Genomic DNA, 56152 nt, shown 5'->3' on the forward strand with positions numbered 1-56152 from the left:
GTCGGTTGAGCTGTGCCTGTCGCCCGCGGCCGCGCGCGCCTTCGTGGACGCGTTGACCTTGTTTGGTATCGGCTTTTCCTGGGGCGGCTACGAAAGCCTGGTGCAGCTCGTATCGCCCAAGGATTTGTCCCATCACCGCTATTGGGGCGAAGGTGACAACGCGTTGGTGCGCTTGCACATCGGATTGGAATCGCCGGAAGACATCATCGCGGATCTGACGCAGGCGCTGGAAAAGGCGGCGGCGGTCAGCGAGTAAGCGCTGGGGTCTGAAGACGCCGCGCCATATTTTGGGTTGCGGCGCGGCGGGTTCAGACTGCCGCGCTGCGTATCCAAGCGCCGATGCGCGCGGCGATGTCGTCGCTGTTGTCGTCCATCATCGGCATGTGGGAATTGCCCGCAATGCCCTGGTCGGCCAGCCGCCACGTATCCACCCGCGCACCATGCCGGGCAAGTGATTCGGCGTAGTCCTGCCCGCTTGCGCACAGGCGCTGCCATAGCGGCGTGGCATCCAGATAGTCGCCATAGACAAACAGGAACGGTTTGCCCGCCACGGCGGCGGCCGTGACGTCGCCCGAAAACCCCGACGGCTCGATGCCGATCACGCCACGCACCAGATCGGGCCGCGCATGCAGCGCGCGGTACGCCACTTCGCCGCCGTGGCTGTGCGCCAGCACCAGGCATGGGCCGATGCGGTCCAGCACGGCGCAGAAACCGTGCAGGGCCGCATCGTTGTTGCCCAGCCAGCGCGGCACCGCATGCCGGATGAAATCATCGAACGCATCAACGGGAAAACGTTGCCCCGCGAACGCGCGGCGCAACGCGTAGTCTTCGGCGCGGCCAAAGCGAAACAACGACCAGCTTTCTTCGGCGGTGCGGATGATGGGCGGTTCGGGCCAGACCTGCTCAAACGGCGCCCAGCCGGCGCGGCCGCGCTCAACGTTGTCCACCACATACACCGCGTGACCCTGGCGCAGAAAATGCTGCATCCAGCCGGGGCGTCCGTCAGGCGTCTGTTCCCACATTGCGCCCGTCATGCCGCCGCCATGCAGCAGCACGATGGGCAAGGGATGCGTCAGGCGCGACGGAATGAAGTACTGCACGTACGCCTGTTCGAAGTGATAGAGCCCGTTCGGGTCGTAGGCCAGCGACGCGCTTTTCGTGAACGCAATCTCGCGCTGCGGCAGCCCGGCAATGCGCACCGGTCTGCCGCCCGCGTAGAAGCTGCCGAAATCAGCGAGCGAGAGGGGTTGCTGCCCTGGTTGCTGCCCCGGCCGTTGCCCCCCCGGTTGATGCGCCTGTTTGGTCATTTCTTGACCAGGGGGCATTGGCTTTCCGCGAGCGGCCACGCCAGCGTGTCGCCGGGGATGTTGCGCACGATGTTGTAGTAGTCCCAAGGCGCTTTGGATTGCGCGGGCGTCTTCACCTGCGCCAGCATCATGTCGCGCACCACCAGGCCGTCTTCACGGATGTGGGCATTCAAGCTGAACGGGTCGTCGATGGGCAGCGATTTCATCTTCGCCATCACCGCGTCGGCATCCGCCGTGCCGGCCGCTTTCACGGCTTGCAGGTAGTGGCGCACCGAGCTGTACACACCCGCCTGCAAGAAGGTGGGCGGACGGCCGACGCGCGCTTCGAACTTCTTGGTGAAGGCGCGCGTGCCGTCATTCATGTCCCAGTACGACGGCACGGTCAAATACGTTTTCTGCGCCGCTTGCAGGCCCAGGCTGTGCACGTCCGTGATCAAGAGCAGCATGGCCGCAAGCTGCTGCGTGCCGCCAATGCCGAATTCCGCCGCCTGCTTGATGGCGGAAATCGTGTCGCCGCCCGCGTTGGCAATGGCGATGATCTGCGCCTTGGAGCCTTGGGCCTGAAGCAGGAAGGACGCAAAGTCCGACGCGTTCAACGGATGGAAAACGGTGCCTACGACTTCGCCGCCGTTGGCTTTGACGACGGCTTCGGTGTCGGCCGCCAACTGTTTGCCGAAGGCGTAGTCGGACGCCAGGATGAACCAGCGCTTGTTGCCTTCATTGACGACGGCGGTGGCCGTGCCGCGCGACAAGGCGTAGGTCGTGTACGTCCATTGCACGCCGTAGGGCGAGCACTGCGCTTGCGACAGCGCGGTGGTGCCGGGGCTGGAGAACAGCACCAGCTTTTTCTTTTCGCGCGCGATGCCCTGCACGGCCAGCGCGACGGACGAGTTGGGCACGTCCACCACGACGTCAACGCCGTCGGTGTCGTACCACTTGCGGACCATGCTGCTGCCGATGTCGGGGCGGTGTTGATGGTCGCCCGAAACCAGCGAGATCGGCTTGCCCAACACCGTGCCGCCCATTTCCTCGATGGCCAGCCGGGCGGCTTCCACCGACCCCTTGCCCGTGGCGTCGGCGGTGACGCCCGCCATGTCCGTCAGGACCCCGATCTTCACGCCGTCGGCCGTGCTGGCGTGCGTGGTGAAGGCGCCGAGCGCCAAGCTGAGGCCCAGCCCAAGGCTCAATGCCGCGCGTGCGCGCAGAGATTGCGATGTCATTTGTCTTCCACCCGTTTTATGCCGTCGTTGCGGCGAATTTTGTGGTGAAAGTTTAGCGCTGCCCCCGCGCCGGAGCGCAGCACTTTCTTAACGATTTCCCAAAAGAAAACGCCCCGGCCAGATTGGCCGAGGCGCTTTGCGGTGATGCGGAGGACGCGGATTACTTGTTGCGCGCCATCGGGATCAGTTGGTTCACTTCCTTCAGGGCGCCTTCGTAGCTGTTGCCCGCCATGACCGGGGACGTCATGAACTTGCCGCCGACGGCAAACGACGGCGTGCCGTCGATGCGGTAGGCGTCGGCCAGCTGGGTGGCGCGCTGCACTTGGGTTTGCACGCTGAACGAATCGAAGATCGAATCGAACTTGGCGCGGTCCACGCCTTGCGAAGCCGCCCAGTCGCCCATGGCCTTCTTGTCGAACAGGCGCTTGTGTTCACCGTGGATGGCGGTGAAGAACTTGGCGTGCAGGTCGGGGCGTTCCAGAGCCAGGAACGTGTAGTAGACCTGTTGCAGCGGCTTCATGCCGGCGTTGAAGGCGATTGGCACTTGCTTGAGCACGACGTCAGACGGGGCGGTCTTGGCCCAGTCTTCAACCATGGGTTCCATGGCGGCGCAATGCGGGCAGGTGTAGGCGAAGAATTCCAGCACTTCCACTTTGCCCGGGGTATCCGAGGGCAGCGGCGGGTTGATCGCCACATAGGCTTGCGTGCCTTGAGCGTGGCTGACCGGGCTGAAGAACGCGGTGGCCGTCAGTGCGGCCGCGGCCAGGATACGAACAATCTTGGGGGACAGCATGGATGAGAGGTTCCTGAGTAAAAAGTTACAGACAGGTTCAAACGCGGATAAGTTCAATCGAAAAAATGGCGCCAGAGTGCATTACGGGCGCATTACTGGCGCACCACGGCGGTTTCAATCTTGTTCTCGCCCAATCGGCCGCGGGCGCGATTCATGTCGTCCAGGCGCGCAAACGGACCCACCCGGACCCGGTTGATCGGCTTGCCGTTCACTTCCGCCTTTTGCACGTTCACGGGCAGCCCCAGCAGCAGGATGCGGGCGCGGAGCGATTCCGCGTCGTTTTCGCCACGGAAGGCGCCGGCTTGCAGGAAGTACGTGCCGGTGGCGGCGGACGCCGTGGCCGTTGCGGGCGCAGCGGCCTTAGGCGCGGGGGTTGCCGCGGGCTTGGAGATCGGCGTGGGGGCCTGGCTGGGCGCCATGGCGACCGCGGCGGGCGCCGAGGCTTGCGGTTTGGCGGTCGACGGCAAGGTGGCGATCAGCGCGCCCAGGTCGTCCAGCCGTGACGGTGTTTCGTCCGGCTTGGCCGCGCCCGTGCCGGCGCCCGTGCCGGCGCCAGGTAAGGGCGCAGGCGCCGTGGCGGTGGGGCCGGTAGGCGGCGCACCCGCCGCGCCGTCGCGGCCGTACAGGCCCGCGTTGGGGTCCGGCGCCTGCCGGGGGTCGGGCAGCTTGCCCGTGTCGCCCTGACGGCTGGCGCGGTCCACGAAGGGCACCGGGGCCTTGGTGACATAAAAGGCCACGACGGCGGCCACGATCAGACCGATGAGCAGGCCGGCGAGCGCCCCGTACAGGGTGCTGCCGCTTTCGCCTGAGGAACGGCGGGTGGGTTTGCGCTTGGTTGCCATGAACCGATGTTACATCCGCTCGGGGGCGGACACGCCCAGCAGCTCCAGGCCGTTGGCCAGCACCTGGCGCGTCGTGGCGGCCAGGCGCAGGCGGGCCAGCTTCAGGGCCACGTCGTCGACCAGCACGCGTTCGGCGCTGTACCAGGCGTGGAAGTCCGACGCGCAGTCACGCAGCCAGAAGGCAATGTGGTGCGGCGACAGGTCCTGGGCGGCCAACGCCACCACGTGCGGGAATTCGGCCAGACGCTGCATCAGCGCGAATTCGGACGGCGCGGTCAGCACGGACACGTCGGCGGCGGCCACATCGGCGGCGGGCATGCCGGCGTTGTTGATCATCGTGCAGATGCGCGCGTGGGCGTACTGGATGTAATAGACCGGGTTCTCGTCGCTCTTGGACAAGGCCAGGTCCACGTCGAACACGAATTCGGTGTCAGCGCGGCGCTGGATCAGGAAGTAGCGCACGGCGTCGCGGCCCACCCAGTCGATCAGGTCGCGCATGGTGACGTAGCTGCCGGCGCGCTTGGAGATCTTGACCTCTTCGCCGCCGCGCATCACCTTGACCATCTTGTGCAGCACGTAAGACGGGTAGTCCTTCGGGATGCCTTCGTTCAGCGCTTGCAGGCCGGCGCGCACGCGGGCCACGGTGCCGTGGTGGTCGCTGCCCTGGATGTTGACGGCGCGGTGGAAGCCGCGTTCCCACTTGGCCTTGTGATAGGCCACGTCAGGCACGAAGTAGGTGTAGCCGCCTTCGCTCTTGCGCATCACGCGGTCTTTGTCGTCGCCCGTACCCAGTTCGGTGGTGCGCAGCCACAGCGCGCCGCCCTCTTCATAGGTATGGCCGCCGGCGATCAGCGCGTTGACCGTGGCTTCGACGCGGCCCGACGTGTACAGCGAGCTTTCCAGGTAGTAGTTGTCGAACTTCAGGCCGAACGCTTGCAAGTCCAGGTCTTGTTCGCGGCGCAGATAGGCCACGGCGAAGGCGCGGATGTCGTCCAGGCTGTCGATGTTGCCGGTGGCCGTGACGGGCTGGCCGTCGGACGCCTGGAGGGTCTTGCCGGCCTGGAAGTCGCGGGCGATGTCGACGATGTAGTCGCCCTTGTAGCCGTCGGCCGGCCATTCGGGGGAGTCGGTCGTCAGGCCGCGGGCGCGCGCTTGCACGCTGATGGCCAGGTTTTCGATCTGGTTGCCAGCGTCGTTGTAATAGAACTCGCGGGTCACGTCCCAGCCGCTGGCGTCGTACAGGCGGCACAGGGCGTCCCCCAGCGCAGCCTGGCGGGCATGGCCCACGTGCAGCGGGCCGGTGGGGTTGGCCGACACGAATTCGACCAGGATCTTCTCGCCGCTGCGCGCGGCGCGGCCAAAGCTTGCGCCCTGCTCGGCGACCGTCGCAATGACGGCCTGACGGGCGGCGGCGGTGATACGCAGGTTGATGAAGCCGGGGCCGGCGATTTCAGCGCTGTCGACCAGATCACGCGCGCCGGGGGCGGCCATCAGCGCGTCAACGATGGCCTGGGCCAGTTCGCGCGGGTTGCGTCCTGCGGGCTTGGCCAGCTGCATGGCCACGTTGGTGGCGACGTCGCCGTGGGCGGCGACCTTGGGGCGCTCCAGCAGCACGTTGGGCTGGGCGTCGGGAAGGCTCTGCGCAACGGCGGCCTGGATCAGGGAGATAAGCTGTTTTTGTTGCTCGGGGAGCATGGGCGTCTGGAGAAGTTCTGGGTGAGTGACCGATGCGGAGATCTGGCGGGGATCAAGCGGACGCGGTCCGGGCCGGCAATGTCACGGGAATCATGCTGAATGATAGTTGATTTGGCGGGCCAATCGGCGGCCAACGGGCGTCAAACCGTCCGGCAAGCGTTCGCCGGGCCGCCGGAACTGTCAATAAAATCAAACCTCTAGCCCGGGGCGACGGCGCCCTGGCGGCGGGCGCTTCGGGGCCAGTTGGCATCCCCCGGGCGTTGCGGTAGTGTATGTAACGTACTCAATGAGGGAGACCGCAATATGCTGATTACCTTTCACTCCAAGGCGGTTGCCGAGGTGCTGATGCTGTCCGACCACGCCGGTCCCATTCTGCAGGCTGCGGGCAAGTCCATCGGTGACAAGATTCCCGAGCGCGGCGTTTTCACCGTCGACCAGCTGGGCCCCGCCATCGCAGGCATCGAACGCGCCATCGAAATCGCCGAACACCCCGCCGACGAAGACGACGAGGACAAGGCGCCCCGCTCCCCCATGGCCCGCGCAGTCGGCATGAAGGAACGCGCCTTCCCTTTGCTGGACATGATGCGGCAATCCCAAGCCGCCAATGTCGAGGTCACCTGGGAGGCGTCACGCGGCTGGTAGGCAATGTCGCCGGGCAGACAATCTGACCGGCTTTTTTTGCCTACCCTTTCGGCCTGACGCCTTTTCAAGGAATTCCCTATGCGCAGCGACATCACCATTGTTTTTGACCCCCGGCGTTCGCTGGACCTGACCGCCACCGTGGAAACGTCTCCGCAACGCCAAGCCCAAGCGCGTGACTGGTTCGACGGTGCCTGGGAAACCCTGGGCTGCGAACCTCTGCGGCCCAGCGGCAAGGTGCTGTTGCTGGACAAGGTGCTGGGCGTGGCCGACGCCCTGGGCTACGACACCCTGTCCACCGACGAAAAAGAAGCGCGTGAATTCGCAGAGAACCTGGCGCTGGCGCTGGAGCGACCGCGCATCACGGTGGACTTGCCGGGGCTGACGGTCGGCTATTGACCCGCCACGGCTACCTGATTCCCGCCCGCATGAACGATTGCACGAACTGCCGCTGGAACAGCAGGAAGGCGATCAGCAAGGGGGCGGCCGACATCAGCGTGGCCGCGGTAATCACCGACCAATCGATACCCTGATCGGTCGATGAGAACACCTGCAACCCCACCGTCAGCGGCCGGGACTCCACGGAGTTTGTGATGATCAGCGGCCACAGGAAGTTGTTCCAGTGGTGGCTGACCGACACCAGCCCATAGGCCACGTAGATCGGCTTGGCCAGCGGCACGTACACCTTCCACAGAATCTGCATGGCGTTCGCGCCTTCCATGCGCGCGGCTTCTTCAAGCTCGCGCGGCACCGTCTTGAACGTCTGGCGCAAGAGGAAGATGCCAAAGGCCGACGCAAAGTACGGCAGGCCGATCGCGAACACCGTATCGCGAATGCCCAGCTGGCTCATTGACCGGTAGTTCTCCACCAGCAGCACGTCCGGCATGATCATCAGCTGCAACAGCACCAGCATGAAGACGAAATCGCGGCCGCGAAACTCGAAGCGCGCGAACGCGTAGCCGGCCAGCGTGGACAGCACCAGCTGCGCCGCCAGCACCATCGTGACAAGCAGGAAGGTGTTCAGGAAGTAGCGCGGAAACGGCGCGGCCTGCCAGGCGCGGGCGAAGTTATCGAGCGTCAGCGGGGCGAACAGTTCAAAGCGGGTCGCATAGGCCGGCGGGTGGAACGCCGCCCACATGGCGTAGGCCAGCGGCAGAATCCACAACAGGCCCAGCGCCCACGCGCCCAGGGTATCGAGCTTGTCTTTCATTGATAGTGCGTCCTGCGATCCAGCCAGCGGAACTTGATGAGCGCGGTCAGCGCCAGCACCACCAGCAACACGACGGTCAGCGTGGCGGCGTAGGCCGTGTCCCAGAAACTGAAACCCACCTGGTAGATGTAATACAGCAGCAAGGTGCTGGCGTTGTCCGGCCCGCCGCGCGTCATGACGACCACGTGGTCCACCAGACGGAACGCGTTGATCAGCGCATTGATCAGCACGAAGAGCGTGGTGGGCATCAGCAGCGGCCACAGGATGCGGCGGAAATACTGCCAGCGTGATGCGCCTTCCAGCATGGCGGCCTCGCGCAGCGACGGCGACACCGTCTGCAAGGCGGCCAGGTAGAAGATCATGAAGAAGCCCGACTCCTTCCACACCGTCACCAGCATCAGCGCCGGCAGCGCCGTGTCGCGGTTACCCAGCCAGTTGGGGCCGGGCGAACCGAACCAGCCCATCACCTGCGCGATCAGCCCGTACTGCGGCGTGTAGAAGAACAGCCAGATGTTGGCCACCGCCACCATCGGCAGCACCGTCGGCGTGAAGTACGCCATGCGCAAAAAGCCGCGCCCGCGCAGATTGCGGTTTACCCACAGCGCCATGATCAGCGCAATGCCGATTGACGTGGGGATCGTGCCCAGCGCAAACCACAGGTTGTTCCACAGCGACTGCCAGAACACCGGATCGTCACGCATGACGGCATAGTTATCCAGGCCCACAAAGCGCGCCGGGCGCGCGCCTTTGGGCGTGGAGAAAAAGCTGTGCCAGAGCGTCGCCACCGCCGGGTAATGCGTGAACGCGGCGAGCAGCACGATGGCTGGCAGCAACAGCAGCCAGCCATAAAGCGCATTCAAAGAGCGGCTCATCGTGCTTGTCGGTTTACTTGTAAGGACGCAGGATGCGATCGGCCTCGCGCTGGGCGTCGGTCAGCGCTTGCTGCGGCGTCTTCGACCCCGTCAGCGCCGCTTGCAGCGCGTCGTTCAGGGTCTTGGTGACGCGCTGGTTTTCATGCGTGGAGAACTCCGCCACGCTGACTTCCAACTGGTCGCGCGCGACCGCCGCTGCCGGCACTTCCTGCGCATACTTCTTCATCTTTTCGGTTTGCCAGGCGGCCGGCGTCACGGCGACATAGCCCGTGGCGATGCTCCAGTCGGCGGCGCGTTCCGGCGTCGTGACCCACTGCGCAAACTTCAGCGCGGCTTGCTGTTGCGCCGGCGTGCCGCTCTTGAAGATGTAGAAATTGCCGCCGCCCGTCGGGCTGCCGCCGCGCTTTTGCTGCGGCATCATGGCCACGCCAAACGGGAAGTCGGCGTTCTTGCGGATGTTGGTCAGGTTGCCGGTGGTGGTCCAGACCATGGCCGCCTTCTTCTCCAGGAAGTCCTTCGGCGTGGTGCCCCAATCGATGGTGCCGGTCGGCATGATCTTGTGCTTGGCCGACAGGTCGCGCCAGAACTGCGCGGCTTCCACCACCGCCGGCTTGTCCAGGTAGACCTCGTTGCCCGCCTCGTTCATCAGGATGGCCCCGTTGGGCGTGGTCAGCGCCTGGAACAGCCAGTACGCGAACGCGCCGCCCGACGGGATCTCGATGCCCCATTGCGTGGTGTTGCCGGACGCATCCTGCTTGGTCAGCTTCTTGCCGTAGTCGACCAGCTCTGCCCACGTGGCGGGCGCGCGCTCGGGGTCCAGGCCCGCGGCCTTGAACAGGTCTTTGTTGTAGTACATGACGATGGTCGAACGCTGGAACGGCACGCCCCAGGTGTGTCCGCCCGAGCGGCTGTTCTGCATGAAGGCGTCATAGAAGCCGCCCAGCCATTTCTTGTCGGCGTCGCTTTTCGCCAGCGAATCGATCGGCACGATGGCGTCTTCGTCGATCAGCGTGAACATGTCGGTGGACAGCAGCACGGCCAGCTGCGGCGGCGTGCCGCCCTTGAGCGCCGTCAGCGCCTTGGCGATGGAATCCTGATACGAGCCGGCGTAGATCGGCTTGATCTTGATGTCGGGATTTTCCTTCTGGAAGTCCGCCACCATGTCGTCAACGATCTTCGTGATCGGGCCGCCGACGGCAACCGGGTAATAGAACTCGACTTCTACGGGCTTGTTCTGCGCCTGCACAGGCAGGGACAGGCAGGCGGCGGCCAGGCTGGCGGCCAGGGTCTTCAGTACGATGCGTCGCATGGTGGCGTTTCCTTCCTGTGGATGTGGGCGTCTTCTAGCGCCCGACGGTGTTGATGACCGCCGAATCGGCGGCAAAGAAATGCTGCTGCGCGTCCTGCCAGGACAGGCGCAAGGCCTCGCCTGCACGGGCGCGTAAATGGCCGCCGACGCGCACGGCCACGCCGCTGGTATCGCCGACGCGGCAGACCACGATGGAGTCCGCGCCGAAGTACTCGACGCTTTCCACCGTGGCGGGAATGCCGTCGCCATCAATGCGGATGTGTTCGGGGCGCACGCCAAGCTTGACCGCACCCGCCGGCGCATTCGCGATGACGGGGCCCTGCGTGCCGGCGATGACGGTGGCGTCTTGCAGGCTCGCCAGACCGATCAGATTCATGGGGGGCGTGCCGATGAAGCGCGCCGCAAATTCGCTGGCCGGACGCGCGTACAAGGCGTCGGGCGTATCGTGCTGTTCGATCTGGCCGCCGCGCAACAGCACCACCTGATCCGCCATGCTCATGGCTTCGGTCTGGTCGTGCGTCACGTACACCATCGTGATGCCCAGGTCTTGCTGCAACGCCCGGATCTCGCGGCGCATCTCGTGACGCAGCTGCGCATCCAGGTTCGACAGCGGCTCATCCATCAGGCACACCGGCGCTTCCGAAATCACCGCGCGGCCCAGCGCTACGCGTTGCTGCTGGCCGCCCGACAATTGCGAAGGCTTGCGGTCCAGCAGATGGCCCAGGCCCAACAGCCCGGCCACGCGTTGCAGGCGGCGGTCAAAATCACGCGCCGGTTCCTTGCGCACCTTGAGGCCGAACAGAATGTTTTCGCGCACCGACAGATGCGGAAACAGCGCATACGACTGGAACACCATCGATATGCGGCGTTTGGCCGGCGGCAGTTGGGTGACGTCGCGGTCGCCGATGTGGATGGTGCCCGAGGTGGGCGTGTCCAATCCGGCAATCATGCGCAACGTGGTCGACTTGCCGCAGCCTGACGGCCCCAGCAGCACCGTGAAGCTGCCCGCTGGCACGGTGAAGCTCACGCCGTGAATCGCGGCGGCGCCGCCATACTGTTTGGTGAGGTTATCCAGAACGATGGATGACATGCTGTCTCGACGATCTAATTGTTAGATCCGCATTGTTGCCTGTTATGAAAACCTTTTCATTGTGCAGCGCAAACATGACGGATTCGTGGCAATGCCCGGGGGTTATAGCCCCCGTTCTACGGCTCAGGCAAACGGATAAGGCCCGGGGTAATCCCCGATAACGGCGTGGTGGGTGACGAGGTTCTTGCCTTGCCACCAATGCAGCTGGTAGCCCGGCGGTTCCATGATGTATTGCAGCGTGGGGCGCGGCCCCAGCTCCAGCGCCAACTGATGCGCGGTGCCGGGACAGGTCGACGCAATGGTGCCGCCAAAGCGCTGGAAGATGGTGCGGTGCAAGTGCCCGCACAGCACGCGTTCAACGTTCGGAAAGCGCGCGATGATGCGTTCCAGTTCCGGCGCGCCGGCCAACAGGCCGATGGCGTCCATGTGTTCGATGCCCGTCAGGAATGGCGGATGGTGCATCAGCACCAGCGTGGGCCGGTCGGGTTGCTCCGCCAGGCGCGCGGCGAGCCAGTCCAGGCGGTCTTGGCATAGCTCGCCATGACTCTTCATTGGCACCACCGTGTCCAGCGCCAGCATGCGCAGCGGATAGTTTTCGATGGCGTACTGGATGAAGTCGCCGCCATCTTGCAGGTAGGCATGGTCGGGGAAGGCGGCGCGCAGCTGTGCGCGGTCGTCATGATTGCCGGGCAAGAGAAAGTACGGAATCTCCAGCGCTTGCAGTTGTTCGCGCAGGACCGCGTATTCGTGCGGGCGGCCAAGGTCGGTCAGGTCGCCCGTGATCAGTACGCAGTCGGGGCGCGGCGTCAGGGCATTGAGCGCGCGCACGGCAGGTGCCAGAAACGCAGCCGGGTCGATGATGCCGTAGGCCTTGTCGCCCGGGGTGCGCATGTGCAGGTCGGTGATTTGTGCGATGAGCATGATGCGTGCGGAATGTCGGAAGGGATGGGATCAGCGGCGCACGGCGGCCGCGGTGCCGCCGACCACGATGCAGTGCGGCAGGCGATTCGATTGGGGCGGCTGGCCGTGAATCTGCGCCAGCAGATTCGAGCACGCGGTTTGTCCGATGCCGTCGCTGGGCTGCGCCACGGTCGTCAAGGGCGGCGTCAGCAAGGCGCCGAATCGCATGCCGTCAAAGCCACTGACGGAAATATCGGCGGGCACGCGCAGTCCAAGCGCCACCAGGTCGGCGATGACGGCCGTGGCCAGCAGGTCGTTCGAGCAGAACAGCGCCGTGGGCGCCTGCTTGCCGCGCAGCGCGGCTTTCAGCACGTCGGCGTCGCTGCCCGTGTGTGAACTCATGGCGATGTGCTGCACGGTGTCCAGGCCCAGCTTCTTGGCGCAGGCGCGCGCGCCGGTCAACCGTCGGCGCGCACGGTCGGACGCCGTCAGCGGACCCGTCACCAGTGCAATGCGGCGATGGCCCAACGCGGCCAGGTGCGCGACCATGTCGCTGGCTGCCGCGCGGTTGTCGACGGACGCGAACGGATGCGTGTTGGATTCGTTGTAGACCAGCACGTACGGCATGCCAGAGCTGTCCAGATCGTCCAGCGTGGCGCTTTTGTTGACGTCGGCCACGGTCAGGATCAGGCCATCCACCTGATGGTCCATCAGCCCTTGCACCGCTGCCGATTCCACGGCGGGGTCGTAGCCGGTGGCGGTCAGCATCACGCTATAGCCCGATTCGCGCGCACGCCGTTCCGCGCCTTCAAAGCACTCGGCGAAGACGGGATTCGACAGCGTGGGGAGAATCAGTCCGATGGTGCGCGTGCTGCCCGAACGCAGGCTGCGGCCGACGCGGTTCGGACGGAAGCCGGCGCGCTTGGCCACATTGCGAATATGCGCCAGCGTGTCGGGGTGCACGATCTCGGGCTGGTTGAACGCGCGCGACACCGTTGCCGGAGAAACCCCCGCCTTGCGAGCCACTTCAATGATGGAAAAGCGGGGCGACGGGCGCGTAGCCATATCTATATTGCTGTCGGTTTACTGAAAACGATTTCATCTTACAAGACAAATATGACCTTTGTATTGCACGGGTTTGCGCTATGCTGGTGACGCCGCAACAACAGAAAGCCATGGCGCAGCGCAGTCGGTTTACCCCGTAAAACAAGGTGTTTTCGGTGTTTTTCCTAATTGACGCAACGCGCACAATGGTTGGGATCAGTCCGCTTTAACCTCGTCGCCCATCGCGCGGGGCAAGCCAGGACAGACCCTCGGTCAAGGGGACCGGGTGCGGAGTTCAGCTGCCACGCGTGATGCGCGGCTCCGGTAAAGAGGAAAGGATCATGTCTACTGCCTTAAACAGACTTGGCGCGCTGGAAGCGGCGCACAAGCTGCAACGGCGCGAGTTAACTGCGGTGCAATTGGTGCGGGCCTGCTTTGCCCGCATCGAGCAGCGCGAAAACACCATCCATGCGTGGACGGCGCTGCAAAAGCAGGCGGCGCTGGACCATGCGCAAGTGCTCGATAGCGGCGCCTTGCGCGGGCCATTGCATGGTTTGCCGATCGGCGTGAAAGACCTGTTCGACACGTTCGACCTGCCCACCCGCTACGGCTCCCCCATTTATGAACGCCACCGCCCCGGCCTGGATGCCGCCGCCGTGGCGTTGTGCCGTGGCGCAGGCGCAGTAGTGGTTGGCAAGACGGTCACCACGGAATTCGCGACCTATCAAGCCGGCCCCACCCGCAACCCACGCAACGAGGCCTACACGCCGGGCGGCTCGTCCAGCGGTTCGGCCGCTGCGGTGGCTGACGACATGGTGCCGTTTGCGCTGGGTTCGCAAACCGCGGGCTCCATCATCCGCCCCGCGTCGTACTGCGGCATCGTGGGCTTCAAGCCGACCTTTGGTGCGGTGCCGCGAGCCGGCGTGAAGAGTCTGGCTGAATCGTTGGACACGGTGGGCGGCTTCGCGCGCTCGGTGCCGGACGTGGCGCTGTTCGCGTCGGTCATGATGCGTGACCCGCGCTTGCTGAATCTGGCTTACGAGGGCAAGCCGCGCATCGGCATGTGCCGCACGCTGCAATGGCGGCATGCGCAGGCCGAAACCAAGGAAGCCTTCGCACAGGCCGCCGCCACGTTGTCGCGGGCAGGCGCCTTCGTGCAAGAAGTACCGCTGCCGCCGCAGGACTGCATGCTGGTGCAGCTGCATGCCGACATCATGGCGTTCGAGGCCTCGCAGTCGTTGGCTTACGAACGCTTGGAACACGCCAGCCAGCTCAGCCCCAAGATTCAAGCGGTGCTGGAAGCGGGCGCGCAGATCACGGCAGAGGAACACATCCGAAATCTGGCGCGTGCTGAAGAATCCCGCGCGCGGGTAAACAGCTGGTTCGATGAATTTGATGTGGTGCTAGCGCCCAGCGCGGCGGGCGAAGCGCCTTTCGCTGACTTGGGTACGGGTGACCCGCAGTTCTCGCGCGCCTGGACGCTGTTTGGCCTGCCCTGCCTGAACCTGCCCTTTGCAACCGGCCCGCAAGGCTTGCCCGTTGGCTTGCAGCTGATCGGGCAGCGCTACGACGACTACCGCACGCTGGCCATCGGCGCGTGGGTGCACAAGCAGTTGCTGGCCGCAAACACGCCTGACATCGGCGCATCCGACATGTGGCCGCGCGGCTGAAACCGGTGCGTTGAAAGCAGAAAGCCCGCCAGATAAGGCGGGCTTTTTTGTTGCCTTGCCGCGCCAAGAAGCGGTGTGTTCTTGGGGGCCGCAAGCCCATGTTTCGGGCTTGCGTCAGGCGCTTACTGGAGGCCAGAGATGCGGATTACGCGGTCTCGGCGGTTTCCGTTTCGGCCGCCGTGACGGCGCCCGAGTTGATGTGGCGGTTGACGGCGCTCAGCACAGCCTGGAACGACGCGGTGACGATGTCGCGGTCGATGCCCACGCCAAAGCCCGTGCTGGATTCACCCACGCGCAGTTCCACGTAGGAAGCGGCGCGCGTGTCGGTGCCGGTGCCGATGGCGTGCTCGTGGTAGTCCATGATGCGCACGGGCACGTCCAGCGCGGCCACAAAGGCCGAGATGGCGCCGTCGCCCTTGCCGGTCACGATGCGGCGTTCGCCGTTGTATTCGAGTTCGGCTTCGATGCTGAAGTGCTGGCCTTCGCCGGCCGACGGATTGCCGTCGATGCGGTGGCGGATCAGCTTCCACGGCGACTTCTGTTCAAGGTATTCGCGGTTGAAGATCGTGTGCACGTCGTCAGCGGTGACTTCGCGGCCGGTCTCGTCGGTGACGCGCTGAATGGCGCGGCTGAATTCGATTTGCAAGCGGCGCGGCAAGACCAGGCCATGTTCCTGTTCAAGCAGGTACGACACGCCGCCCTTGCCCGATTGGCTGTTCACGCGGATGACGGCGTCGTAGCTGCGGCCGAGGTCGGCGGGGTCGATCGGCAAGTACGGAACTTCCCAAACGGCGTCGGCTGCTTGCAGCGCGAAGCCCTTCTTGATGGCGTCCTGGTGCGAACCGGAGAACGCGGTGAAGACGAGGTCGCCCGCGTACGGGTGGCGCGGGTGCACCGGCAATTGGTTGCAGTATTCGGCGCAGCGGCGCACTTCGTCGATGTCGGAGAAGTCCAGCCCCGGGTGCACGCCTTGCGTGTAGAGGTTCAAGGCGAGCGTGACAAGGTCAACGTTACCCGTGCGTTCGCCGCTGCCGAACAGGCAGCCTTCGATGCGGTCGGCGCCGGCCATCACGGCAAATTCGGCGGCGGCCACGGCGGTGCCGCGGTCGTTATGCGGGTGCACGCTGAGCACGATGCTGTCGCGGCGGGCCAGATTCTTGTGCATCCACTCGATCTGGTCGGCGTACAAGTTGGGGCTGGTGGCCTCGATCGTGGCGGGCAGGTTCAACACCATCTTGTGATCGGGCGTGGGCTGCCAGACGTCGGCCACGGCATCCGAGACTTCCAGCGCGAATTCGGGTTCAGTCGTGCTGAACACTTCGGGCGAGTACTCGTAGCTCCACTTGGTTTCCGGGCGCTGCGACGTGTATTGCTTGATCAGGCGGGTGCCGGTGGTGGCGATGCCCTTGATCTCTTCCTTCGTCATGTTGAACACGACTTTGCGGAAGGCCGGTGCGCACGCGTTGTACATGTGGACGATGGCTTGCTTGGCGCCCGCGGCGGCTTCCACGGTGCGGCTGATCAAATCTTCACGCGACTGGGTCAGCACGATGATGGTCACGTCGTCGGGAATGCGCTTTTCATCGATGAGCTTGCGCACGAAATCGAAGTCGGTCTGGGAGGCCGACGGGAAACCCACTTCGATTTCCTTGAAGCCGATCTTCACCAGCTGTTCGAAGAAGCGGAGCTTGCGCTCGACGCTCATGGGTTCGATCAGGGCCTGGTTACCGTCGCGCAAGTCCGTGCTCATCCAGATCGGCGCCTTGGTGATGCGGCGGCTGGGCCAGGTGCGTTCGGAGAAATCGCGGGTAAAGGGCGCGAAGGGGACGTATTTGGTGGCGGGGTTGGCAAGCATCATTACTACACCTCGATCGGTTTCTTTTGAATCCCGGGAGCACTAAGTCTCGGCGGCACGTATGACCGGATGACGGTCTTGTGCCTGGATTTGCCGTGATTGACCGGCAGGATTCACATCTAAAAAGGGGAAATCGCGTGTGGCAAACGTGGCTGCCGAGCTACCACGGGGACACTAGGCCCGGCAACCGATCGGTAGGTATAGCGATAGCGCGGCGGCGTTGAAGGAACGAGCGCGCAGGCCGGCGACCGGAGCGGCGGAGCGTCCGGTGGCAATCGCGAGGGAGGTGCGGTAAGCGGCCATAGGTTGCTAGTCAAACACACTTTGCCAGCCAGCGCAAACAGAAAAAGCGGGGGACGCATCGCATCCCCGCGCGGGTTTGGCCAGAAATCAGACGAAGTTACTGCGTCTGCATATGCCCGTTTTTCACGACTTTACCCAGACGTTCGCGCTCACTTGCTGCGAATTCAACGAAGCTTGCGCGCGAGCCACCGCCCGGTTCGATGCTGCTTTGGCGCAAGGCGTCCTGCACTTCTTTGGTCTGCAAAGATTTTTCGACGGCGGCGTTCATCTTGTCCAATACGTCGGCCGGCGTCCCAGCGGGTGCGAACAAGCCTGCCCAGTGGCCGATGCGAATGGCCGGGAAGCCTTGTTCGGCGGTCGTCGGAATGTCGGGCGCGCTGGCCATGCGCTTGTCCCAGGTCGTGGCCAGCGCCTTGAGCTTGCCGCTCTGGATCAGTGGCAGCGTCACGATGCTGGCTTCCGAGGTGGCGTCGACCTGGTTGCCGATCACCGCCGTCACGCCTTCCGAACCGCTCTTGTAGGCAATGGGCTCCACGGGCAGGCCAGTCCCCTCCTTGACCATCTCCGCCACGAAATGCGGCGTGCTGCCGTTACCGGCGGTGGAAAACGTGATGCGTTCGGTCTTGGCCTGTTTGGCGCGCGCAACGAAGTCCTTCAGGTCTTTGGCGGGGTTGGACGGGTTGGCCACAATGACGGACGGCGTGATGGACAGCAGCGCCACAGGCGTCAGCTCTTCATCTTTGTAGGGCTGGTCTGACCGGATCAGGCTGTTGGTGACGGTGCCGTTGCTGCCGACCAGATATGTGTAGCCATCAGCGCCGCTGCGTGCGACGTGCGCAGCGCCCACGACGCCGCCTGCGCCGGGACGGTTTTCTACGATGACCGTCTGGTTCAAAGTCGAACCCACCGCTTTCGCGATGATCCGCGCAACGAGGTCATTGGCGCCGCCCGCGCTGAACGGGGCGACGAAGGTGATGGGCTTGTCAGGCCAGGCGGCCAGGGCCGGCGTGGCAGCGAACGCGGCCGAACAGGCCAACAACAGGCCGGCGGCATACCGGACAGGGGGTCGGAACATGATGAACAACTCCAGGGGCCGGCCGCGCATCCGGCCTGTCTCGGTGCCGGTAGATATTGTTTGGTGTGTGCGCGGCCCGCGGTTGCGCGAGCCTGGAGGGGCCAGTATAGAAAAAGCCGGCTGGCAGAGGACTGAAACAAACAGGCCGCCTTGTGGGCGGCCTGAAGTCTGCGTGTGATGCGTTCGGCGCTTAGCGGGCCGGCCCGATGCGCGGTTCGACGTAGCGGTCGCCGCGGGGTTCGCCACGGACCTCACCGCGGACTTCGCTGCGCGGCTCGCGGCGCCCATCGTCGCGCGGATCGCGCGTGGGGCGGCTCGCGGCGCCTTCCAGAATTTGCGCCTGTTCGGCCACCATCGCGATCTTGCCGATGCGATTGTGGCGAATTTCAGACAGTGAGCGGCGCAAGTCGCCTACAGTGAAGGGCTCTTGGCGGTCGCCCCACGTCCAGCGCAGCACGCCGAGAGACTCTTCCGACAGGTTCGGCGCCAGTTCAGCCAGCACATCGGTACCCACCGGCGTTGCCGCGCCCGAGGCCAGGCTGGCCGAGAACCAGGCGCGCACCGAGAAGAAGACGATCAAGGTCCAGATGGCGGCGACGACCCACCAGATATACGGATTCACTTTCTGCGCCATGTCCTGGGTGGGCTGGCCCAGGGTATGCAGGAAGTCGTAGTTCATGCGTTTGCCGAAATCCAGTATCCACGAGGCGACCAGATACCAAAGGACGACGGCGACAGCGATGACTATCGCGCGCACAACGAGTCGGGGAAGCGCCAATTTGAGCAGGGTCTGGCCGATAAGTCGGCTGTCCTGGCGAACGCTTGCGGGCGAAGTCAGATTCATCATGCAAAATATTGTACCTATGACCCGTCCAATTTTAGAACTGCGACCTGGCCAGCATTTGACGCTGACCCCTCAGCTACAACAATCGATACGATTGTTGCAGTTGTCTACGCTCGACCTCGAGGCCGAGATCTCGCAAGTGCTCTCGGACAACCCCCTGCTGGAACGTGAAGACGACACGCCCGCGGCCGAGGCGCAAGCCGAGTCCGAGCGCGAATCTTCCGTGCAGGACGACGAGCCGGCGGCCGAACGCGAAACGCCGGTGGACGAAATGCCGGGTTCGGGCGGGGTCTATTCCGATGACGATTCCGGCCCGCCCGAGGCGGCGCGGCCCGATACGCTGCGCGAGCACCTGCTGGGCCAGCTGATGCTGACGCGCGCGGCGCCGCGAGACGCCGCGCTGGCGGGGCTGCTGATCGACGAGCTGGATGAGAACGGCTACCTGGGGTCTCCCCTGGAAGAAATCCTCAGCTGGCTGCCCGCCGAAATGGAGCCTGACCTGGACGAGCTGCGCGCGGCATTGTCGCTGTTGCAATCGTTCGACCCGGTTGGCATCGGGGCCCGCGATATGGCCGACTGCCTGCTGTTGCAGCTGCGCAACCCCGACCTGACCCGCCTGCCCGAAGCCGCGGACCCCGCCGTGTTGGCGTGCGCGCGTCAGATCTGTGCGCAGCACCTGCCCTTGTTGGCGACGGGCAACGCCGCACGTGTGTGCGCAGCCGCTGGCTGTGACGACCCCACCTTCCGCGCCGCGCATTCACTGATCCTGCGGTTGGAGCCGCGCCCGGGCCGCGCCTGGACCGTGCCGGCTGCCGACTATGCCGTGCCGGACGTCATCGTGCGTAAAACCCGGCGCGGCTGGCAGGTGACGCTTAATAGCGCCGCCGTGCCGCGCCTGCAGATCAACGGGCTGTATGCGCAGATGCTGGGCAACCAGAAAGAATCCGCGCATGCCGGGCTGCAATCCCAGTTGCAGCAGGCCAGATGGATGATCCGCAACGTCGAACAGCGCTTTGACACCATCCTGCGGGTGGCTCAAGCCATTGTTGAACGCCAGACTGCGTTCTTCAGCCAGGGGCCATCGGCCATGCGTCCGCTGATTCTGAAAGACATCGCGGGCGAGCTTGGTTTGCACGAATCGACCATTTCACGGGCCACAACGCAGAAGTACATGCTCACTCCGTTTGGCACGCTGGAGCTCAAGCGCTTCTTTGGCGCGGGCGTTTCCACGGATGGCGGCGACGCCACCTCGGCCACCGCGGTGCAGACGTTTATCCGCCAAATGGTGGCAGACGAGAACCGAGCCAAGCCCTTGTCCGACAGCCAGATCATGCAAAAACTGGCCGATCAGGGGATAGTGATCGCCCGCCGGACGGTGGCAAAGTACCGCGAAGCGCTGCGGATTGCCCCCGCAACGGTGCGCAAGGCGCAGGCCTCGGCGCGTTGAAATAGGGGACGAATCTTTTTAAGATTCGTCCAATCTTTCAAGGGCTTGCGTGACAAATCCGTTGCAAATTTTTTTATCGCAGGGGACTTGTCATCCGCTGAATAATTTTCGATAATCATTCGCATGTACATTTGCGTATGTAATGCCATCACCGAACGCCAAGTCCGCGCCAGCGTGGACGGAGGCGCGACGACCCTGTCCGACCTGCAATTCGAGCTGGGCGTAGCCACGTGCTGCGGCTGCTGCGCGGCAACCGCCGCCGAATACCTGCCAGGCGGCCGCTGCTCCAGCGTATGCGACGTCCGCTCCATTGCCGTTCCGGTCAATGCTCCTGCCACGCTCGTGGAGTCGGGTGCGGCTGCCAACAACAGCAGCTTCCCCATTCCGCTGGTCGCCGCAGGCTGAGCTTGACCCGCAATTTCCGGCTCGCTGCCTGACGCAGCGGGCCGCGCTGTTTTCTTCCCGCATTCTTTCCGCATTCTTTCCGCATTTCACCCGCGCCCCGTCGCTCCGCATTTCCTCCCGCAAGATCCCCCCGCTTTCTTAGAACCTCCCGGCCATTGCGATCCGCCCGGTGATGGGTTGCGCACGCCTGGGCAGGCGCGCAGAATGCCTGCTCCACGCGGCATGCGTGGCGCCCTGTCCACCTGGATCTCCGATGAAGGCCACGCCTGCCGTTTCCACCGCCTCGACCGCCAACGGCGCGCCGGGGATCAGTTGGGTGCCGATCGCCGCATTCTGCTTCTTGTGGAGTTCCGCCTTTGCGGCGGCCAAAATCGCGGTGCGGGACTGCCCGCCCCTGACGCTTCTGACCATCCGTTTCCTGATCGCCGGCGCCTTGATGCTGGGCATCGCCGTGGCCAGCCGCCAAGGCAAGCGGCCCAGCGCGCGTGACTTGGTCGCGCTGATTCTGTTGGGCGTGCTGAACAACGCGCTGTACCTGGGCCTGAGCTGGTCCGGGATGATCACCGTGTCATCCGCCTTCACCGCTGTGCTGATCAGCACCAACCCCTTGTTGATCGGCGTGTTGGCGGGGCCAGTGCTGGGAGAGCAACTCAGCTGGCGCAAGCTGCTGGGCTTGTGCCTGGGGCTGGCGGGCGTGGCGCTGGTGCTGCGGTCGCGCTTGAGCGGCATGCAGGAGGACCTGCATGGCACGCTGCTCGTCACGGGTGGCCTGATTGCGCTCGTGGCCGGTACGCTGCTCTACAAGCGCTTGAAGCCGCAGGCGGGCCTGTGGACGGCGACCGGCATTCAATCGTTGGCAGCGGCCGTGGCCTTGCTGCCTTTCGCGCTGATGAACGAAAGCCTGGGCGATGCGCGCCTGACCGCGAGCCTCGCGTGGAGCATGGCCTACATGATCGTGGCGGTGTCGATGGGCGGGTACTACCTGTGGTTCATGATCCTGACTCGCGCCAGCGCCACATCGGCCAGCGCGCTGCACTTTCTGATGCCGCCGCTGGGCTTGTTATTTGGTTGGCTGGTGCTGCGCGAACCGGTGTCGTGGCTGGATTTGCTGGGCATTGTGCCGATTGCATTCGGCATCTGGTTGACCACGCGCAAAGCGGCCTGATCGGCTCGCAAGACAGAATGTGAGGTTTGGGCGCGTTTGGGTTGCCGATATGCAACGAAGCACATAACGCCATCTTCAGGTCGATATTCGTCGGTTGGCTGCGCGATATTGAACATGGCGCGAGCAATATAGGGGTCGATTCCCGCACATCGATGCCGCACAGGCCGCATAACCGTTGCCTTGTCTGTGCAAGGCATCACGCACGCATACTCATTCTCATTGGCGTATCGCTTTCTTGTAGCGGTTCTAAAGCGGTTTACCAAATGCAGCGCAAGGCTAGGCGCGGCCTGCCGGCTGATGGTAGTCTGCCGGGGTTGCGTACGCGCGGCATCGTGCGCTCCTCTGTCGCGATGCACTCGCGTCGCGCCTGACTGCAAGGAGTCCATTATGAAAGGCGACAAAACCGTCATCCAGTTTCTGAACAAGCAACTGACCAACGAACTGACGGCCATCAACCAATATTTCCTGCATGCCCGCATGCTGAATCATTGGGGCTTCGACAAGCTGGGCAAGCACGAGTACGAAGAATCCATCGGTGAAATGAAGCACGCGGATCGCCTGATCGCCCGCATCTTCATGCTGGATGGCCTGCCCAACCTGCAAGACCTGCACAAGCTGCTGATCGGTGAAGACGTGCCCGAGCTGCTGGCCTGTGACTTGAAGCTGGAACAAGCCGCGCACGCCACCGTCGTGGAAGCGATTGCCTACTGTGAATCGGTGCGTGATTACGTCTCGCGCGATCTGTTCCAGGACATCCTGGACGACACCGAAGAGCACATCGATTATCTGGAAACGCAGATCGATCTGATCGACAAGGTCGGTATTCAGAACTACCTGCAAAGCCAGATGTCCGTGCCGGAATAACGCGCACGCGTTATCTGCCAAGGCAAAAAATAATGGCGCCCCACGGGGCGCCATTATTTTTTGCAGCATCAGCTGCGGATCGGGCTTACTGCGGGCGGGCCGGGCATTCGGCCATCGTGCCCCAGGCGCGGTTAGGCGCACAGTATTTATTGCGCGCGTTCCACGAGCACGACGGGCGTTCGAAGAAGCCTTGGGTCGCGCATTGGGCCAGTTCGCGCTTGAGCGCGTCTTGCCAGCCCGGCGCGCCGGGTGCCGGCGACGTATTGGGCGGGGGCGGAGGCGCTTGCACCATTTGCGGGGTGCCGTAGCCGCCCGCTTGCGCCTGGCCGCCATTGATGGCGGTAGAGGTGCCGGGTACTTGCAGATCCATCGTGGTCACGTCAGACGTGCCCGACGGCAGCGGCACTTCAGAAGCGGCTGCGATTTCGCGAGCCTGTTCCGGGGTGATGCGTTCGCGGGAAAGTTTGACGGCCGGATCGCTGACGGTGTCAAACAACGACACCGTATTGACTTGCCATTGCCGGTCGGCCGGCTTATCCGGCACACCCAACGTGCCGTCAATGCGCGGCTGCGGAGGCTGCGCCACATACGGACGTCCGTTGGCGTCCAGAACGGGCTGCTGCGAAGCTGCCGCGTCCTGACCAGGAGCAGGTGCGGCGGGCGGCGCATGCGCCACCAGCCAGTCACCCAATTGAATTCCGCCCCAGGCCGACGCGCCAAGCGCGATCAGGAGCGTTGCGAATAATAAACGCCAAGACATTGCTACCCTCATCTGCCGTGCGGAACCCGAACGGGTTTACGCCTTGTCCCCGAAAACCTTGCCGCCGTGTTCGCGCATGGCATGGAATTTCACTTCGGGATACAGATCCTCGGCTACGCGCAACTGCGCAGGGGAACTGATCAAAAACGCCGCCGCATCGACGACATCATAGGCGATATGAGCCGCATTGGCATCCATGAACTTGCGCAGCGCCTTCGGGTTTTCAGACGTAATCCAACGTGCCATTGTGTAGCGGGAAGGCAGCATTCTGGCGTCCGCGCCGTACTCCGTCTTGAGCCGGTGGGCGACCACTTCGAACTGCAGTTGGCCGATGGCGCCCAGCAGCAAGGAGCCGCCTGCTGCCTCGGGGCGGAACACCTGAATGGCGCCCTCTTCACCCAATTGGGTCAGGCCGGTGCGCAGTTGCTTGGTGCGCAACGGGTCCTTTACTTCCACCGCCTGGAACAGTTCCGGGGCGAAGAACGGCAGGCCGGTGAACTGCAGCGTTTCGCCTTCGGTCAGCACGTCGCCCAGTTGCAGCACGCCGTGGTTCGGAATACCGATCACGTCGCCGGCATAGGCTTCGTCCAGCAGCTCGCGCCGCTGCGACAGGAACGACACCACGTTGTTCGGGCGCATTTCCTTGTTGGTGCGAGCCACCTTCAAACGCATGCCGCGTTCAAAGCGGCCCGAGCTGACGCGCACGAAGGCGACGCGGTCGCGGTGGGCGGGGTCCATGTTGGCTTGCACCTTGAACACCACACCGGTGAACTTGGGCTCTTCGGGCAGCACTTCGCGTTGCAGCGCCATGCGCGGACCCGGGGGCGGCGCGTGGTCGACCAGCGCATCCAGCACTTCCTGGACACCGAAGTTGTTGATGGCCGAACCGAAGAACACCGGGGTCTGCTTGCCGGCCAGGAACTGCTCGCGGTCAAACGCGGGAGCGGCTTCGTTGATGAGTTCGATCTCACCGCTGGCCTGGTCGAATGCCGAGCCGTAACGGCGGGCGATTTCAGGGTTGCTCAGGCCTTCGATGACGTCGTCGTTGTCGGAACGGCGTTCCTGGCCGGGGCGGAACACGCGCATACGGTCGCGGCGGATGTCGAACACGCCGCCAAACGCTTTGCCCATGCCCACCGGCCACGAGAACGGCACGGCGTCCATGCCCAGGTGGCCTTCGATTTCAGACAGCAGTTCCAGCGGCTCGCGCACTTCGCGGTCCATCTTGTTGATGAACGTGATGATGGGCGTGTTGCGCGCGCGGCAAACCTGCAGCAGGCGGATCGTCTGGGGTTCCACGCCGTTGGCGGCGTCGATCACCATCAGCGCGGCGTCCACCGCCGTCAGCACCCGGTAGGTATCTTCAGAGAAGTCCTGGTGACCCGGGGTGTCGAGCAGGTTGATGACGCAGTCGCGGTATTCCATCTGCATCACCGAGGACGCCACGGAAATGCCGCGTTGCTTTTCGATTTCCATCCAGTCGGACGAGGCGTGGCGCGACGCTTTGCGCGCTTTCACGCTGCCGGCGATCTGAATCGCGCCTGCGAACAGCAACAGCTTTTCGGTCAGCGTGGTCTTACCCGCGTCAGGGTGGGAAATGATGGCGAACGTTCTGCGCCGCGCGACTTCTTGAGGGATATTCATGATCGGGGGATTCTACTTAACGCCGCATCTTCCAGCCGGTGCGGTCCGGCGACGTGCATGAAACGCATGGGGCACGCACCGTTGCCGGTGCGTGCCCCACGGGGTCAGCGTCAGGAATGACGGCGGAATGACGCCAGAAAAACGCCCGCCAGGATGAACAGCGAACCGAAGGTCCGGTTCATCCAGCGGATGTGCTTGGCGTCTCGCAGCATGCGCAGCACGCGCGCGGCCAGCAGCGTGTACACGCCCATGGCCACGAGGTCGGTAAAAGCCAGCGTGGCGGCCAGCGCGGCGTACTGAGGGGTCAGCGCCAACGCCGGGTCCACGAATTGCGGCACCACGGCCAAGAGGAACACCGTGCCCTTGGGGTTCATGGTGTTGATCAGGAACCCGCGCATGACGAGGTCACGGATCGAGGCCTGCTTGGGGTCACCCGCATCCACCGCGACGGGCGCGGCATCGGTGCGGATCTGGCGCACGCCAAGATAAATCAGGTAAGCCACGCCCAGGTACTTGACCACATTGAAGGCCATTTCGGACGTGGCCAGCACCGCGCCTAACCCTACGGCCACGACGACGAACTGGAACAGGATGCCCATGATCAGGCCGGCCGTGTTCCAGTAGCCGCGTGCGAAGCCGTACTTCAATCCGGAAGACATCGCGGAAATCGCGCCCGCCCCAGGTGAGAACGAAATGGCCCAGGAGGCCAGGAAGAACGTCAACCAGGTGGATAAAGGCATGATGCGCGGGTCCTTGGATCGCAGGATGTGGGTGCCGGGATATTACCTGCTTGGAATTACTTGCCGAGCAGGGCTGCGCGCGGACCGCCGGACGGGCGGCCCGAACCGCCGTTGCCAGCCGGACGGCCAGAGCCCTCCGGACGGCGCTGGCTTTGCTGCGGACGGCTTTCGCCGCGGCCGGCGTGTGCCGGACGGTCAGCAGGCTTGCCATCACGCGCGCCGCCATTGCCACGGCCTTCGCCGCCAGCACGGGCCGGCGCGGGGGCGCGGCCGCCAGCAGCGGCGCGGGGTTGGCCTTGCGCGGGGCGCGAACGGCCGGCGCCGGCACCGCCGCCACCATTGCCGCGGCCGGCGTTACCGCCACGGCCGCCGCCGCCATTGCGATTGCCGCCGCGCGGGCTGCGCGCGTCTTCATCGCGTTCCTGGCGTTCGAAGGCGGCGGCGCTGGTGGGCGACGGGGTCCAGCCTTCCACGGGCTTGCGCTCGATCGTCTTCTTGATCAGGCGTTCGATGTCCTTCAACAGCTTGATTTCGCTGTTGTCGACCAGCGAGACCGCGGCGCCGGTGGCGCCTGCGCGGCCCGTGCGGCCGATGCGGTGCACGTAGTCTTCCGGCACGTTGGGCAGTTCGAAGTTCACCACTTGCGGCAGCTGGTCGATGTCCAGGCCACGGGCGGCGATGTCGGTCGCGACCAGCACCGTCACGGTGCTGTCTTTGAAGCCGGCCAGCGCACGGGTGCGGGCGGATTGGCTCTTGTTGCCGTGGATCGCGGCGGCGGTCAGGCCGTCCTTGACCAGCTTTTCAGCCAGACGGTTTGCGCCGTGCTTCGTGCGCGTGAAGACCAGCACCTGATGCCAGCCGCTTTCACGGATGATGTGGCTGATCAGATCGCGCTTGTGGTGCTGTTCGACCAGGTGAACCGTCTGCGTGACGAGTTCCGTGGCGGTGTTGCGCGGGGTGACCGAGACTTCGCCCGGGTTGTTCAGGACGCCGCGCGCCAGCGTGCGGATTTCGTCCGAGAACGTGGCCGAGAACAGCAGGTTCTGGCGTTGCTTGGGCAGCAGCGCGAGAATCTTGCGAATGTCGCGGATGAAGCCCATGTCCAGCATGCGGTCGGCTTCGTCCAGCACCAGGATTTCCACGCCCGACAGATCAACCGTCTTCTGGCCGCAGTGGTCCAGCAGACGGCCGGGGGTGGCCACCAGGATGTCCAGCGGCTTGCGCAGCGCGGAAATCTGGGGGTTGATGTTGACGCCGCCGAACATCACCATGGACGTCAGCGAGGTGTACTTGCCGTAGGTTTGCACCGATTCCGCCACCTGCGCGGTCAATTCACGCGTCGGGGTCAGGATCAGGCAACGGGGGCGGCCGGGCTTGCGGCCTTCCGGCTTCTGCTGCGACAGCAGATGCAGAATGGGCAGCGTGAAGCCGGCGGTTTTGCCAGTGCCGGTTTGTGCGGCGGCCAGCAGGTCGCCGCCTTTCAGCACTTGAGGAATGGCTTGGGCTTGAATGGGGGTGGGCGCGGTGTAGCCGGTTTCGGCAATGGCGCGCAACAGGGAATCAGCCAGCCCGAGGTCGGCAAAAGGGGAAGAGGTAGTCAAAACAACTCCAGCGGCAGCCCGTCGCTCAAGTTGAGAGACTCCAATCCAGGCGGACGAATAAGGAGAAAAGGGAAGCGCCCTGATGGGCGAAGCTTGGCAGCGAAGGGCCTAGCGGACGTGTGCAGATTGGCAAAGCACACGGCGGGATTGTAGCTGATGTGGCGCTGCAGCACCGAATGGATTACACACCGCAGTATCACCAAGTAACAAATTGCAGTGCCTCTGAACGAAATAAGTGTTTTCCCTAGGCTGCACTCCCTATAATCCGTGCGCTTATATCCATTTGAAGAATAAAGGATCGCTATGAAGAAATCGGCACTAGTGGGCGTTGTCGTCGTTCTGGGCGCGGTATGGACGGGTACTGCCTGGTTCACGGGCCAAAAGGCCGAGGACTTCGTCAAGCAGTCGATCGACAACGCCAACGTTGAACTGAAGAAGCTCAGCGACCAGTGGGGCATCGCATCGGCCGTTGAGCTGGTGTCGTTCGAACGTGGCGTGTTTTCGTCGACCGCGCGTTACCGCGTGAAGTTCACGACGCCCGCCGCCGAAGGCAAGCCCGCCGAAGACCGCGATCTGGTGTTCGTCGAGCACTTGTCACACGGCCCCCTGCCCCTGTCGAACCTGAAGTCCGGCGCCTTCATGCCCGCCATGGTCGCCAGCGACTTCGCGCTGGAAGAGACCCCGACCGTCAAGGAATGGTTCGCGGCGTCCAAGGGCGCAACGCCCGTGACCGGCCACTACAGCGTCAGCTACGGCAAGAACATCAGCGGCAAGTTCAACGTCGCTCCCGCCGAAGTCACCAAGGGCGACACCAGCCTGACGTTCTCGGGCATGACCGGCAACGTGGAATACGCCACCGGCACCAAGCACGGCGTCTTCGATCTGAAGACCGACAAGCTGGTGCTGGCCGGCCAAAGCGAAAACAGCGACATCGTCAGCATGGCCCTGCAAGGCATCACGCTGACCAGCGACATGACGCCGTCGGCCAACGACCTGTACGTGGGCAGCCAGAAGCTGACGTTCAAGGACTGGACGATCACCTCGAAGGAAAAGCCGCCGGTTCAGTTCAAGGACACGTCGATCGCCGTCGACGTGACGGAGAACGGCTCGGCAATCGGCGCCAAGATGGCGCTGGACTTCGGCATGATCAACGTGCAGGCCAAGGACGTGGCGGGCATGAAGCTGGCGCTCGACCTGCAGAAGCTGGACGCCAAGGCGTTCAAGGCGCTGAACGACGTCTATGAAGCCGCCTCGCGCCGCATGATGCAAAGCAAGGGCGACCAGCAAACGCCCGAGTTCACGCCGGAAGAGCAACAGGTGCTGAAGACCAACGTTGAGCTGCTGCTGGCTGGCAACCCGACGCTGGCCGTGGCGCCGCTGGAAGTGCGCACCGCCAACGGCACGTCGACGTTCAACCTGAACCTGGACCTGGCCAAGCCGGCTTCCATGGAAGGTGACCTGTCTGACACGCTGACGCAAGCCGTGCGCAAGCTGGACGCCAAGCTGGTGCTGTCCAAGGGCAACCTGGGCGACCTGATGGCCATCGAACCGCAAATGCGCGGCGTGCCGGCCGAACAAGCCGTGCAAACCGCCAAGGGCCAGGCCGAAATGGTCGGCACCATGGCCACCGCAATGGGCATGGCCAAGGTCGAGAACAACAACATCGTGACGTACCTGAACTACGCGGATGGCCAAGTGGACTTCAACGGCAAGAAGATGCCGGTTGAGCAGTTCCTGATGATGGTCATGAGCGGCGCGATGGGTGGCGCGCGCTAAGGCGCGGGCAGTCCCCTGCAACGCCAATTAAAAAGCCGCCGCGCCGATGGGCGCGGCGGCTTTTTCCATGGTTGATCCCGGCGCCGTTCAGAAGGGCAAAGCCCCTGCCGCCAATTCACCATTGCGCAGCACCGCCACATGAAAGCGTTTGTCGGCCGCCTTCAGAATGTCTTCCGTGGGGTCGCCCTGCACCAGCAGCAGATCAGCGACCTTGCCATCGGCGATGACGCCGTGTTCCGTCAGGCCCATCAGGTCGTGGCCGCGTGATGTGCCGGCAATCAGCGCATCGATGGGCGTCATGCCGAACTCCACCATGTAGGCCAGCTCCATGGCGTTTTCGCCATGCAGGTTGAAGGGCGTGCCCGCGTCCGTGCCCATCGCGATGCGGCCGCCAGCCTTGTAGTACATCTGGAACGACTCACGATGGCGCTGTTCGACGGCGCGCGCCTTTTCCACCGCGTAGGCGGGGATGCCGTTGTCGGCGTTGGCGATGATGTTGCGCACCGCCGCGATGGTGGGCACCAGATAGGTTTCGGCCTCCAGCATTTCGCGCAGGCAATCGTCGTCCATAAAGATGCCGTGTTCGATGGAATCAATGCCCGCACGCACTGCGTTCAGGATGCCCTGCGTGCCTTGTGCGTGGCTGGCCGTGCTTTTGCGAAAGCGTTTGGCTTCATGCACGCCCGCCTTCATTTCGTCGAAGCTGTAGTGCGCATCCATCGGGCTCACGCCTGGCGTCATGACGCCGCCCGTGGCCATGATCTTCACGAGATCGCAGCCGGCGTGGACTTGTTCGCGCACGGCCTTGATGACGTCTTCACAGCCGTCGGCGATGCGGCCGATGCGGTTGCCGTGCCCGCCCGTCATGCAGATGATGCGGCCAGACGCCTTGATGGTGGGGCCGGGAAACACGCCGCGCGCAATCGCGTCGCGCACGCCGAATTCCAGATAGTCCTTGCCGCCGCAGTCGCGCAAGGCTGTGACGCCGCCGCGCAAGCTGGCTTGTGCGTTCTCCAGCGCGGTCAGCGTGATCTGGGCCGGACCCTGCTTGCTTAATTGCGCATTGGGATCGGCGCCGCCCGTGTAGACCAGATGCACGTGGCAGTCCGCCAGGCTGGGCATCAGCGTCATGCCGGTGGTGTTGATCTGTAGCCCGGCATAGCCTTCGAATGCGCTGGCGGGCGCCACGCGCGCCACCCGCTTGTCTTCGACCAGCACGCCGTGATCGCGCAATACCTTGCCCTCGCCATCAAATACCTGGCCGCCGATGAAGAGGGTCTGTCGTGTCGCCGTCATGTCTCGCTCCGGTTGCGCTCGGGCGTCAGCCTTCCACTACATCCAGCCCCTTGCGGGACATGGTTTGCAGGCGGGGCATCAGCCCAAGCAGGTGTTGGCTGTAGGGGTGTTGCGGGTGATCGAACAGGCTTTCCGTTTCGGCCACTTCCAGCAATTCGCCGTAGCGCATGACGCCAACGCGATCGCACATCTGGCGAATCACGGGCAAGTCGTGGCTGATGAACAGCATCGTCAGGCCCAGCTCTTCTTGCAGGTCTTTAAGCAGATTTAGAATCTGCGCCTGAATGGAAACGTCCAGCGCCGATGTGGGTTCATCGCAAATCAGGAATCGCGGACGCGTGGCGAGCGCGCGGGCAATACAGATGCGCTGACGCTGGCCGCCCGAGAACTCGTGCGGGAAGCGTTCGGCGGCGCGGTCGCCCAGGCCGACGACGTCAAGCAGGTTGGCGACGATGCGTCGCGTTTCAGCTTCGTTGGCCGCCAGCTTATGGAAGCGGATGGGCTCGGCAATGATGTCCAGCACGCGCATGCGCGGGTTCAACGACGAGAACGGGTCCTGGAAGATCATCTGGATCTGCCGGCGGAAGGGGTTCAGCTGCTTCTCGCCCTTGAGCGCCGTGAGGTCAGTGCCGCCAAACGTGACTGAGCCTTCGGATGGCGTGTACAAGCCGGAGATCAGCCGCGCCACTGTGGATTTGCCCGAGCCGGATTCGCCCACCAGTCCGAAGACTTCGCCTTCGCCAATGGAAAAGTTCACGCGCTTGACGGCATCCAGCGTGCGCTGGTTGCGCTTGAACAGCGCGCTCTTCAACACGAAGCGCATGGACAGGTCGCGCACCTGCACCAGCGGGCCGCCCGTCTGCACGCCGAAGTCGCGTCGCTGGCCCAGCCAATGGGTGGCCAGGTCCAACGGCTGCGACGGCGTCTTCACGTCTTCGATGTAAGTCACCAGCGGAAAGCGCTTGAGCTTGATGTCGGGGCGCGGCACGGCCGAAATCAGGCTGCGCGTGTAGGGATGATCGGGGTCGCCCAGAATCTTGGCGGTGGGGCCTTGCTCGACAAGCTTGCCGTGATACAGCACTGCCACGCGATCGGTCACGTCAGCAATCACGCCCATGTCGTGCGTGATGATGATCATGCCCACCTGCTCTTCGCGGCACAGCTTCTTCAAGAGCTCAAGAATCTGCGCCTGGATGGACACATCCAACGCCGTGGTGGGTTCATCTGCAATGATGACTTCGGGCTCGCAGCACAGCGCCAGCGCAATCACCACGCGTTGCCGCATGCCGCCCGAGAACTGATGCGGATATTGCTTGACGCGCAGTTCCGGCTGATCGATGCCCACTTGCACCAGCAGCTGCACCGCGCGTTTTTTCGCTTCGGCGTGCGACAGGTTCAGGTGCACCTGCATAGTTTCCACCAGCTGGCTTTCCACCGTTTGAAGCGGGTCGAGCGAGGTCAGCGGGTCTTGAAAGATCATGCCGATGCGGCGACCGCGCACCTTGCGTTTCTGCGCAGGGGTGAGCGTGTCGATGCGTTCGCCGTTCAGCAGCACGGAACCGCCGGCCAAACGCCCGGGCGCTTCCAGCAGGCCGATCACCGCGTTGCCGATGGTGGACTTGCCCGCCCCGGACTCGCCCACCACGCCCAGGATCTCGCCCTTTTCCAGGGACAGCGATACGCCATCCACCGCCACCAGCGTGCCGCGGCGGCTGGGGAATTCGATGCGGATATCTTCAATGTTCAACAGGGCCATGACGTCCTCAGCGCAGCTTGGGGTTGAGCGCGTCGCGCAGCCAGTCGCCCAGCAGGTTGACCGATAGCACCAGCGCCACCAGCGCAATGCCGGGGAAGATCGAAATCCACCACATGCCCGAGAACAGATAGCTGTTGCCAATGCGGATCAGCGTGCCCAGCGACGGCGCCGTAGGCGGCACACCAACGCCCAGGAACGACAGCGTGGCTTCGGTGATGATGGCGATCGCCAGGTGAATGGTGGCGATGACCAGCACCGGGCCCATGACGTTGGGCAGGATGTGGCGGCGCAGGATGGTGAAGGGGCCGATGCCGATCAGGCGCGCCGCCTGCACATATTCCTTGTTGCGCTCGACCAGCGTGGAGCCGCGTACGGTGCGCGCGTACTGCACCCAGCCCGAGATGCCGATGGCGAAGATCAGCACATACAGCGCCAGCTGGTCGTGCATGTCGCGCGGCAATAGCCCGCGCGCCACGCCGTCGATCAAGAGCGCCACCAGGATGGCCGGAAACGACAGCTGCACGTCTGCAATACGCATGATGAAGCTGTCGATACGGCCCCCGGCGTAGCCGCTGATGAGGCCGAGCGTGACGCCCAGCACCATCGAGAACAGCACCGACGCAAACCCCACCAGCAGCGACACGCGCGAGCCATACATCACGGCCGACAGGATGTCGCGGCCCTGGTCGTCGGTGCCCAGCAGGAAGTCAGGGCTGCCGCCCTCTTCCCAGGCCGGCGGCGTGTTGGCGTCCATGATGCTGAGCGACGCCAGGTCGAACGGGTTGTGCGGCGCGACGACGGGCGCGAACAGCGCACCCAACAAAATGATCAGCGTGACGATGGCGGCGATGATGGCGCCGGGCGAACGCTTGAAGCTATGCCACAGGTCGCTGTCGGCGGCGCGGGCGAACATTGGAGCGATGCGAGCAATCATGTTGATTCCCTTATTTGCTCTGCACGCGCAGACGCGGGTCCACGGCGAAGTACAGCAGGTCGACGACCAGGTTGATGACCACGAACATGAAGGCGATCAGCACCAGATAAGCCGCCATCACGGGGATGTCGACCATGCTGATGGCCTGGATGAACAAGAGGCCCATGCCGGGCCACTGGAACACCGTTTCCGTGATGATGGCGAATGCGATGATCGAGCCCAGCTGCAAGCCCGTGATGGTGATGACGGGCACCATCGTGTTCTTTAACGCATGGCGGAAATTGATGAGCCGTTCCGGCAGGCCGCGGGCGCGCGCGAACTTGATGAAGTCGGCGCGCAGCACTTCCAGCATTTCGGCGCGTACCAGCCGCATGATCAAAGTCATCTGAAACAGCGCCAGCGTGATCGCCGGCATGATCAGCGCCAGCCATCCTGATTTGGTCAGAAAGCCCGTTGTCCACCAGCCCAAACTGACGACGTCGCCGCGTCCGAAGCTGGGCAGCCATCGCAGCTGCACGCCGAACACAAGAATGAGCAGAATGCCGATCAGGAACGTGGGCAGCGAGATGCCGGCAAGCGACACCGCCATGAAGGTCTTGGACAGAATGCCGTGGCGTTTGAGCGCGGTGTAGATGCCCATCGGAATGCCCAGCGCCAACGCCATCACGGCGGACACGAAAGACAATTCCAAGGTGGCGGGCATGCGTTCTTCAAGCAGCTCGCTGACGGGCCGGCGCTGACGGTACGAGATACCGAAGTCGCCTTGCACCGCGTTGCCGACAAAGCGCGCGAACTGCACCACGAAGGGGTCGTCCAGGCCGAGCTGTTCGCGCAGTTGCGTGCGTTGTTCAGGGGTGGTGTCCTGGCCGACCATGCTGGCGATCGGGTCGCCGACATAGCGGAACATGGAGAACGCGATCAGCGCCACCGTCAACATCACCAGCACCGACTGGATAAGCCGTTGCGCAATAAAGGAAAGCATTATCGGGTGCCCTCGTTTGCAGATAACGCCGGGCCGCGTTTGCGTAGAACGCTTGAAAGCGAAGCTGGGCCAGGTGCGCCCGGACGGCTTGCGCCATCCGGGGCATACAACGTCAAAGGTTTACGGCAGGTTTACGGCAACACCACATCGCGCAGGTCGAGCACGTCGTCGGCGCGTTGAATGACCTTGATGTTGTCCTTCACGCCCCACGACATGGGCTGCTGGTGCAGCGGCAAATAACCGTAGTCGCTGCGCACGATCTCGAAGGCTTCCTTGATCATTGCGTTGCGCTTGGTCTGATCGGTTTCAACACCGATCTTGTTGGTCAGGTCGTCAACCTTCTTGTTGCAGTAGCCGCCCAGGTTGAACTGGCCGGCCGCCGTCTTCGCATCACGGCACGCCGCCAGGTTCAGCAGCGCGTTGTGCGCGTCAGTGGAGCTGGGGGTCCAGCCCAGCATGTACATGCTGGTCTGGTTACCGGCTTGCAGCAGGATTTTGCCGAAGTACTTGGACTTGGTCTGCGCCAGCAGGTTGATCTTGATGCCCACGCGCGCCAGCATGCCGGCCACCGCCTGGCAGACCTTTTCGTCGTTGACGTAGCGGTCGTTCGGGCAATCCATGGTGACGGTGAAGCCCTTCGGGTAGCCCGCTTCGGCCAGCAGCTTCTTGGCGCGTTCGGGGTCGGGCTTGTACGGTGCGCCATAGGAATCGGCGTAGCCGTTGATGGCGGTGGCCACCAGCGAGCCCAGCGGCTTTGCTGCACCCCGCATGATCTTGTCGTTGATGGCCTTGGTGTCGACCGCCAGCACGACGGCTTCGCGCACCTTCGGGTCCTTGAACGGGTTCTTGCCCTTGACGTCCGAGAACAGCAGTTCGTCGCGGTCCTGGTCCATGCCGATGAAGATGGCGCGCGCTTCGGGCGCCGTCAGCGGTTTCACGCCCTTGGCGTCTTCCAGGCGCTTCCAGTCTTGCACGGGCACCGGCTGCACCAGGTCCATTTCGCCAGAGATCAGCGCGGCCACGCGCGTGGCTTCCTGCGTGATGGGCTGGAAGATGACCTCGTCGACGTTGGTCTTGATGTTCTTGTTCCAGTAGCCGTCATAACGCTTGAGCACCGTCTTCACATCCGGCTGGCGCGACACCAGCATGAAGGGGCCGGTGCCGTTGGCGTTCAGGTTGGCATAGTTGCCCTGGTTGTCGCCTTTGACGTTGGTGGCTTCAGTCGTCTTGTTCTTCTCGGCCCACGTCTTGCTCATGATGTACAGGAACACCCATTCGCGCGGCAAGATCGGGTTGGGCGTGGGGGTGGTGACTTCGATGGTGTAGTCGTCCACCTTCTTGATGTCGGAGGCCTTGGCGCCGTAGCCCTTCATGTCGGAGCCAGGGGTCAGGCTGCGCTTCCACGAGAAGATGACGTCGTCCGCCGTGAAGGGCGAACCGTCGTGGAACTTCACGTCTTTGCGCAGCTTGAAGACCCACTTGGTGGGCTCGGGGTTTTCCCAGCTTTCGGCCAGCAGCGGCGTCAGTTTCAGGTTGCCGTCGTAGCCCGCCAGCGTTTCGTAGATGTTGCCCTGGAAGCCCAGCGTGAAGGTCTCGTTCAACGCCATCGGGTCCATGGATGTGGCGTCACCTTGATACGCCCAGTGGAAGGTCTTGGCGGCCGCGCCGGCGCTGAACGCCAGCGATGCGGCAATGGCGGCCGCCAGCGCAGCTTGCTTTAGGTGGGGAAAAGTACGCATAGCCCTCATGCTCCGTTGGTGCGCGTGTCGCGCGACAGAAGTGACAGGGCCCCGGCCCCTGTGGGACTCGGGGCATGGCGTTGCTGCTTACGACGAAAGACGGTGTTGGACTGGGCGGCGCGCGGCGCGAACTGCGCGCAGGCCGTGGAGGGCGATGCCGGAAATCACTGCCGAAGACTTCGACTTCACGATGGACCCAACCCCTTGTGATTGTCATGACGGGGACGGACCCGCGCCGATGCAGATCGAATCTTATAGAGCGATTCGTTTAAGCGTCAATCGGTTTGGGTTGGGGTTAGTCCGTGCTTGCCGTCAGCGTTGAATGGTGCGTTTGGCGCGGCTTGCGGCGGGGCGGATCAGGGGGCGGATGGCGGCGCGCTAGCAAGGGTTTTCGCCAAGTCGCGCACCACGCGCTTGCGGCGATCGCTATCTTCGTAGTGCTTGCCCAGCGCCGACCATTCGGGCCGGCTGCGCGCTTCTTTCAGTGCTTCGGGCAATGGGCCTTTGCGCCACGCGTCATCATCCGGAAGACGTAGTGTCAATGGTTCGCGCGCGGCGTGGCCGCGGCGTTCCAAGGCGTCGATCAGTTGCCGCTGGCGTAGCGCCAGCAAGCGCAGCACGGCGTCGTCCACGCTGATCTCGCGCCAGCCGCGCAGCTTGCCGGCCATGCGCTTGCCCAGCTTCTCAACGCCCTGCCACAAGCCGCCTGCCGCCGCGCCAATCAGCATGCCGGTGCCCAGGCTCAAGCCTGCACTGAACAGGTCCACCGCCGCGCCTGCCATTGCACCCGCCGCCGCACCCATGCCTACCTGCACGCCCATGTCTTTCAAGGCCTGCGGATGAAAGAGGTCCATGCCCCAGCGCTCGCCTTGCAGCGGCAGCGCGTCGTCGGTGACATCGGCGGGGCGGAAGTTGTAGAGCGCCAGCAAGGCGTTCACGCAGGCTTGTTCGCGCTGGCGCACCTGATCGCGCAATTGGTTCGATGTGGCGGCAAGCGCGTCGTCGTCGCTGGGGCTGGACAGACGCAGCGCCGCCACGTCGATGAGCAGGTCGGCCAGCAGTTCGTAGGCGGCGTCGTGGCGTTGGCGGCGTTGCGCGGACAGGCTGTCGGACAGCTTTGCCAGCGCGGCGGCATGGCGGTCGAGCAAGACGCCCAGCTTGGCGTACAGCTGTTGCTCGCCATCCAGCGGCGGCGCAACGGTGTCGAACTCCACCACCGCATGCAGGCCCAAGCGCGCCATCGCGCCACGCCATTCATCTGCGCGGTGCGCGGGCGCGTTGACGAAGTTCAGCACGGGCAGCAGAGGCCGGCCGCAAGCGGCCAGAATCGAGAGTTCGTCGCGATGCTTGCCCAGCACGGGGTCGCGCGCATCAATGACGTACAGCGCGGCGTCGCAGTCCAGCATCTTTGTCAGCACGCGGGCTTCTTGCTCGAAGCGGCCGTGCGCTTCGGGCGTATCCAGAAAGCGGCGGATGCGCGCGGGGCCGTCCAGGCGTTCGTCGGGGCTGGCGAGCCGTTCCAGGTATTCCAGCAACGCGATGCTGTCTTCCATGCCCGGCGTGTCGAACCATTCCAGCACGGCGCGTCCGTCCAGCCGCAGGCGCGCGCCTTCGACATGGCGCGTGGTGCCGGGGCTGTCGGCCACTTCGCCAAACGTGGTGTCGCGCGTCAACGTGCGCAAGAGCGAGGTCTTGCCCGTGTTGGTGTGGCCTACCAGCGCGATCTTGATCAAGTCGTCAGCCATGGCCGGACTCCAGCCACGCGAGCGGCGCGGCAGGCGTTTGCAGGATGGCGTCGGCGGCAAGGCCTAGCGCCAGCAGCCGCTCGCGCCACAACGCGGCGCGTGTGGCGTGTGCAGTGGCCCCGGACGGCGCGATGAGCCAGACGCGGGTGTGTTGCGCGTGCGCGGACAGTTCGGCGATCAGCGACAAGGTGCCGCGGTCAGGCGTCTGGCGCGCATCGCAGGCGATGACCAGGCGTGAGGCCGCGGCCTGCGCCAACGCATCCAGCACGCGGTTGCGTTCTTCGCGCGTGTCCAGGTTGCCGGCGACCTGGATGGGCGCAGGCACGTCGGCGGGCGGCCAGGGCAGGTCGGTTGGCAGTTCCAGGCCCAGCAGCACGGGCTGGCCCGCCAGGCCCGACAGCGGCGCCGATTGCACGCGAGGTTCGTGCAGCGGGTCTACAGGGCGGTCGATGCCGGTGGACTGCGCGGGCGGCTCAAGACGATCGCGCAAGGGCGCGAAACCGGCCAGCGAAGGATCAATGCGCAAGGCCCGCAGCGCGCGCAGCGTGGCAACGCCGCACAGCGCGCCGGCCAGCAGGCGGGGCAGGATGCCGTAGACAACCACCACGCCGATCAGCCATAGCGACCATTGCACCTGCGCCTCGGCGGCGAGTGTCTGCGTGCCGTCGCTGGCGAGGATGATGGCGGCGTCGGGCATCGGAAAGCCCAGATGCGCGGGCAACCAGCCGATGGCTTGCGTCAGCCAGACGAAGGAGTCGGGCGCCAGCAGCGTGGTGGCCCAGATGAAGCGGTAGCTGGCGGTGGACAGCACCACCAGCAAGGCCGCCAGCGCGGCGCACAGCGCGGTCAGCCACAGCAGATGGCTGATGGCGCCGAACAGCCAGCGCAACGCGCCTGCGCGCGCCAGCAGGTTCAGGAATGCTTGCGGCACCAGCGCGCCGTCGGGGCCGCGCGCGAGCTTGCGGGTGGCCCAGAGCCACAGCCGGCCAAGACCTGTCATGGCGGAGGCCCGGAGCAGGAAGCTGGCCAGCCACAACAGGAAGGTCAGCGCGTGCAGGCCGAGCAACGCGCCCAGCGCCCACAACACATTGACGGGCCGGGCGCCGTCGCCCAGTGCGCCCAGGGCCACGCCAATGCCCGACAGCAGCGCAATCACGAACAACGCCGCCAGCATCGCTTTGGCGCTGCGGCTCCAGGTGTCGACGAGCGATGTCAGGTTTTCGCGCTGCGCGAGCAAGCCGGCGCGGGCGAGGATGCGGGAAGGCAGATCGGTGTCCAGTTGCCGCACGCGGCGCACGGCGTCGGCGTCATCCAGCGGACCCCAATGGGTTTCGCGCAGGCGGATGAGTTCAGCCAGCCAATGCGCGCGCAACGGACGCGGTGCGGCGGGGCCGGCCAGAGGATCAAAATCGCGAGAGTTCGAAGACGGCATCGCGTCGGGAGCAAGCGCGGTCGGGCCGCGGCGTCAGGCCGTTGAGGCGGTGGGCCATTGTAGACCGCGCAAGTCAGGAGCCGGGGCTGAGCGGGGGAATGGACGCGGGGCTGGACGGGACCCGGACGGCGGCGGGTTTCAGTGCTGGCGGCGGGCGCTGCGGTATTGGCCGGGCGTGACGCCGACTGCGTCGCGGAACACGCGGGACAGGTGGCTGGCGTTGCCGAAACCGCTGGCCTGCGCGATGCCGGCCAGGTCGCCCTTGCCGGCCGCCAGCAAACGCCGCGCGTGCGCTAGCCGGCGTGCCCGCACCCACGCGTGCGGCGGTTCACCGAACGAGGTGTGGAACATGCGGGCGAAGTGATAGGTGGATAAGGCGGCCACGCCGGCCAGCTCATCCAGCGTCAGGGCCTCGTGCAGGTGCGCGTCCACATAGTCCATGATGCGGCGGCGCACGGCCGGCGCCAGCCCGCCGCGCGCGGGCTGCGCGGTCTTGCGGGTCACGCCCTGGATCAGCAGGTGGTGCAGCACGGTTTCGGCGGCGCTGCTGGCGGCCAGCCGGTTTGACGGCTGCGTCCAGTCGGTGCCCAGCAGCTGCCGGCACACATCGATCAGCGAGTCGTCCTGGATGTAGGTGCGGTCGCGCAGTTCCAGCGTGCGGGGTTCGCAGTCCAGCCGCATCACGGCTTCGCGCGCCAGCCGTTCGGGCGAGATGTACAGGTGCAGGAAATGCACGGTGTCGTTCATGCACCAGCGCGAATAATGTTCCGCCGGCAGCACGCAGAACTTGCCGGCGCCGCCATGCAGCGTGTCGCGGCCGACGCGGAAGGATTTGTCGCCGCCATGCAGGTAGAGCGACAGCGTGTGGTGGCCGGGCGAGTCGTAGCCCAGCGTCTCGTGCGCGCTGCGCGCCCATTGCGAAATGGCCATTCCTTCGCCCAACGGCGCGGCGCGCTCCAGCGTGGCGGTGGAGCGTGAGAGGGTGCGGAAAACGGAGAAATCGGCCGGGGCCGAGGCAGCGGAACCCATAGGGTTCAAATGCTACTGCGATCTGGCGCGGGCCGCGCGAACGTTGACGGAATAACCGCAAGAATCGGCAATCGCGGATGAGTGGCCAGGCGCACACTCGCGGCCAGGCGATCCGGGTTTGACGGGTCGGCCTCACGTCCCCTTTTTCTTGCGTATCGCATCGTGAATCTCTTTCTGTATTTCCTGACCGTCGTCATCTGGGGCACCACCTGGATCGCCATCAAGTTGCAGCTTGGCGTGGTGGCCATTCCCGTGTCCATTTTCTATCGCTTCGCGCTGGCGGGCCTGGTGCTGTTCGCCGCCTTGCTGCTGACCCGCAAATTGCAGAAGCTGGACCGGCGCGGACACTGGCTCTGTGTGGGCCAGGGGCTGTGCTTGTTCTGTTTGAACTTCCTGTGCTTCTACACCGCAACGCAATGGATTCCAAGCGGGCTGGTGTCGGTGGTGTTTTCGGCGGCCACCCTGTGGAACGCGCTGAACGCCCGGCTGTGGTTCGGCACCCGGATTGCGCCGCGCGTGATGCTCGCAGGCGCGTTCGGCTTTTCGGGCCTGGTGCTGCTGTTCTGGCCGGAGCTGTCCAGCCAGGCGGCCAGCCACGAAACGCTGCTGGGCCTGGGGTTTGCGCTGCTGGGCACGTTCTGCTTTTCCACGGGCAACATGCTGTCGTCCTTGCAGCAGCGCGCCGGCATCCGCCCGCTGACGGGCAATGCGTACAGCATGTTGTACGGCGCGTCGATCTTGCTGGCGGGGTGCCTGGTGGCGGGTCTGCCGTTTGAATTCGACAGCTCTTCGCAGTATGTCGGCGCCCTGCTGTATTTGGCGATTCCAGGCTCGGTGATTGGCTTTACGGCTTACCTGACCCTGGTCGGCCGGATGGGTCCGGCGCGCGCGGCGTATTGCACGGTGCTGTTTCCGGTGGTGGCGCTAAGCGTGTCGACGGTGGCCGAGGGCTATCAGTGGACCCCGGCTGCATTCGCGGGTTTGGCGCTGGTGATGGTGGGCAACCTGCTCGTCTTCACGAAGTGGTCGCCGTTTTTTCGCCGGCCGTGCGTCGCGCGGTGACGTAAGGCTTATCGCGCCAGCTTGCGCAAGCCATCCAGCAGCTGGCTGATTTCGTCGTCGCTCGTCAGGTAGCTGACGGAGGCCCGCGCAATCTGCGTCAGGCCGCGCGCCTGCATGTCCAGCGGCGTGTAGGGCACGCCATTGCTGCCGATGGTGATGCCTTGCGCCGCCAGTGCGCGCTGCACATTGGTCGCGTCCTGGCCCGCCAGATTGAAGGCCACCAGCCCCGATTGTTCGCGGCCCTGATCCAGCACGGTGATGCCGTCAATGGCGGCAAGCTCCGTGCGCAGCGTGCGGGCGGTGGCGTCGATGGTGGCGCGGATCGTGTCCAAGCCCAGGTCCAGCGCTTCCTGCAAGGCGTTAGCTAGGCCGCAACGCAAGGCCAATGAGCTTTCGGCGCCTTCCAGGCGCGCGGCATCGGCGCGCAGCACGGGCTGGCCGTCGGCGTTCAAGGGGGCGGAGTGGGTGTCGACGAAGGCGGGCGTGAGCTGATCCAGGAACGCGCGGCGCACATACAAGAGGCCGGTGCCGCGCGGGCCGCGCAAGGCTTTGCGCCCCGGGCCGGTCAACACGTCGCAGCCAACTTGCTCGACATCAATCGGTAGTTGGCCGAGCGCTTGCGCGGCGTCGACGAAGTACGGAATGCCGTGTTGGCGCGCCACGCGTCCGATGGCGGCGGCCGGGTTGATCAGGCCGCCGTTGGCCGGCAGCCACGTCAGCGCAATGAGACGCACGCGCTCGTCCACCATGGCGGTGAGCGCATCGGCGTCCACGCAGCCGCTCGCATCCGACGGAATCGTTTCAAGCACCGCGCCGGCGCGTTCGGCGTGAAGCCGCATCGTGGCCAGATTGCCGCCCCATTCGTGGCGGCCCACCAGAATGCGGTCACCGGGGTGCCAGCGCGGCAGCGCCGCGAAGGCCGCGCCCCAGCCATGGGAATTGCCGGTGGTCAACGCAATCTCTTCAGGCTGCGCGTTAAGCAACTGCGCGCCCAGCGTGCGGGCGCTTTCGGTCAGCGCGCGTGACCGCACTCCGGCTTCCATCGGCCCTTGCGTGGCTTCGCGCAGCAGGTGCTCGTGGACGGCATCCACGGTCGCGGCGGAAGGTAGTGACGAACCGGCGTGGTTGAAGTGGACGCAGCGTTGCGCACCGGGCGTGCGGGCGCGCAAGGCGAGTCGGGCGTCGGAAGTCAGAGGGGCAGACATGGGGGGCTCGGAGCGTGTCGTAGGCGCAGGCTCAGACGAGCCTGCGATGGATGTTGTCGAAAAATCAGGCGGGCGTGAGCGCAATCACGGCTTCAACTTCCACGGCCACGCCTTGCGGCAACGAGGCCACACCCACCGCGCTGCGCGAATGGCGGCCGGCGTCACCGAACACGTCCACCATCAGGTCGGACGCGCCATTGGCGACGGCGCTTTGGCGGTTGAAATCCGGCGTGCTGGCCACGAATACGCCCAGGCGCACGACGCGTGCAACGCGGTCCAGGCGGTCGCCGGTGGCGGCGGCGATTTGCGACAGGATGCCCAGGCCGGACAGCTTGGCGGCTTCAACGCCATCGGCATCGGAAATCTGGTTGCCCAATTGGCCCAGGTACTGGGGCTTGCCGCCTTTGCGCGAAATTTGGCCCGAGATATAGAGCAGGTTGCCTTCCAGAACAAACGGAACGTAGTTGGCGGCGGGGGCGGAGGCGGCTTCCAGGGCGTAGCCCAGTTCGGCCACGCGGCCAGAGATCAAGCGGGTCATGTCGGTGCACCTTAAACGGTTGGAGATAGCGTTGATGCTATCGGTGCGAGCCGCGTCTGACCAATCAATTCTTGCGCTTTACGTATGAGTAAAACTAATGCGTTCCGGTGCCAGTGCCGGAGCCAGTGGATTCGGCGGCGGCCTGCTTCAGCCAGTCATGCAGCATTTGCGCTGCGGGGGTGAGCGCGCCGCGCGGCGCGACGAACCACCAGCCGATGCGGGCATCTTCCAGCACGGCGTCAGGCAGCGCCTGCACCAGCGCGCCACTGGCCAGGTGCGGGGCGATCAGCCGGTGCCGCCCCATCGCCAGGCCCTGCCCCGCCAACGCCGCTTCGACGACGATGTTGTAGTCGTGCAGGCGCACGGTCTGCGCGCGGCCCAGGTCCATCCCATAGCGCCGTGCCCAGGCGTCCCATTCAAAGGGCTGCTTGGCGTGCGAGGTCAGTAGCGGATGGCGCAGCAGATCGTCCGGCGTGCGCGGGCGCTTGCGGCCGGCGACAAGGCTGGGCGCGCAGACCACAGACAGCCGCTCGGTCATCAACAGCCGCGATTTCACCCCGGGCCACACGCCGCGCCCATAGCGGATGGCGACGTCCACATCGCCGCCCGCCACGTCGGCCAGGCTGATGTCGGGTTGCAGTTGCAGGTCGATATCGGGATGCGCGGCCGCGAAGGCTGGCAAGCGCGGCGCGAGCCAGCGGGTGGCGAACGAGGCCAGCAGCCCTACCGTCAGCGTCGTACGCGCCACAGCGGGTGCGCGGATCGCGTCGGTGCCTTGCCGCAGCAATTCGAACGCGGCATGCACATGGTCGTAATACGCCTGCCCCGCGGGCGTCAACGCGACGGCGCGCGTGCGCCGTTCAAACAGCGCCAATCCCAATTCGCGTTCCAGCCGTTGGATATGGTGGCTGATGGCGCTTTGCGTGACGAAGAGTTCCTGCGCGGCCAGCGAAAAGCTCAAGCGGCGCGCGGCCGCTTCGAATGCGCGCAGGGAAACCAGGGCAGGCAGGGATCGCGTGGAACGCATGGAATCAGCCGTGAAGCATCAGGACGGGATGCGCGTCATCCTACGCTGATCGAAAGGCGCGGGGCAAAGGCCCAATGCAAAAAGCCCGCAACTTTAGTTGCGGGCTTTTTTAGGGGTACTGCGAGCAATGCGGATGAAGCTTGCATTGCTGAATTCTTGGCTCCCCGAGCTGGGCTCGAACCAGCGACCTGCGGATTAACAGTCCGTCGCTCTACCGACTGAGCTATCGGGGAACAGGTAGAGGGGCCGAATTATGCACAAAAAATCGAAAGAATGCAAAGCGGGTGGAAAATTTTCTGTCAGGCGTGCTGAATCGCCTGGGCCGTGCGGAACAGTTGCGGCACGATATCGCGCAGCAAACGGTCGCTGGGATAGTCGTGGCGGGGCGCGCTGACGCTGATTGCCGCCAGCGGCACGTCTCGCGCATCGCGTAGCAACACGGCCGCGCCGACCTGGTTTTGCAGCACCTGATCTTCGGTCAATGCATAGCCGTCGTCGCGGGCTTGCCGGATCAGCGCCAGCAAGGCGCCGGGCTCGACCACGGTGCGCGGCGTGAACGCGCGCGGGGGCGACCGCTGTAGGGTCTGGCCGATGGCGCTGTCGTCCAACTGCGTCAGCAGCATGCGCCCGCCGCTGTTGCACCAGGCCGGCATGCGGCGGCCCGGCAGCATTTCGGCCAGCGTCAACTGCCGGCTGGGCAGGCGCAGCAGATAAATCATGTCATCGCCCGCCAGCACGCTCATGTGCACGGCCAGGCCGCAGCGATCACGCAGTGCGACCAGATGCGGTGCGGCCATGGATACCAGGCGGTCGCTGCGCAGAAAGTAATAGCCCAGCTCCACCACGCGCGGCCCCAGGCGGTAGCGGCGCGTGGCCGCGTCCTTGACCAGGTAGCCCAGGCGTTCCCACGTATGCGCAAAGCGTTGCGCCGCGCTTTTGCCAAGACCGGTCAGGGTAGCGATGTCGGTCAGCCCCAAGGAGTCCGAGGCGTCACGAAAAGCGTCCAGCACGCGCATGCCTTTTTCCAGCGACGCGACGAACAAGGGGTCGTCGGCATCGGGAGTGGGGATGTCAGCAACCGGATTTTGGCGAGGGGTCATGAGCGTCTGGCCGAGGTCTTGCACAAGGGAAATGGCGGGGTGGCGCGGGTTTGGCGCGGCAGTGGCGCGGCGTTAGCGCACGTGGCGGGGCTAGTTTCCCCGAATTGTTCGCGCACCAAATACGCACTATAAAGTTTATTATTCAATACTTTGTATCGCATAGCAATACAACCAAGCCGCAATGACTTCGACTTCCCCCCTTTGCGAGATGACCGCCGTGGCCCTGCGCGCCGAGATCGCCGCCGGCCATGTCAGCGCCCGCGACGTCACCGCCGCCCATCTGGCGCGCATCGACGCCTGCAACCCCAGTGTGAATGCGATCGTGACGCTGGACGCCGAAGGCGCGCTGGCCCGCGCCGCACAAGCCGATGAACGCCAGGCCGCCGGCCACCCGCTGGGCTTGCTGCATGGCTTGCCGATCGTGCACAAGGATTCGTTCCTGACGGCCGGCATGCGCACCACCTACGGCTCGCCGCTATATCGCGATTTCGTGCCTGAGCGCGACAGCCTCATCGTCAGCCGCGAACGCGCGGCCGGCGCCATTACGCTGGGCAAGACCAACCTGCCCGAATTCGGCGCGGGCTCGCAGACGTTCAACACGGTCTTCGGCGCCACCCGCAACCCCTACGACCTTCGCCTGACTGCGGGGGGCAGCAGTGGCGGCGCGGCCGCCGCGTTGGCCGCACGCATGACGCCGCTGGCCGACGGCACGGACATGGGCGGCTCGCTGCGCAACCCCGCGTCATTCTGCAACGTGGTGGGCCTGCGCCCGTCGCCCGGCCGCGTGCCGCAATGGCCCACGGCCAGCCCGTACAACGCGCTGACGGTGGCCGGCCCCATGGCCCGCACGGTGGCCGATGTGGCGCTGCTGCTGGCCGCCACCGCGGGCAACGACGCGCGCGACCCGCTGGCCATCGACCAAGATCCCGCGCGCTTCCTGGACAGCTTGGCCCGTGATTTCAAGGGCGTGCGYATCGCCTACGCGCCGACGTGGGGCGGCCTGCCCGTCGAACGTGCAGTGTTGGAAGTGCTGGACCGCCAGCTGCCCGTCTTCGCCGAGTTGGGCGCGCACGTGGAGCCTGCCTGCCCCGACTTCACCGGCGCGGACGCGTCGTTCCAGGCCTTGCGCGGCCAAACCTTCGCGGTGGGCTACGAGGCCGTGCTGCGTGAGCACCGGCATCTGTTGAAAGACACGGTCATCTGGAATATTGAACTGGGCTTGCAGCAATCGGCTGCGGCCGTCATCCAGGCCGAGCGCGACCGCGCCGCGCTGTTTGCGCGCATGCACGCCTTCATGCAGACGCACGAATTCCTGATCGGCCCGGTCAGTCAGGTGTTGCCGTTTCCGGTGGAACACGAAACCGTGCGCCGCATTGAAGACACGCCGATGCACAACTACATCGATTGGATGCGCTCGGGCTACTACCTGTCGTTGACGGGGCATCCGGCCATCTCCGTGCCCTGTGGCTTTACCGGCGAGGGGTTGCCAGTGGGCATCCAGATCGTTGGCCGGTATCGGCAGGAGCACGCCCTGCTGCAACTGGCGCACGCGTTCGAACACGCCACGCAGCACTGGCGCCGCGCGCCGGCATTGCCCAACTGACCTTCACACCTACAACACAAGGGGAAATCCATGAACCAGAAAGTCCTTCGCACGCTTGCGCTGTGCGTCCTGGCCGCCGCGCCGCTGATGGCGTCGGCGCAGAACTATCCGGCAAAACCGATCACCATGGTCGTGCCGTTCCCGCCGGGAGGCTCCACCGACGTCATCGGCCGCCTCTTTGCCGCCAAGCTGGGCGAACGCCTGGGCCAGACCGTCGTGGTCGAGAACAAGCCCGGCGCCAACACCAGCATCGGCGCGGTTGCCGTGGCGCGCGCCGCGCCTGACGGCTACACGTTCATGATCACCGGCGCGCCCACGTTCACGTTGAATCCGCTGCTGTATTCGAACCTGAACTACGACCCCATCAAGAGCTACGAATACGTCGCCATCGCGGGCAGCACGCCGTTCGTGATTCTGACGAATCCGCAAACCGGCATCGGCACGGTGGCCGACATCACCAGCAAGTCAGCCGCGCAGCCGCTTAGCTTTGGCTCGTTTGGCAACGGCTCCACGCCGCACATCGCGGGCGAGTCGCTGGCGCAGCGCACGGGCGCCAAGCTGCTGCACGTGCCCTATCGCGGCAGCGCACCGGCCATGACGGACTTGATCGGCAACCAGATTCCGCTGTCTATCGACACCCTGGTGGCCGGCCTGCCGCAAATCAAGGCAGGCAAGGCTCGCGCCGTTGCGCTGACGGGCAACGCCCGTTCGCCGCTGGTGCCCGACGTGCCCACCGTGGCCGAAAGCGGCGTCACCGGCTACGACTTCGAAACCTGGTTTGGCGTGGTCCTGCCGCACGGCACGCCGGCCCCCATCGTCAGCCGCTTGTCCAAGGAGATCCAGGCGGTCATGGCCGAACCGGATACCCGCGCCAAACTGCAAGATCTGGGCTTTGACGCCACCTATCAAGACCCGGCCGCGTTCCGCCGCAAGGTGGAAACGGAGCTGGAGCGCAATGTGGCGATCATCAAGGCGGCCGGGATCAAGCCGGATTGATGCGGATTTTGGGACGATAGCTGTTGCCAACGGCGGCAGCGCCCCACGAGCGGGATGCAGGTTGGCGACAGGCTGCATCCCTTATCATGGCACCCAGAAGGTTCGCGGCCTCTTTCGTCTTTTCTGGGTTCATCCATGTCTTCGTTCGACATTCAATTGCTGCTCACCGCCTTGGTGAGCGTCCTGGTGCTGGTCGCACTTATCGTCTCGCGCATCCGCATGCACCCGCTGCTGGCGCTGTTGATCGTCTCGATCGGCGTCGGTTTCGCCACAGGCATGGAGCCTGTGGCCATCGTCAAGAACCTGACCGATGGCGCGGGTAAAACCCTGGGCGCAGTAGGGGTAGTCATTGCGCTGGGCGCGATGCTGGGCAAGATCCTGGCGGACTCGGGCACCACCGAGCGCCTGGCCAACGCCATCTTGCAGCGCACCTCTACCCGCATGATCCCGTGGGCCATGACGCTGGTGGCTTTCGTCATCGGCATCCCGATGTTCTTTGAAGTGGGTCTGGTGGTGATGCTGCCGCTGATCTTCAGCGTGGCGCGCAAGCTGGAAAGCCAGCAGCGCTTCAAGGGGTCGGCCTATGTGTATGTGGGGGTGCCGGTGATTGCTGCGCTGGCGGCCATGCACGGCATGGTGCCGCCGCATCCGGGCCCGCTGACCGCCATTGCCACCTTGAAGACGACGGTCGGCCCGACCATGATCTACGGCTTCATCGCCGCCCTGCCCGCCATGATTTTCGGCGGGCCTCTGTATGGCGCCTTCATCGCGCCGCGCATGACGACTCGCCCCGACGCGGCGCTGCTCGATCAGTTCACCGCCACCAAGGAAACCGCGGGCGGCCACGCCGCACCCAGCGTCGGCCTGGGCGTGCTGGCGGCATTGCTGCCCGCCTTGCTGATGCTGGTGCATGCGGTGGCCGAGATGCTGCTGCCCAAGGGGTCAAGCACGCTGCACGTGGCCGCGTTTCTGGGCAACCCGATCGTCGCCATGCTGCTGGGCGTGCTGTTTGCGGCCGTGACGCTCGTCTTCATGCGCCAAGGCGATGCTGAGAAGCTGCGCGACGCGCTGGGCCAAAGCCTGAAGCCCATCGCCGGCATCATGCTGATCATTGCGGGTGGCGGCGCGTTCCAGCAGGTGCTGACCAGCGCCAAGGTCGGCGACGCCATCGTGCACCTGACGCACCAATTCGCCTTCCCGCCGCTGATCCTGGGCTGGCTGATCGCCATGCTGCTGTCGGTATCCACCGGCTCGGCCACCGTCGGCATCGTCGGCGCGGCGGGTCTGCTGGCACCGCTGGCAGGCGCCGACCCCAACCTGAACCTGCCGCTGCTCGCGCTGTCGATCGGCTGCGGATCGCTGTTCTTCAACTACGCGAATCACGCCGGCTTCTGGATGGTGAAAGAGTCCTTCGGCATGACGATGGGCGAAGCCACGAAAACGATCTCGGTCGTGCAATCGATCGTGTCGGTGGTGGGCTTGGTGATGGTGCTGTTGTTCAACATGCTGCCGGCGTTGGGGTGATTGTGGGCCTGACGCATCGACGGGCTGCCTGAACGGCGCGCACAGGCCTTCCAAGCGGGGTATCCGACAAGGCAGCCTAGCTTCGCCGTCCCAAGCTCAGGCCTCGTAAAGCAGACCGTAGCCGCTGCCCGTTCGCTTGATTCGCGCGAAGCCGAGTTCGCCCAGATGCATGCCGGCGATCAACATACCTTCCGAGCTGACCATGTCCAGAAGCCGTGATCGTGTGGCGGCTGCCTGGGATGTGTCTTGGTCGAATGCAATCGAGACGTCCGGCCGTTCAATCTGGATATGAGGGAAATGAACAATGTCTCCCCAGACAAGCAGGCTCTGATCGGCGGATTCGAAAAGATAGCCGGAGTGTCCATCCGTGTGTCCCGGTAATGGCATCGCTTTGACACCGGGAAGCACCTCCCCTTCAGCGAACGTGCGAAGCGTGTTGCGGTAGCCGCTGAAGACCTGGCGTGCGATCAGGAAGTTGCCCCGGGCGCGCTCGCTGGCACGGCTTAAGTTGCCGTCGTCCTGCCAGAAGGCAAGCTCCCGCTGATGAACAACCAGTTCTGCATTCGGAAAGATGATGTGCCCGGCGGCGTCCACCAGCCCGCCGACATGGTCGGGATGGGCATGGGTGAGCAGAATGGTGTCGATATCGCCGGGTTCGACGCCAGCGAGCGACAAATTCCTTATCAGACGGCCGCCCCATTGCTTGATCCCTCCGGCCCCTGCATCGATAAGAATGGTGCGGCCAGCGCCGCGCACCACATAGCAGTTGATATGCACGGCGGCGGGCTCCTGCTGCCCGACTTCGCTTTGCATTCTGGCGGCCTCGGATGGGTCGATATTCGAGAGAAAGTCCAGGCTGGCGGTGAGGTAGCCGTCGCTGATGGCGGTGATCGTGAAATCTCCGGCTTGCTGACTGGGAAAGGGAATGGCGGGCATCGCTATCTCCGGAAAATTTTGTTCGCTTCAAGCGCTGCGGGCGCTTGTCAGTTGTTCCGTCATCGGCGAATAGAGGTGGACGCCGTCGGGCAGCCTCTCGACAAGCTGAGCGGTTTGCCGAGGCAGTGTTGCGAGCCAACGGCGTTCCGGAAACTGTTCCAGCGCAACCGCTTGCATGCCTAAGGGCGTGAGGCCCATCTGGATCAGAGGGTCTGGGCCGCTTGCACAAAGCACGAGAAGCTCGGATGCGCTGACCGCCGGTGCAAGGCCGATATCGCTGTACAGATTTCGGTGCCAGTCGGTGATGTGTTGCTGCCACGTTGCGAAATTACCGCCGCCTTTCTGGCGATATTCCTCGCCCGTCAGCACATCGAGACCGTCGATGGTGTGGACGGCCAGGTAGGTCGGACAACCGTCGCTTAACGCCTTGAAGCGCTGCGACGTATGGAAGCCGGTTACCGAGATCAGGGCAGGTAGCTTTTCAAGGCTGTAGAAGGCGTTCCATTCGGCTTCGCTGGCGGGATCGGCGAAGCTGCATTCCACGGTGTAGATCATCAGATTGTCCTTCGTCACGGGCGAAGCGCTTGCGGCAGCCATCCCGTTTTCATTGCGGTAACGTAATGCTAGGTGGACAATTCCGGCCTATATAGCGATATAAAGTCAGCCTTCGGTGACATTTACTCAAGCTGATATCGAACCCATCCCCGTTGTCGAAACCCTTATGCGACGTAAGATTCCAAGCAATTCCGCGCTCCTTGCTTTTGAAGCCGCGGCTCGACATGGCAGCTTCGCGCGCGCAGCCGCGGAATTGGCGCTGACGGAAGGCGCGGTCAGTCGTCAGATCGGACGCCTTGAGGCATTTTTGAATGTCGCGCTATTCGAGCGCGTGGGAAATCGGGTTCGGCTTGCGCCCAACGGCAAGCGATACGCGGTGCAGGTGCGTGAGATTCTGGATCGGCTGGAACGGGACAGCCTCTATCTGATGGGGCAGCCCATCGAGGGGGGCAGCATTGATATTGCCGCCATTCCGACCTTCGCCACTCGTTGGCTAATTCCCCGGCTGAAGCGCTTTCAGACTGCGCATCCGAGCATTACCGTGCATATCGCCGAGCGTATGGAGCCCTTCATTCTTGCTGGCAGCGGATTCGACGCAGCCATTCATTTTGAGCATCCGGCATGGGCGGGTATGCATTTGCATCCGTTGCTGGAGGAGGTGCTTGTGCCCGTCTGTAGTCCGGCGCTGCTGGCGGAGGCCGGTGCGAATGTGTCGCTCGACCAATTGCCACGCCTTCACCGCAGGCAGAACCCGGACGCGTGGCAGCTTTATGCAAAAGAGGCCGGCATCGTGCTGACCAATTCGGCGGTAGGTGCGCGCTACGATCTGCATTCCATGCTGATAGCGGCGGCGGTCGCCGGCCTGGGAGTCGCGTTGGTGCCGCGTCTTTACATTGGGGCCGAGCTGGAACAAGGCCGTCTGGTCGCGCCTTGGGCGGACGGCAAAGCGATTACCAAGACCTTCTGCCTGGTTCTTCCTGAGCCGCTCGAGTTGAGTGCGGCCCCACTACAGGCATTTGCGAAATGGATGCTTCATGAAGCGCGGGGCTTGGCGTCGTGACGTAAGCGCCAGCGGTTTCGCGTACCCCTATGACGCTATCGCGATAGGGGTGTTGGTGCCGGTGAAAGGAATCGAACCCTCGACCTTCTCATTACAAGTGAGCTGCTCTACCAACTGAGCTACACCGGCACGGCGTGCCGGGGGCACGCGCAGGGACTGCATTGTAATGAAAAATCGGCGGGGCTGCGTGGCACCGCGGAAGATAGCGATGGCGGGGACGATGTGCCAGGCACGCCGTCCCCGCGTAGCAGATGCTATTTGACGATGGTCAGACGCGGACGCTTGGGTTCGTCGTCATCACCGCCGTCGTCGCCAGGCGCGGCGTCGGCGTCGGAGCCTTCGGGCGCGGCAGCGGTATCCGCCACGCCTTGAGCACCGGCTGCCGGCGGTTCATAGGGCTGCACTTCGAAGCCCATGCCTGCGCCGGTTTCACGCGCGTAGATGGCGCTGACCGCGCCGACGGGAACGTAAACGTTCTCGGTCACGCCGCTGAAGCGGGCTTGGAATTCGATGAATTCATTGCCCAGCACCAGACGGTTGGTGGCCAGCGTGCCGACGTTCAGAGTGATCTGACCGTCACGCACATGCGCGACGGGCACCATGGTGTGCTCGTCAACTTGCACAGTGATGTACGGCGTGTAGCCGTTATCAGTGCACCATTCATGCAACGCGCGGATCAGATACGGTTTGGTCGAAGTTTCACCCATCACGCAACAGCCTTAACGACGCATCACTTTTTCCGAAGGCGTCAGCGCTTCGATGTAGGCCGGACGCGAGAAGATGCGTTCGGCGTACTTTTGCAGCGGGGCCGCATTCTTGGGCAGTTCAATGCCGTAGTGATCCAGGCGCCACAAGAGCGGAGCCACGGCCACGTCGAGCATCGAGAATTCTTCGCCCAGCATGTACTTGTTCTTCAGCAGCATCGGAGCCAGCTGAGCCAGGCGGTCGCGAATGTTCTGGCGCGCGTTGGCCAGCTTCTTCTCGTCGGGCTTGGCGCTGCGGTCTTCCAGCGTCGAGACGTGAACGAACAGTTCTTTCTCGAAGTTGTAGAGGAACAGGCGGGTACGGGCGCGCATCACCGGATCAGCGGGCATCAGCTGCGGGTGCGGGAAGCGCTCGTCGATGTACTCGTTGATGATGTTCGACTCGTACAGAACCAGGTCGCGTTCGACCAGAATGGGCACCTGACCGTACGGGTTCATCACCGAGATGTCTTCGGGCTTGTTGTACAGGTCGATGTCGCGGATCTCGAAATCCATACCCTTTTCGAACAACACGAAGCGGCAGCGTTGCGAAAACGGACACGTGGTTCCGGAATAGAGCACCATCATGGTGTAAGTCCTTTATTGAAAAACGAAAGGCCAGCGCCTAAATCTAGCAGGCGCTGGCCCCAATTGCCAGACGGGATAGGCGTACAGCCCTATCCTCCGCTACCGTCCCTTTTTATAGGGGGGACGGTCAAATTGCCTGGCGGGGCGTTGCGGTTAGCGCACGTGTTTCCAGTACGAGGCGTTCAAGCGCCACGTAACGAGGAAGAACAACAGCAGGAACAACATGACGCCGACGCCGATGCGGACGCGCAATGTCTGGACGGGCTCGGCCATCCAGGACATGAATGCGGTCAGATCAGCGACGTCGTTGTCGTATGTTGCGACTTGGGCCGGGTTGGCGGCCTTAAATTTGGCATCAAAGGTGGCATGGCCGTGGTAATCAGCTACCGGTTCGGCCTTGACCGTGGAAAAACCTTGAGCATCGTACACCGTCGTGACACGTTCCCAGGTTTTGGGTGTGCCTTCCTTGGCATCCTTGACTTCCACTTCATGCATCGCGGTGGTTGTCAGTTCGCGCGGACCTTGGCGTTCCCAGAGCGCGTGAGGCATGCCGACGGCGGGGAAAACCAGGTTATTCCAGCCGGTGGCGCGCGACGTGTCGCGGTAGAAAGTGCGCAGGTAGGTGTAGATGTAGTCGGCGCCGGACGGGCCGGCGTTGACCGATTTGGCGCGGGCGATCACGGACAAGTCCGGGGGCGTCGTGCCAAACCACTTCTTGGCGTCCTTGGGTGACATGGCGATATTCATCATGTCGCCCACCTTTTCGCCGGTGAACAGCAGGCTTTCCTTGATTTGCTGGTCGGTCAGACCGATGTCCTTCAGCTTGTTGTAGCGCATCGAAGAGGCGCTATGACAGTTCAGGCAGTAGTTGACGAACAGCTTGGCGCCGTTTTGCAGCGACGACATGTCGTTGACGCGGTACGGCGCCTTGTCCAGCGGGAACCCGCCCTCGGCGGCGAATGCGGCGGTGGTGCACGTGAGCATCAAGGCTACGGCACCAATCAGCTTCTTGATCATGGTTAATCCGTTATCTGGTGGGGCTCAGTGGGCGTGGAACGTAACGCGCTCAGGCACTTGCTTGAAGGTGCCAAGGCGGCTCCAGACCGGCATCAGGAAAAAGAATGCCAGGTACAGCAGCGTGCCAATTTGCGACGTGATGTTCAACGGCGGACTGGGCGGCTGCGTACCGATGTAGCCGAGCACCAGGAAGTTGACCATGAAGATGCCGTAGATCCACTTGTGCCACGTGGGCCGGTAGCGGATCGACTTGACCGGGGAATGGTCCAGCCAGGGCAGGAAGAACAGGATGACAACCGTGCCGCCCATGGCCACCACACCCCAGAACTTGGCGTCGATCACGCGCAGCAGCACGGCCACGACGATCAGGATGCCGGGGATGGCGACGCGCAGGATGCCCTTCAGGTGGCTCTTGACGAGCAACGCGATGGCGCCCAGCACCGATGCACCCGCCAGCACCCACGTGAATTCGTCGGTGGTGGCGCGCAGCATCGAGTAGAACGGCGTGAAGTACCAGACCGGCGCGATGTGCGGAGGCGTCTTCAGCGAGTCAGCAGGAATGAAGTTGTTGAACTCGAGGAAGTAGCCGCCCATCTCGGGGGCGAAGAACACGATGAACGCGAACACGAGCAAGAAGCCCGCCACGCCCATCAGGTCATGCACCGAGTAGAACGGGTGGAACGGAATGCCATCCTTCGGCCGGCCGTACTTGTCTTTCGGGCCCTGCTTGATCTCGATGCCGTCCGGGTTGTTGGAGCCCACTTCGTGCAGCGCCACCAGGTGAGCCGCCACCAGGCCCACGAGCACCAGCGGAATCGCGATGACGTGGAAGGCGAAGAAGCGGTTCAGGGTAGCGTCCGACACGACGTAGTCGCCGCGAATCCAGATCGACAGTTCAGGGCCGATGAACGGAATGGCCGCGAACAGGTTGACGATCACCTGGGCGCCCCAATACGACATCTGGCCCCACGGAAGCAGGTAGCCGAAGAAGGCTTCGGCCATCAGACAGAGGAAAATCGCCACGCCGAAAATCCACACGAGTTCGCGCGGCTTGCGGTAGGAACCGTAAAGCAGCCCGCGCAACATGTGCAGGTAGACGACGACAAAGAACATCGACGCGCCGGTGGAGTGCATATAGCGCACCAGCCAGCCCCACGGGACTTCGCGCATGATGTATTCGACGGACTGGAACGCGCGTTCGGCGTCCGGCTTGTAGTGCATGACCAGGAAAATCCCGGTCACGATCTGCAGCACCAGGACCAATAAGGCCAGAGAGCCAAAGAAATACCAGAAGTTGAAATTCTTCGGTGCGTAGTACTCGGACAGATGGGCTTTCCAGGTGGAGGTCACCGGAAAGCGCCGGTCCAACCAGCCCAGCAGGCCTGTCGTCTCGACGGTTTTCTCGCCAGCCATGTAACGGCTCCTTCTCTAATACGTGTGCGTATTTGTTTTACTTACGTAATTCGGGAAAAAAGCGCGACGCGAGCGTCAGGCCTTGTTGTCTTCATCGACGCCCACAATGATGCGGGTATCGCTCAGATACTGGTAGGGCGGTACTTCGAGATTATCGGGAGCAGGCTTGTTCTTGTAGACCCGGCCGGCCAGGTCGAACGTGGAGCCATGGCACGGACAGAGGAATCCGCCTTGCCAATTGGCGCCCATGCCGCCACCGCCGCCTGTCTCGAAGTGCGAGGTGGGCGAGCAGCCCAGATGAGTACAAATGCCGACACAGACGAAGATCTCGGGCTTGCGCGAACGAGCTTCGTTTTCTGCGTATTTGGGAGTGAAACCAGGCCGCTTGGATTCGGGATCGGCCAGTAAAGGGTCGAGCGCTTTGAGACCGGCGAGTTGTTCGGGAGACCGGTGAATGATCCACACCGGCTTCCCACGCCATTCCACTGTTTTCATGGTGCCGACGGGTATATCGCCGATATCCACTTCTACAGGGGCCCCGGCCGCGCGGGCCTTTTCAGAGGGAGAAAATGTGCTCACAAGCGGCACTGCCGTTGCGACACCTGCTACGCCACCCACAGCACAGGCGGTGGTAACCCAGAAACGTCGCGAAGGATCAGGTGGCAGGTTGGGATCAACCGCACCGTCATCATCGTGCACCAGCGTATCCTGACTCATCTTCCTATCCTTGTTGATGCGCCCGCTCTACGAGTAGCATCACTTCTGCGGCATCGGGTTCGCGGGAATATGTAACAACATAGCA

General features: G+C 64.1%; 51 protein-coding genes and 2 tRNA genes (1 of these 53 running past the window's edge). 14 read left to right on the forward strand and 39 right to left on the reverse strand.

The window, feature by feature from the left end; translation table 11 throughout:
* Nucleotides 1-256, forward strand: the final stretch of a protein-coding gene (gene metC / locus AC1DSJ_RS09240; protein ID WP_441372626.1) for a cystathionine beta-lyase. Its footprint begins 938 nt before the window's first position; the window shows 256 of its 1194 coding nt (coding positions 939-1194); its start codon lies beyond the left edge, outside the window; it ends in the stop codon at nt 254-256.
* A 52-nt stretch (nt 257-308) separates the two neighbouring features.
* Here the strand turns inward: metC and AC1DSJ_RS09245 are convergent, their stop codons facing one another.
* The 5 genes from AC1DSJ_RS09245 to argS all read right to left on the reverse strand — a co-directional run bounded on the left by AC1DSJ_RS09245 (nt 309) and on the right by argS (nt 5857).
* Nucleotides 309-1325: an alpha/beta hydrolase gene (locus AC1DSJ_RS09245; protein ID WP_441372625.1), complete on the reverse strand. Its 1017-nt coding sequence runs from the start codon at nt 1323-1325 to the stop codon at nt 309-311.
* A complete protein-coding gene (locus AC1DSJ_RS09250; protein WP_175170495.1) occupies nt 1304-2527 on the reverse strand; it encodes an ABC transporter substrate-binding protein in 1224 nt (407 codons plus the stop codon). Before AC1DSJ_RS09250 ends, AC1DSJ_RS09245 begins: the two co-directional genes overlap by 22 nt.
* 160 nt (nt 2528-2687) lie before the next feature.
* The gene (locus AC1DSJ_RS09255; protein WP_054420994.1) at nt 2688-3320 is read right to left on the reverse strand and encodes a thiol:disulfide interchange protein DsbA/DsbL; all 633 of its coding nucleotides are present in this window, start codon (nt 3318-3320) and stop codon (nt 2688-2690) included.
* 92 nt (nt 3321-3412) lie between these two features.
* The gene (locus AC1DSJ_RS09260; RefSeq protein ID WP_441372624.1) at nt 3413-4162 is read right to left on the reverse strand and encodes an SPOR domain-containing protein; all 750 of its coding nucleotides are present in this window, start codon (nt 4160-4162) and stop codon (nt 3413-3415) included.
* Nucleotides 4163-4171: 9 nt separating this feature from the next.
* Entirely contained in the window at nt 4172-5857 is a 1686-nt protein-coding gene (gene argS, locus AC1DSJ_RS09265) for an arginine--tRNA ligase (protein ID WP_054420996.1), read from the reverse strand.
* A 303-nt stretch (nt 5858-6160) separates the two neighbouring features.
* On the opposite strand from argS, the gene AC1DSJ_RS09270 reads away from it, so the two are divergent.
* Nucleotides 6161-6499 (forward strand): DUF1840 domain-containing protein, encoded by a 339-nt coding sequence (locus AC1DSJ_RS09270; RefSeq protein ID WP_054420997.1) that lies wholly within the window; start codon nt 6161-6163, stop codon nt 6497-6499.
* 78 nt (nt 6500-6577) lie between these two features.
* On the forward strand, nt 6578-6895 hold the full coding sequence (locus AC1DSJ_RS09275) for a hypothetical protein (protein WP_054420998.1): 318 nt from the start codon (nt 6578-6580) through the stop codon (nt 6893-6895).
* Between the two features lie 10 nt (nt 6896-6905).
* Here the strand turns inward: AC1DSJ_RS09275 and AC1DSJ_RS09280 are convergent, their stop codons facing one another.
* From AC1DSJ_RS09280 to AC1DSJ_RS09305, 6 genes are all read right to left on the reverse strand, one after another.
* On the reverse strand, nt 6906-7706 hold the full coding sequence (locus AC1DSJ_RS09280) for a carbohydrate ABC transporter permease (RefSeq protein WP_006224480.1): 801 nt from the start codon (nt 7704-7706) through the stop codon (nt 6906-6908).
* Nucleotides 7703-8578 (reverse strand): carbohydrate ABC transporter permease, encoded by an 876-nt coding sequence (locus tag AC1DSJ_RS09285; RefSeq protein ID WP_054420999.1) that lies wholly within the window; start codon nt 8576-8578, stop codon nt 7703-7705. Before AC1DSJ_RS09285 ends, AC1DSJ_RS09280 begins: the two co-directional genes overlap by 4 nt.
* A 13-nt stretch (nt 8579-8591) precedes the next feature.
* The gene (locus tag AC1DSJ_RS09290) at nt 8592-9887 is read right to left on the reverse strand and encodes an ABC transporter substrate-binding protein (protein ID WP_054421000.1); all 1296 of its coding nucleotides are present in this window, start codon (nt 9885-9887) and stop codon (nt 8592-8594) included.
* Between the two features lie 34 nt (nt 9888-9921).
* Nucleotides 9922-10977, reverse strand: coding sequence for an ABC transporter ATP-binding protein (locus tag AC1DSJ_RS09295; RefSeq protein WP_441372623.1), 1056 nt, complete (start codon nt 10975-10977; stop codon nt 9922-9924).
* Between the two features lie 123 nt (nt 10978-11100).
* Nucleotides 11101-11898, reverse strand: coding sequence for a phosphodiesterase (locus tag AC1DSJ_RS09300; RefSeq protein ID WP_346552447.1), 798 nt, complete (start codon nt 11896-11898; stop codon nt 11101-11103).
* A gap of 30 nt (nt 11899-11928) precedes the next feature.
* Nucleotides 11929-12942 (reverse strand): substrate-binding domain-containing protein, encoded by a 1014-nt coding sequence (locus tag AC1DSJ_RS09305; protein WP_441372622.1) that lies wholly within the window; start codon nt 12940-12942, stop codon nt 11929-11931.
* A gap of 320 nt (nt 12943-13262) precedes the next feature.
* Between AC1DSJ_RS09305 and AC1DSJ_RS09310 the strand changes: the two genes are divergently transcribed.
* Nucleotides 13263-14591, forward strand: a complete 1329-nt coding sequence (locus AC1DSJ_RS09310; protein ID WP_054421004.1) for an amidase — start codon at nt 13263-13265, stop codon at nt 14589-14591.
* Between the two features lie 145 nt (nt 14592-14736).
* Here the strand turns inward: AC1DSJ_RS09310 and leuA are convergent, their stop codons facing one another.
* From leuA to AC1DSJ_RS09325, 3 genes are all read right to left on the reverse strand, one after another.
* Nucleotides 14737-16449 carry a 2-isopropylmalate synthase gene (gene leuA / locus AC1DSJ_RS09315; protein ID WP_346552448.1) on the reverse strand — a complete coding sequence of 571 codons (1713 nt, stop codon included), beginning with the start codon at nt 16447-16449 and terminating at the stop codon, nt 14737-14739.
* 397 nt (nt 16450-16846) lie between these two features.
* Entirely contained in the window at nt 16847-17824 is a 978-nt protein-coding gene (locus AC1DSJ_RS09320) for a tripartite tricarboxylate transporter substrate binding protein (protein ID WP_441372621.1), read from the reverse strand.
* Between the two features lie 190 nt (nt 17825-18014).
* Nucleotides 18015-18671, reverse strand: a complete 657-nt coding sequence (locus AC1DSJ_RS09325; RefSeq protein ID WP_054421006.1) for a hypothetical protein — start codon at nt 18669-18671, stop codon at nt 18015-18017.
* A gap of 16 nt (nt 18672-18687) precedes the next feature.
* Between AC1DSJ_RS09325 and rpoN the strand changes: the two genes are divergently transcribed.
* The 4 genes from rpoN (at nt 18688) to bfr (ending at nt 22549) form a co-directional block, all read left to right on the forward strand.
* Nucleotides 18688-20115: an RNA polymerase factor sigma-54 gene (gene rpoN, locus AC1DSJ_RS09330; protein ID WP_441372620.1), complete on the forward strand. Its 1428-nt coding sequence runs from the start codon at nt 18688-18690 to the stop codon at nt 20113-20115.
* A 123-nt stretch (nt 20116-20238) separates the two neighbouring features.
* Complete coding sequence (locus AC1DSJ_RS09335) at nt 20239-20520, forward strand: (2Fe-2S)-binding protein (protein WP_050448875.1); 282 nt, start codon at nt 20239-20241, stop codon at nt 20518-20520.
* Nucleotides 20521-20773: 253 nt separating this feature from the next.
* Nucleotides 20774-21685: a DMT family transporter gene (locus tag AC1DSJ_RS09340; RefSeq protein WP_054421008.1), complete on the forward strand. Its 912-nt coding sequence runs from the start codon at nt 20774-20776 to the stop codon at nt 21683-21685.
* A 387-nt stretch (nt 21686-22072) separates the two neighbouring features.
* Nucleotides 22073-22549, forward strand: coding sequence for a bacterioferritin (gene bfr, locus AC1DSJ_RS09345; protein ID WP_006216785.1), 477 nt, complete (start codon nt 22073-22075; stop codon nt 22547-22549).
* An 85-nt stretch (nt 22550-22634) separates the two neighbouring features.
* Here the strand turns inward: bfr and AC1DSJ_RS09350 are convergent, their stop codons facing one another.
* The 4 genes from AC1DSJ_RS09350 to AC1DSJ_RS09365 all read right to left on the reverse strand — a co-directional run bounded on the left by AC1DSJ_RS09350 (nt 22635) and on the right by AC1DSJ_RS09365 (nt 27294).
* A complete protein-coding gene (locus AC1DSJ_RS09350) occupies nt 22635-23321 on the reverse strand; it encodes a hypothetical protein (protein ID WP_175170501.1) in 687 nt (228 codons plus the stop codon).
* Between the two features lie 24 nt (nt 23322-23345).
* A complete protein-coding gene (locus AC1DSJ_RS09355) occupies nt 23346-24953 on the reverse strand; it encodes a peptide chain release factor 3 (protein WP_054421010.1) in 1608 nt (535 codons plus the stop codon).
* 110 nt (nt 24954-25063) lie between these two features.
* On the reverse strand, nt 25064-25693 hold the full coding sequence (locus AC1DSJ_RS09360; protein ID WP_054421011.1) for a LysE family translocator: 630 nt from the start codon (nt 25691-25693) through the stop codon (nt 25064-25066).
* Nucleotides 25694-25749: 56 nt separating this feature from the next.
* On the reverse strand, nt 25750-27294 hold the full coding sequence (locus AC1DSJ_RS09365; RefSeq protein WP_342066335.1) for a DEAD/DEAH box helicase: 1545 nt from the start codon (nt 27292-27294) through the stop codon (nt 25750-25752).
* Nucleotides 27295-27597: 303 nt separating this feature from the next.
* On the opposite strand from AC1DSJ_RS09365, the gene AC1DSJ_RS09370 reads away from it, so the two are divergent.
* Nucleotides 27598-29070 carry a YdgA family protein gene (locus AC1DSJ_RS09370; protein WP_175170693.1) on the forward strand — a complete coding sequence of 491 codons (1473 nt, stop codon included), beginning with the start codon at nt 27598-27600 and terminating at the stop codon, nt 29068-29070.
* An 87-nt stretch (nt 29071-29157) separates the two neighbouring features.
* Here the strand turns inward: AC1DSJ_RS09370 and AC1DSJ_RS09375 are convergent, their stop codons facing one another.
* The 8 genes from AC1DSJ_RS09375 to AC1DSJ_RS09410 all read right to left on the reverse strand — a co-directional run bounded on the left by AC1DSJ_RS09375 (nt 29158) and on the right by AC1DSJ_RS09410 (nt 39983).
* Nucleotides 29158-30366 carry a metal-dependent hydrolase family protein gene (locus AC1DSJ_RS09375; protein WP_342066334.1) on the reverse strand — a complete coding sequence of 403 codons (1209 nt, stop codon included), beginning with the start codon at nt 30364-30366 and terminating at the stop codon, nt 29158-29160.
* Between the two features lie 25 nt (nt 30367-30391).
* Entirely contained in the window at nt 30392-32122 is a 1731-nt protein-coding gene (locus AC1DSJ_RS09380) for an ABC transporter ATP-binding protein (RefSeq protein ID WP_054421015.1), read from the reverse strand.
* A gap of 7 nt (nt 32123-32129) precedes the next feature.
* Entirely contained in the window at nt 32130-33056 is a 927-nt protein-coding gene (locus AC1DSJ_RS09385) for an ABC transporter permease (protein ID WP_054421016.1), read from the reverse strand.
* Between the two features lie 10 nt (nt 33057-33066).
* The gene (locus AC1DSJ_RS09390) at nt 33067-34038 is read right to left on the reverse strand and encodes an ABC transporter permease (protein WP_054421017.1); all 972 of its coding nucleotides are present in this window, start codon (nt 34036-34038) and stop codon (nt 33067-33069) included.
* Between the two features lie 131 nt (nt 34039-34169).
* Nucleotides 34170-35777, reverse strand: a complete 1608-nt coding sequence (locus AC1DSJ_RS09395) for an ABC transporter substrate-binding protein (RefSeq protein ID WP_054421018.1) — start codon at nt 35775-35777, stop codon at nt 34170-34172.
* A 356-nt stretch (nt 35778-36133) separates the two neighbouring features.
* Nucleotides 36134-37522, reverse strand: a complete 1389-nt coding sequence (locus AC1DSJ_RS09400) for a GTPase/DUF3482 domain-containing protein (protein ID WP_441371321.1) — start codon at nt 37520-37522, stop codon at nt 36134-36136.
* Entirely contained in the window at nt 37515-38954 is a 1440-nt protein-coding gene (locus tag AC1DSJ_RS09405; protein WP_441371322.1) for a DUF2868 domain-containing protein, read from the reverse strand. The genes AC1DSJ_RS09400 and AC1DSJ_RS09405 overlap by 8 nt, the downstream gene beginning before the upstream one ends.
* Before the next feature lie 138 nt (nt 38955-39092).
* Nucleotides 39093-39983 (reverse strand): helix-turn-helix domain-containing protein, encoded by an 891-nt coding sequence (locus tag AC1DSJ_RS09410; RefSeq protein WP_441371323.1) that lies wholly within the window; start codon nt 39981-39983, stop codon nt 39093-39095.
* Between the two features lie 162 nt (nt 39984-40145).
* On the opposite strand from AC1DSJ_RS09410, the gene AC1DSJ_RS09415 reads away from it, so the two are divergent.
* Nucleotides 40146-41045 carry a DMT family transporter gene (locus AC1DSJ_RS09415; RefSeq protein ID WP_054421022.1) on the forward strand — a complete coding sequence of 300 codons (900 nt, stop codon included), beginning with the start codon at nt 40146-40148 and terminating at the stop codon, nt 41043-41045.
* Between the two features lie 8 nt (nt 41046-41053).
* On the opposite strand, the gene AC1DSJ_RS09420 is transcribed toward AC1DSJ_RS09415, so the two are convergent.
* From AC1DSJ_RS09420 to AC1DSJ_RS09440, 5 genes are all read right to left on the reverse strand, one after another.
* Nucleotides 41054-42250, reverse strand: coding sequence for an aminotransferase class V-fold PLP-dependent enzyme (locus tag AC1DSJ_RS09420; RefSeq protein WP_441371324.1), 1197 nt, complete (start codon nt 42248-42250; stop codon nt 41054-41056).
* A gap of 64 nt (nt 42251-42314) precedes the next feature.
* Nucleotides 42315-42788 (reverse strand): RidA family protein, encoded by a 474-nt coding sequence (locus tag AC1DSJ_RS09425; RefSeq protein ID WP_342066328.1) that lies wholly within the window; start codon nt 42786-42788, stop codon nt 42315-42317.
* Between the two features lie 94 nt (nt 42789-42882).
* Nucleotides 42883-43815, reverse strand: coding sequence for a transcriptional regulator GcvA (gene gcvA, locus AC1DSJ_RS09430; protein WP_175170686.1), 933 nt, complete (start codon nt 43813-43815; stop codon nt 42883-42885).
* 157 nt (nt 43816-43972) lie between these two features.
* Nucleotides 43973-44048, reverse strand: a tRNA-Asn gene (locus tag AC1DSJ_RS09435).
* A 66-nt stretch (nt 44049-44114) separates the two neighbouring features.
* On the reverse strand, nt 44115-44915 hold the full coding sequence (locus AC1DSJ_RS09440; RefSeq protein WP_156336330.1) for an IclR family transcriptional regulator: 801 nt from the start codon (nt 44913-44915) through the stop codon (nt 44115-44117).
* 181 nt (nt 44916-45096) lie between these two features.
* Here AC1DSJ_RS09440 and AC1DSJ_RS09445 point away from each other — a divergent pair, with 181 nt between their 5' ends.
* From AC1DSJ_RS09445 to AC1DSJ_RS09455, 3 genes are all read left to right on the forward strand, one after another.
* Nucleotides 45097-46518 carry an amidase gene (locus AC1DSJ_RS09445; RefSeq protein ID WP_441371325.1) on the forward strand — a complete coding sequence of 474 codons (1422 nt, stop codon included), beginning with the start codon at nt 45097-45099 and terminating at the stop codon, nt 46516-46518.
* A 30-nt stretch (nt 46519-46548) separates the two neighbouring features.
* Entirely contained in the window at nt 46549-47514 is a 966-nt protein-coding gene (locus AC1DSJ_RS09450) for a Bug family tripartite tricarboxylate transporter substrate binding protein (protein ID WP_342066326.1), read from the forward strand.
* Between the two features lie 135 nt (nt 47515-47649).
* Complete coding sequence (locus AC1DSJ_RS09455; protein WP_054421028.1) at nt 47650-49038, forward strand: GntP family permease; 1389 nt, start codon at nt 47650-47652, stop codon at nt 49036-49038.
* 96 nt (nt 49039-49134) lie between these two features.
* Here AC1DSJ_RS09455 and AC1DSJ_RS09460 read toward each other — a convergent pair whose 3' ends face one another.
* Nucleotides 49135-49974 (reverse strand): MBL fold metallo-hydrolase, encoded by an 840-nt coding sequence (locus AC1DSJ_RS09460; RefSeq protein ID WP_441371326.1) that lies wholly within the window; start codon nt 49972-49974, stop codon nt 49135-49137.
* 27 nt (nt 49975-50001) lie between these two features.
* Nucleotides 50002-50529 carry a sugar ABC transporter gene (locus AC1DSJ_RS09465; protein ID WP_441371461.1) on the reverse strand — a complete coding sequence of 176 codons (528 nt, stop codon included), beginning with the start codon at nt 50527-50529 and terminating at the stop codon, nt 50002-50004.
* A gap of 166 nt (nt 50530-50695) precedes the next feature.
* Here AC1DSJ_RS09465 and AC1DSJ_RS09470 point away from each other — a divergent pair, with 166 nt between their 5' ends.
* Nucleotides 50696-51589 (forward strand): LysR substrate-binding domain-containing protein, encoded by an 894-nt coding sequence (locus AC1DSJ_RS09470; RefSeq protein WP_346552517.1) that lies wholly within the window; start codon nt 50696-50698, stop codon nt 51587-51589.
* A gap of 53 nt (nt 51590-51642) precedes the next feature.
* On the opposite strand, the gene AC1DSJ_RS09475 is transcribed toward AC1DSJ_RS09470, so the two are convergent.
* From AC1DSJ_RS09475 to petA, 6 genes are all read right to left on the reverse strand, one after another.
* Nucleotides 51643-51718, reverse strand: a tRNA-Thr gene (locus AC1DSJ_RS09475).
* A 125-nt stretch (nt 51719-51843) separates the two neighbouring features.
* Nucleotides 51844-52296, reverse strand: coding sequence for a ClpXP protease specificity-enhancing factor (locus AC1DSJ_RS09480; protein ID WP_054421031.1), 453 nt, complete (start codon nt 52294-52296; stop codon nt 51844-51846).
* Nucleotides 52297-52308: 12 nt separating this feature from the next.
* Nucleotides 52309-52920: a glutathione S-transferase N-terminal domain-containing protein gene (locus AC1DSJ_RS09485; RefSeq protein ID WP_006388039.1), complete on the reverse strand. Its 612-nt coding sequence runs from the start codon at nt 52918-52920 to the stop codon at nt 52309-52311.
* A 153-nt stretch (nt 52921-53073) separates the two neighbouring features.
* Complete coding sequence (locus tag AC1DSJ_RS09490) at nt 53074-53937, reverse strand: cytochrome c1 (RefSeq protein ID WP_054421032.1); 864 nt, start codon at nt 53935-53937, stop codon at nt 53074-53076.
* 24 nt (nt 53938-53961) lie between these two features.
* Complete coding sequence (locus tag AC1DSJ_RS09495) at nt 53962-55350, reverse strand: cytochrome b (RefSeq protein WP_441371327.1); 1389 nt, start codon at nt 55348-55350, stop codon at nt 53962-53964.
* A gap of 75 nt (nt 55351-55425) precedes the next feature.
* Complete coding sequence (petA, locus tag AC1DSJ_RS09500) at nt 55426-56067, reverse strand: ubiquinol-cytochrome c reductase iron-sulfur subunit (RefSeq protein WP_054421033.1); 642 nt, start codon at nt 56065-56067, stop codon at nt 55426-55428.
* Nucleotides 56068-56152: the final 85 nt, after the last annotated feature.

This window comes from Achromobacter sp. 01N37 (assembly GCF_056399725.1).

What these genes read in the sequence shown, in the direction of transcription:
- AC1DSJ_RS09245 (WP_441372625.1), bottom strand. Translation starts at nt 1,325, where the DNA reads ATGCCCCCTGGTCAAGAAATGACCAAACAGGCGCATCAACCGGGGGGG.
- AC1DSJ_RS09250 (WP_175170495.1), bottom strand. Translation starts at nt 2,527, where the DNA reads ATGACATCGCAATCTCTGCGCGCACGCGCGGCATTGAGCCTTGGGCTG.
- AC1DSJ_RS09255 (WP_054420994.1), bottom strand. Translation starts at nt 3,320, where the DNA reads ATGCTGTCCCCCAAGATTGTTCGTATCCTGGCCGCGGCCGCACTGACG.
- AC1DSJ_RS09260 (WP_441372624.1), bottom strand. Translation starts at nt 4,162, where the DNA reads ATGGCAACCAAGCGCAAACCCACCCGCCGTTCCTCAGGCGAAAGCGGC.
- argS (WP_054420996.1), bottom strand. Translation starts at nt 5,857, where the DNA reads ATGCTCCCCGAGCAACAAAAACAGCTTATCTCCCTGATCCAGGCCGCC.
- AC1DSJ_RS09270 (WP_054420997.1), top strand. Translation starts at nt 6,161, where the DNA reads ATGCTGATTACCTTTCACTCCAAGGCGGTTGCCGAGGTGCTGATGCTG.
- AC1DSJ_RS09275 (WP_054420998.1), top strand. Translation starts at nt 6,578, where the DNA reads ATGCGCAGCGACATCACCATTGTTTTTGACCCCCGGCGTTCGCTGGAC.
- AC1DSJ_RS09280 (WP_006224480.1), bottom strand. Translation starts at nt 7,706, where the DNA reads ATGAAAGACAAGCTCGATACCCTGGGCGCGTGGGCGCTGGGCCTGTTG.
- AC1DSJ_RS09285 (WP_054420999.1), bottom strand. Translation starts at nt 8,578, where the DNA reads ATGAGCCGCTCTTTGAATGCGCTTTATGGCTGGCTGCTGTTGCTGCCA.
- AC1DSJ_RS09290 (WP_054421000.1), bottom strand. Translation starts at nt 9,887, where the DNA reads ATGCGACGCATCGTACTGAAGACCCTGGCCGCCAGCCTGGCCGCCGCC.
- AC1DSJ_RS09295 (WP_441372623.1), bottom strand. Translation starts at nt 10,977, where the DNA reads ATGTCATCCATCGTTCTGGATAACCTCACCAAACAGTATGGCGGCGCC.
- AC1DSJ_RS09300 (WP_346552447.1), bottom strand. Translation starts at nt 11,898, where the DNA reads ATGCTCATCGCACAAATCACCGACCTGCACATGCGCACCCCGGGCGAC.
- AC1DSJ_RS09305 (WP_441372622.1), bottom strand. Translation starts at nt 12,942, where the DNA reads ATGGCTACGCGCCCGTCGCCCCGCTTTTCCATCATTGAAGTGGCTCGC.
- AC1DSJ_RS09310 (WP_054421004.1), top strand. Translation starts at nt 13,263, where the DNA reads ATGTCTACTGCCTTAAACAGACTTGGCGCGCTGGAAGCGGCGCACAAG.
- leuA (WP_346552448.1), bottom strand. Translation starts at nt 16,449, where the DNA reads ATGATGCTTGCCAACCCCGCCACCAAATACGTCCCCTTCGCGCCCTTT.
- AC1DSJ_RS09320 (WP_441372621.1), bottom strand. Translation starts at nt 17,824, where the DNA reads ATGTTCCGACCCCCTGTCCGGTATGCCGCCGGCCTGTTGTTGGCCTGT.
- AC1DSJ_RS09325 (WP_054421006.1), bottom strand. Translation starts at nt 18,671, where the DNA reads ATGATGAATCTGACTTCGCCCGCAAGCGTTCGCCAGGACAGCCGACTT.
- rpoN (WP_441372620.1), top strand. Translation starts at nt 18,688, where the DNA reads ATGACCCGTCCAATTTTAGAACTGCGACCTGGCCAGCATTTGACGCTG.
- AC1DSJ_RS09335 (WP_050448875.1), top strand. Translation starts at nt 20,239, where the DNA reads ATGTACATTTGCGTATGTAATGCCATCACCGAACGCCAAGTCCGCGCC.
- AC1DSJ_RS09340 (WP_054421008.1), top strand. Translation starts at nt 20,774, where the DNA reads ATGAAGGCCACGCCTGCCGTTTCCACCGCCTCGACCGCCAACGGCGCG.
- bfr (WP_006216785.1), top strand. Translation starts at nt 22,073, where the DNA reads ATGAAAGGCGACAAAACCGTCATCCAGTTTCTGAACAAGCAACTGACC.
- AC1DSJ_RS09350 (WP_175170501.1), bottom strand. Translation starts at nt 23,321, where the DNA reads ATGAGGGTAGCAATGTCTTGGCGTTTATTATTCGCAACGCTCCTGATC.
- AC1DSJ_RS09355 (WP_054421010.1), bottom strand. Translation starts at nt 24,953, where the DNA reads ATGAATATCCCTCAAGAAGTCGCGCGGCGCAGAACGTTCGCCATCATT.
- AC1DSJ_RS09360 (WP_054421011.1), bottom strand. Translation starts at nt 25,693, where the DNA reads ATGCCTTTATCCACCTGGTTGACGTTCTTCCTGGCCTCCTGGGCCATT.
- AC1DSJ_RS09370 (WP_175170693.1), top strand. Translation starts at nt 27,598, where the DNA reads ATGAAGAAATCGGCACTAGTGGGCGTTGTCGTCGTTCTGGGCGCGGTA.
- AC1DSJ_RS09375 (WP_342066334.1), bottom strand. Translation starts at nt 30,366, where the DNA reads ATGACGGCGACACGACAGACCCTCTTCATCGGCGGCCAGGTATTTGAT.
- AC1DSJ_RS09380 (WP_054421015.1), bottom strand. Translation starts at nt 32,122, where the DNA reads ATGGCCCTGTTGAACATTGAAGATATCCGCATCGAATTCCCCAGCCGC.
- AC1DSJ_RS09385 (WP_054421016.1), bottom strand. Translation starts at nt 33,056, where the DNA reads ATGATTGCTCGCATCGCTCCAATGTTCGCCCGCGCCGCCGACAGCGAC.
- AC1DSJ_RS09390 (WP_054421017.1), bottom strand. Translation starts at nt 34,038, where the DNA reads ATGCTTTCCTTTATTGCGCAACGGCTTATCCAGTCGGTGCTGGTGATG.
- AC1DSJ_RS09395 (WP_054421018.1), bottom strand. Translation starts at nt 35,777, where the DNA reads ATGCGTACTTTTCCCCACCTAAAGCAAGCTGCGCTGGCGGCCGCCATT.
- AC1DSJ_RS09400 (WP_441371321.1), bottom strand. Translation starts at nt 37,522, where the DNA reads ATGGCTGACGACTTGATCAAGATCGCGCTGGTAGGCCACACCAACACG.
- AC1DSJ_RS09405 (WP_441371322.1), bottom strand. Translation starts at nt 38,954, where the DNA reads ATGCCGTCTTCGAACTCTCGCGATTTTGATCCTCTGGCCGGCCCCGCC.
- AC1DSJ_RS09410 (WP_441371323.1), bottom strand. Translation starts at nt 39,983, where the DNA reads ATGGGTTCCGCTGCCTCGGCCCCGGCCGATTTCTCCGTTTTCCGCACC.
- AC1DSJ_RS09420 (WP_441371324.1), bottom strand. Translation starts at nt 42,250, where the DNA reads ATGTCTGCCCCTCTGACTTCCGACGCCCGACTCGCCTTGCGCGCCCGC.
- AC1DSJ_RS09425 (WP_342066328.1), bottom strand. Translation starts at nt 42,788, where the DNA reads ATGACCCGCTTGATCTCTGGCCGCGTGGCCGAACTGGGCTACGCCCTG.
- gcvA (WP_175170686.1), bottom strand. Translation starts at nt 43,815, where the DNA reads ATGCGTTCCACGCGATCCCTGCCTGCCCTGGTTTCCCTGCGCGCATTC.
- AC1DSJ_RS09440 (WP_156336330.1), bottom strand. Translation starts at nt 44,915, where the DNA reads ATGACCCCTCGCCAAAATCCGGTTGCTGACATCCCCACTCCCGATGCC.
- AC1DSJ_RS09450 (WP_342066326.1), top strand. Translation starts at nt 46,549, where the DNA reads ATGAACCAGAAAGTCCTTCGCACGCTTGCGCTGTGCGTCCTGGCCGCC.
- AC1DSJ_RS09455 (WP_054421028.1), top strand. Translation starts at nt 47,650, where the DNA reads ATGTCTTCGTTCGACATTCAATTGCTGCTCACCGCCTTGGTGAGCGTC.
- AC1DSJ_RS09460 (WP_441371326.1), bottom strand. Translation starts at nt 49,974, where the DNA reads ATGCCCGCCATTCCCTTTCCCAGTCAGCAAGCCGGAGATTTCACGATC.
- AC1DSJ_RS09465 (WP_441371461.1), bottom strand. Translation starts at nt 50,529, where the DNA reads ATGATCTACACCGTGGAATGCAGCTTCGCCGATCCCGCCAGCGAAGCC.
- AC1DSJ_RS09470 (WP_346552517.1), top strand. Translation starts at nt 50,696, where the DNA reads ATGCGACGTAAGATTCCAAGCAATTCCGCGCTCCTTGCTTTTGAAGCC.
- AC1DSJ_RS09480 (WP_054421031.1), bottom strand. Translation starts at nt 52,296, where the DNA reads ATGGGTGAAACTTCGACCAAACCGTATCTGATCCGCGCGTTGCATGAA.
- AC1DSJ_RS09485 (WP_006388039.1), bottom strand. Translation starts at nt 52,920, where the DNA reads ATGATGGTGCTCTATTCCGGAACCACGTGTCCGTTTTCGCAACGCTGC.
- AC1DSJ_RS09490 (WP_054421032.1), bottom strand. Translation starts at nt 53,937, where the DNA reads ATGATCAAGAAGCTGATTGGTGCCGTAGCCTTGATGCTCACGTGCACC.
- AC1DSJ_RS09495 (WP_441371327.1), bottom strand. Translation starts at nt 55,350, where the DNA reads ATGGCTGGCGAGAAAACCGTCGAGACGACAGGCCTGCTGGGCTGGTTG.
- petA (WP_054421033.1), bottom strand. Translation starts at nt 56,067, where the DNA reads ATGAGTCAGGATACGCTGGTGCACGATGATGACGGTGCGGTTGATCCC.